The 45,115-nt window shown below is 60.8% G+C and carries 31 protein-coding genes and 10 pseudogenes; 17 read left to right on the forward strand and 24 right to left on the reverse strand.

Annotation, left to right across the window (positions count from 1 at the left end; all coding sequences use genetic code 11):
• Positions 1–610: 610 nt before the first annotated feature.
• Positions 611–937: a DUF2380 domain-containing protein gene (locus ABIB66_RS41330; protein ID WP_354211437.1), complete on the forward strand. Its 327-nt coding sequence runs from the start codon at positions 611–613 to the stop codon at positions 935–937.
• Between the two features lie 121 nt (positions 938–1,058).
• Positions 1,059–2,090 carry an IS110 family RNA-guided transposase gene (locus ABIB66_RS41335; protein ID WP_354211435.1) on the forward strand — a complete coding sequence of 344 codons (1,032 nt, stop codon included), beginning with the start codon at positions 1,059–1,061 and terminating at the stop codon, positions 2,088–2,090.
• 1,170 nt (positions 2,091–3,260) lie between these two features.
• Here ABIB66_RS41335 and ABIB66_RS41340 read toward each other — a convergent pair.
• Positions 3,261–3,977, reverse strand: coding sequence for an ABC transporter substrate binding protein (locus ABIB66_RS41340; RefSeq protein WP_354211433.1), 717 nt, complete (start codon positions 3,975–3,977; stop codon positions 3,261–3,263).
• Positions 3,978–4,913: 936 nt separating this feature from the next.
• Here ABIB66_RS41340 and ABIB66_RS41345 point away from each other — a divergent pair.
• Complete coding sequence (locus ABIB66_RS41345) at positions 4,914–5,171, forward strand: hypothetical protein (RefSeq protein ID WP_354211443.1); 258 nt, start codon at positions 4,914–4,916, stop codon at positions 5,169–5,171.
• A 459-nt stretch (positions 5,172–5,630) separates the two neighbouring features.
• On the opposite strand, the gene ABIB66_RS41355 is transcribed toward ABIB66_RS41345, so the two are convergent.
• Positions 5,631–6,905 carry an IS256 family transposase gene (locus ABIB66_RS41355; protein ID WP_354211432.1) on the reverse strand — a complete coding sequence of 425 codons (1,275 nt, stop codon included), beginning with the start codon at positions 6,903–6,905 and terminating at the stop codon, positions 5,631–5,633.
• 360 nt (positions 6,906–7,265) lie between these two features.
• On the opposite strand from ABIB66_RS41355, the gene ABIB66_RS41360 reads away from it, so the two are divergent.
• Complete coding sequence (locus tag ABIB66_RS41360) at positions 7,266–7,649, forward strand: hypothetical protein (RefSeq protein WP_354211428.1); 384 nt, start codon at positions 7,266–7,268, stop codon at positions 7,647–7,649.
• 96 nt (positions 7,650–7,745) lie between these two features.
• On the opposite strand, the gene ABIB66_RS41365 is transcribed toward ABIB66_RS41360, so the two are convergent.
• Both ABIB66_RS41365 and ABIB66_RS41370 read right to left on the reverse strand, forming a co-directional pair.
• A complete protein-coding gene (locus ABIB66_RS41365; RefSeq protein WP_354259595.1) occupies positions 7,746–8,393 on the reverse strand; it encodes a hypothetical protein in 648 nt (215 codons plus the stop codon).
• Positions 8,394–8,484: 91 nt separating this feature from the next.
• A pseudogene (locus tag ABIB66_RS41370) lies at positions 8,485–8,966 on the reverse strand (DNA-processing protein DprA).
• 686 nt (positions 8,967–9,652) lie between these two features.
• Between ABIB66_RS41370 and ABIB66_RS41375 the strand changes: the two are divergent.
• Complete coding sequence (locus ABIB66_RS41375) at positions 9,653–10,285, forward strand: hypothetical protein (RefSeq protein WP_354211422.1); 633 nt, start codon at positions 9,653–9,655, stop codon at positions 10,283–10,285.
• Here ABIB66_RS41375 and ABIB66_RS43780 read toward each other — a convergent pair.
• The 4 genes and pseudogenes from ABIB66_RS43780 to ABIB66_RS41395 form a co-directional block, all read right to left on the reverse strand.
• Positions 10,276–10,662 carry an SPW repeat domain-containing protein gene (locus tag ABIB66_RS43780; protein ID WP_502917438.1) on the reverse strand — a complete coding sequence of 129 codons (387 nt, stop codon included), beginning with the start codon at positions 10,660–10,662 and terminating at the stop codon, positions 10,276–10,278. The genes ABIB66_RS41375 and ABIB66_RS43780 overlap by 10 nt on opposite strands.
• A 105-nt stretch (positions 10,663–10,767) precedes the next feature.
• A complete protein-coding gene (locus tag ABIB66_RS41385; RefSeq protein ID WP_354211442.1) occupies positions 10,768–11,253 on the reverse strand; it encodes an Hsp20/alpha crystallin family protein in 486 nt (161 codons plus the stop codon).
• 102 nt (positions 11,254–11,355) lie between these two features.
• A pseudogene (locus tag ABIB66_RS41390) lies at positions 11,356–11,807 on the reverse strand (Hsp20 family protein).
• A gap of 474 nt (positions 11,808–12,281) precedes the next feature.
• Positions 12,282–13,037: an MFS transporter gene (locus ABIB66_RS41395; RefSeq protein WP_354259598.1), complete on the reverse strand. Its 756-nt coding sequence runs from the start codon at positions 13,035–13,037 to the stop codon at positions 12,282–12,284.
• Here ABIB66_RS41395 and ABIB66_RS41400 point away from each other — a divergent pair.
• On the forward strand, positions 13,015–13,272 hold the full coding sequence (locus ABIB66_RS41400; RefSeq protein WP_354211417.1) for a metal/formaldehyde-sensitive transcriptional repressor: 258 nt from the start codon (positions 13,015–13,017) through the stop codon (positions 13,270–13,272). The genes ABIB66_RS41395 and ABIB66_RS41400 overlap by 23 nt on opposite strands.
• A gap of 4 nt (positions 13,273–13,276) precedes the next feature.
• Positions 13,277–14,333, forward strand: a pseudogene (locus ABIB66_RS41405) (HoxN/HupN/NixA family nickel/cobalt transporter).
• A 255-nt stretch (positions 14,334–14,588) separates the two neighbouring features.
• On the opposite strand, the gene ABIB66_RS41410 reads toward ABIB66_RS41405, so the two are convergent.
• The 3 genes and pseudogenes from ABIB66_RS41410 to ABIB66_RS41420 form a co-directional block, all read right to left on the reverse strand.
• Complete coding sequence (locus ABIB66_RS41410; RefSeq protein WP_354259601.1) at positions 14,589–16,034, reverse strand: multicopper oxidase family protein; 1,446 nt, start codon at positions 16,032–16,034, stop codon at positions 14,589–14,591.
• Between the two features lie 848 nt (positions 16,035–16,882).
• Positions 16,883–17,380, reverse strand: coding sequence for a sulfatase/phosphatase domain-containing protein (locus ABIB66_RS41415; protein WP_502917439.1), 498 nt, complete (start codon positions 17,378–17,380; stop codon positions 16,883–16,885).
• 37 nt (positions 17,381–17,417) lie between these two features.
• A pseudogene (locus tag ABIB66_RS41420) lies at positions 17,418–17,619 on the reverse strand (IS21-like element helper ATPase IstB); the annotation flags it as partial.
• Between the two features lie 1,014 nt (positions 17,620–18,633).
• On the opposite strand from ABIB66_RS41420, the pseudogene ABIB66_RS41425 reads away from it, so the two are divergent.
• Positions 18,634–18,879: pseudogene (locus ABIB66_RS41425) on the forward strand (NYN domain-containing protein); the annotation flags it as partial.
• A gap of 748 nt (positions 18,880–19,627) precedes the next feature.
• Here ABIB66_RS41425 and ABIB66_RS41430 read toward each other — a convergent pair.
• The 4 genes from ABIB66_RS41430 to ABIB66_RS41445 form a co-directional block, all read right to left on the reverse strand.
• Positions 19,628–21,163, reverse strand: a complete 1,536-nt coding sequence (locus ABIB66_RS41430; protein ID WP_354211410.1) for a tripartite tricarboxylate transporter permease — start codon at positions 21,161–21,163, stop codon at positions 19,628–19,630.
• An 11-nt stretch (positions 21,164–21,174) separates the two neighbouring features.
• Positions 21,175–21,717: a tripartite tricarboxylate transporter TctB family protein gene (locus ABIB66_RS41435; protein WP_354211408.1), complete on the reverse strand. Its 543-nt coding sequence runs from the start codon at positions 21,715–21,717 to the stop codon at positions 21,175–21,177.
• Positions 21,718–21,865: 148 nt separating this feature from the next.
• Positions 21,866–22,825, reverse strand: a complete 960-nt coding sequence (locus tag ABIB66_RS41440; protein WP_354211440.1) for a Bug family tripartite tricarboxylate transporter substrate binding protein — start codon at positions 22,823–22,825, stop codon at positions 21,866–21,868.
• A gap of 161 nt (positions 22,826–22,986) precedes the next feature.
• Positions 22,987–24,195, reverse strand: a complete 1,209-nt coding sequence (locus ABIB66_RS41445) for a pyridoxal-phosphate-dependent aminotransferase family protein (protein ID WP_354211406.1) — start codon at positions 24,193–24,195, stop codon at positions 22,987–22,989.
• Between the two features lie 125 nt (positions 24,196–24,320).
• Between ABIB66_RS41445 and ABIB66_RS41450 the strand changes: the two genes are divergently transcribed.
• Complete coding sequence (locus tag ABIB66_RS41450; RefSeq protein ID WP_354259605.1) at positions 24,321–25,073, forward strand: GntR family transcriptional regulator; 753 nt, start codon at positions 24,321–24,323, stop codon at positions 25,071–25,073.
• A gap of 205 nt (positions 25,074–25,278) precedes the next feature.
• Positions 25,279–25,940, forward strand: a pseudogene (locus ABIB66_RS41455) (Rossmann-fold NAD(P)-binding domain-containing protein); the annotation flags it as partial.
• A 641-nt stretch (positions 25,941–26,581) separates the two neighbouring features.
• Here ABIB66_RS41455 and ABIB66_RS41460 read toward each other — a convergent pair.
• Complete coding sequence (locus tag ABIB66_RS41460; RefSeq protein ID WP_354259608.1) at positions 26,582–26,824, reverse strand: cytochrome b; 243 nt, start codon at positions 26,822–26,824, stop codon at positions 26,582–26,584.
• A 506-nt stretch (positions 26,825–27,330) separates the two neighbouring features.
• Here ABIB66_RS41460 and ABIB66_RS41465 point away from each other — a divergent pair.
• Both ABIB66_RS41465 and ABIB66_RS41470 read left to right on the forward strand, forming a co-directional pair.
• Positions 27,331–27,945, forward strand: coding sequence for an NADPH-dependent FMN reductase (locus tag ABIB66_RS41465; protein ID WP_354211403.1), 615 nt, complete (start codon positions 27,331–27,333; stop codon positions 27,943–27,945).
• A gap of 225 nt (positions 27,946–28,170) precedes the next feature.
• Complete coding sequence (locus tag ABIB66_RS41470) at positions 28,171–29,526, forward strand: cytochrome-c peroxidase (RefSeq protein WP_354211401.1); 1,356 nt, start codon at positions 28,171–28,173, stop codon at positions 29,524–29,526.
• Between the two features lie 638 nt (positions 29,527–30,164).
• Here ABIB66_RS41470 and ABIB66_RS41475 read toward each other — a convergent pair.
• From ABIB66_RS41475 to ABIB66_RS41485, 3 genes and pseudogenes are all read right to left on the reverse strand, one after another.
• Positions 30,165–35,660, reverse strand: coding sequence for a trifunctional serine/threonine-protein kinase/ATP-binding protein/sensor histidine kinase (locus ABIB66_RS41475; protein ID WP_354211399.1), 5,496 nt, complete (start codon positions 35,658–35,660; stop codon positions 30,165–30,167).
• A gap of 123 nt (positions 35,661–35,783) precedes the next feature.
• A pseudogene (locus ABIB66_RS41480) lies at positions 35,784–35,933 on the reverse strand (IS3 family transposase); the annotation flags it as partial.
• A pseudogene (locus tag ABIB66_RS41485) lies at positions 35,917–36,225 on the reverse strand (IS21 family transposase); the annotation flags it as partial. The pseudogenes ABIB66_RS41485 and ABIB66_RS41480, both read right to left, overlap by 17 nt.
• On the opposite strand from ABIB66_RS41485, the gene ABIB66_RS41490 reads away from it, so the two are divergent.
• The 4 genes and pseudogenes from ABIB66_RS41490 to ABIB66_RS41505 form a co-directional block, all read left to right on the forward strand.
• Entirely contained in the window at positions 36,219–36,902 is a 684-nt protein-coding gene (locus ABIB66_RS41490) for a site-specific integrase (RefSeq protein WP_354211397.1), read from the forward strand. The pseudogene ABIB66_RS41485 and the gene ABIB66_RS41490 overlap by 7 nt on opposite strands.
• A 21-nt stretch (positions 36,903–36,923) precedes the next feature.
• Positions 36,924–37,957: pseudogene (locus ABIB66_RS41495) on the forward strand (IS110 family RNA-guided transposase).
• 775 nt (positions 37,958–38,732) lie between these two features.
• Entirely contained in the window at positions 38,733–38,897 is a 165-nt protein-coding gene (locus ABIB66_RS41500; protein ID WP_354211395.1) for a hypothetical protein, read from the forward strand.
• 411 nt (positions 38,898–39,308) lie between these two features.
• Positions 39,309–39,434: pseudogene (locus ABIB66_RS41505) on the forward strand (SOS response-associated peptidase); the annotation flags it as partial.
• Here ABIB66_RS41505 and ABIB66_RS41510 read toward each other — a convergent pair.
• From ABIB66_RS41510 to ABIB66_RS41530, 5 genes are all read right to left on the reverse strand, one after another.
• The gene (locus tag ABIB66_RS41510; protein WP_354211393.1) at positions 39,419–40,069 is read right to left on the reverse strand and encodes a response regulator transcription factor; all 651 of its coding nucleotides are present in this window, start codon (positions 40,067–40,069) and stop codon (positions 39,419–39,421) included. The pseudogene ABIB66_RS41505 and the gene ABIB66_RS41510 overlap by 16 nt on opposite strands.
• 220 nt (positions 40,070–40,289) lie before the next feature.
• Positions 40,290–40,424, reverse strand: coding sequence for a hypothetical protein (locus ABIB66_RS43785; RefSeq protein ID WP_502917437.1), 135 nt, complete (start codon positions 40,422–40,424; stop codon positions 40,290–40,292).
• 259 nt (positions 40,425–40,683) lie between these two features.
• Positions 40,684–41,388, reverse strand: coding sequence for a hypothetical protein (locus ABIB66_RS41520; protein ID WP_354211392.1), 705 nt, complete (start codon positions 41,386–41,388; stop codon positions 40,684–40,686).
• 44 nt (positions 41,389–41,432) lie between these two features.
• Positions 41,433–41,678 carry a hypothetical protein gene (locus tag ABIB66_RS41525; protein ID WP_354211390.1) on the reverse strand — a complete coding sequence of 82 codons (246 nt, stop codon included), beginning with the start codon at positions 41,676–41,678 and terminating at the stop codon, positions 41,433–41,435.
• A 389-nt stretch (positions 41,679–42,067) separates the two neighbouring features.
• The gene (locus tag ABIB66_RS41530; RefSeq protein WP_354211388.1) at positions 42,068–42,418 is read right to left on the reverse strand and encodes a hypothetical protein; all 351 of its coding nucleotides are present in this window, start codon (positions 42,416–42,418) and stop codon (positions 42,068–42,070) included.
• A 653-nt stretch (positions 42,419–43,071) separates the two neighbouring features.
• Here ABIB66_RS41530 and ABIB66_RS41535 point away from each other — a divergent pair.
• Complete coding sequence (locus ABIB66_RS41535) at positions 43,072–44,712, forward strand: Na+/H+ antiporter (protein WP_354211387.1); 1,641 nt, start codon at positions 43,072–43,074, stop codon at positions 44,710–44,712.
• The last annotated feature ends 403 nt before the right edge of the window (positions 44,713–45,115 follow it).

Consider the following 45,115-nt stretch of genomic DNA (forward strand, 5'->3'; position numbering starts at 1 on the left):
CTGGCTCAGAGAACTCTTGTGCCTCTTCCCGATCCAGCTATCGCATACGCTTGCCTGTCCGCTCCCGCTCAATTCGGCTTCTTAACGGACGACTAAGTAGTTTACATCCCTGCATTCTTGGCCCAGGCTAATGCGGCAGCGGCTTTTTACTTTAAAGGAGGCATCCAATGCTCGCGGCAATCATTGGAACTCCCGATATAGTGCTCGCGAATGGGTGTCGCTTCGGTAAACGATCTGGATGGCCGATTCCGGCACCTTTATGCGGTCAGGGGTCGATGTCTGTTGGCGGCGTCAAAGGGGATGTGCTGGGATGCCGTCGGGATTGACGCGATTGGACCCACTGCAGACATAGCGCTCGGCCGCCTGGGCGGCCGCGTAGCGTTACCAAGGATTTCTTCGATAGGAGATGGAAAGAATTGATCTTCTAAGATGGACTAAGCGGAGGAGATCGAGCCATCGCCATGCGCCACAGCTCAATCCTGCACGCTGTTACCGCAGCCGGTCTGTTCCTGGGATCCATCCTCATCTCAGATGCATCCGCCGAGACCGCCGGCCACGCCTTGGCTGTCTCCGTCGACAATTTCAAATATAGAGACACGTCGAGGCCTTCATGACCGCGCTGCGGGACGATGTCAGGGCGGACCACCGTTTTGAGCTTGTGCCGTCAAATTGTCCGACCGATGGACCGATGTTGCGCGATCGGCGGCGCGCGGCGTCACAGGCCGGCGCGCAGATCCTGATCATCGGCGGCTTTCATAAGATGAGCACGCTGGTGCAGTTTGCGCAGACTGTTGCTATCGATACAAAATCCCAGCACATCGTGTTTAGGAAAGACTTCCAGTTCCGCGGCGACAACGACGAGGCATGGCAGCGGGCGGAGCGCTTTGTATCGGAGGAGATTCGCGACCTGCTGCTTGAAAGCAGATCGCAGCAATAGTCTACGCGATTCATGTGCATGCCACAGTCCGGATATGATGCTGTGGACGGCTCCTCCACCGGCACGAAAGTGCCAAGGAGTGGGCGCCGTCTGAGGCTCCCACGATTCGGAGGAGCAGCCTATGCAGTCAATTTCGACAGTCGGCCTGGATATCGCGAAGTCGGTCTTTGAAGTGCATGGCGTTGATGCAGCCGGCCAGGTGGTCGTACGCCGTCAGTTGCGGCGCCGGTACGTCCTGGCGTTTTTCCAGAAGCTGCCGCCATGCCTGGTGGGGATCGAAGCTTGCGCATCATCGCACCATTGGTCCCGCGAGCTGCAGGGGTTGGGGCATACGGTGCGATTGATGCCTCCGGCCTATGTGAAGCCCTACGTCAAGCGGCAGAAGAACGACAGCACCGACGCGGAGGCGATTTGCGAGGCGGTCACGCGACCCAATATGCGGTTCGTGCCGACCAAGACGGTCGAGCAACAGAGCTGTCTGATGCTTCACCGTGCGCGCCATCTCTTCATCCGCCAGCAGACGGCCGCGATTAACTCAATCTGCGCCTATCTCGCCGAGTTCGGGATTGTCGCCCCTGTCGGGCGCAGGGGTGTCGAGCAACTGCTGGAAGTCGTCGCCGATACAGCCGACCACCGGCTCCCCGAGGTCGCCCGAGCGTGTCTTGCTGCTCTCGGCAATCAGTTGCGGGCATTGAAGGCTCAAATCCTGGAGTTCGACCGACGCATCATCGCCTGGCATCGATCAAGCGCGACGAGCAAACGGCTGGACGCGATCCCCGGCGTCGGGCCGGCGTTGGCAACAGCCTTGGTCGCCAGCATTGCGGATCCCAAGGCTTTCCGATCGGGACGGGACTTCTCGGCCTGGGTAGGACTCGTGCCGAAGCAGAACTCGAGCGGGGGCAAGGACAAGCTCGGCAGTATCAGCAAGCAAGGCGATCGCTATTTGCGCAGCCTGTTCACGGCTGGCGCGCTCGCCGTCATCCGCTATGCCAAGATCCATGGCACCGATCATCGGCCCTGGCTCACTCGATTGTTGGCCCGGCGCCCCACCAAGGTTGCCGCTATCGCACTCGCCAACAAACTCGCCCGGATGGCTTGGGCGATGATGGCCCGGAACGAACGCTACAAGCAACCCGCCGCTCTCGCGGCGTGAATGAGATCACACGGGAAAGCCCGGCGTGACGTAACGGTTGGAAAGGCGAACAGCACGTAATGCAGTGCCGGTCGATCCGGCGATCAGGACAACCCACATGGGCCATAGCATCGTCGAATGCGAGGTATTGACCGGGACCTGATCCGCGGAGGGCATTATGGCCAGCGGTCACGTGAACCGCGTAAATAGGCCGAACACATGGCTGCTCCGACCAATTCTGCGACGTGAAGATTCTTCTTGCCAACCTGGAGCCGTCCACACATGGGACTATCGGCGAAGTGGCGGCAGCCCCCAAGAAGTCCACTCGCGCATGGCGGACCTGTTTTGCTCACCTTGAGTTCTTCGCACTTTGACCCAAAGCGACGTCACTGCTCCGGTACCCCCGCCAAGCTCAGCCCCTGATACAGTTGCGCGCGTCCGGAGAGGTAGATCGGGCTGTCGCTGGGCAAGTGCGAGCGCACGCGGCGTATGGAGAAACTTGGATTGAGGGCAAGTGCCGCCCCTGCTGCTCGCCTCGCCTCTTCGACAGCACCGAGCTGTGCCAACGCAGCAGCCAGCCAAAAATGCGCCAGCGGATGATTTCGATGGGCCTGAATGCTGCGGCGCAGCCAAACAACCGCCTCTCTATATGCGAAGGTGAAACTTGCCCATTCCGACGATCATCAGCCAAATATAGGAAGGGTATCGCGAGGAGACCAACGAAGTGCCTCCTGCACATCGGCTTCGGTCTCCACTGCACGGCCGATGTAAACCTTGGCGAGACCGATCCAAGCGTGAGCATGGGCCAAGTTGCGGTCGCCGTCGGAGGAAATCGGCAGGGGCAGGTCACCCGCAGTTCGACAGCTGCGTTGGGAGCCTACAGCAATGGCAAGCCTCTTTTTTCGACCATCCGGCGCCGGTCGGGCGCAACTCAGATGCCGTGCTAATACGGTGAGCCATGCCCCCCAACGGCGCGCCGGCTCGGGAAGATTGCTTCAGTGGAGCGAGCCGCGGCGGCTAGTAAGGAATTCCATTGCCTGATGATGATCCTCTGACTGATCATCCAATTGAGCGCTTATCCACTCCAAACTTTGCTCCAGCAGCGCATTGACAAGCATAATGCCCTGAGCGCGCCACGCACGTCACCGTCACAATCGGCCACGATCTCGTCGATCGCTAATTCGTATTGATCTAGAAGAGAGCTGGTGTGTGAGCGGCTTCATCAGACACCATGAGCGCATCCAGTTGATCTCGCTCCATCGATCTGAAAACGCGCTGGTACTCTGCTTGGTTAAAAGCGTTGCCCAGCAGAGCAGCGCTACCTGCTCTTTTTGCCGCTTCTCGCGCTGCCGCACCTCTTGGGTCTTCCCAGTACGATCGCGATACAAGGTAACCGACGGTGGACAGCCCCGGCATCGCCTCGACCAGCAGCTCGACACGCTTTCCAATGAGTTCCAATTCCGTCGCGATGGTAACGCCTGTAATGTTGCCGCCCGGCCGCGCGATGCTGGCCACAAGTCGCAAGGCTACCGGGTCGTTGACTATCGTCACAATCGGAATTGTCGTAGTCGCCATTTTAAAATCTAACGATAGAGGCGCCGCCACCGCTAAAATCAAGTCGGGATGCGTGTTGACCACATCCTGAACCAATTCGGAATAGCGCTCGGGTCGACCTTCTCCAGAGTAGCGACCTATCGTGAGGTTTTGGCCCTCGACGTAGCCAAGGCGGCTTAGCTCCTCGAAAAATGCGCGGTATTGCGGCGGACCACTCAGGCTCATTTCGCCGACTTTGATCCCCGGGTGAACGAAAGCGATCCGCTTCTTCCTTGCCGGCTGCTGCGCATGACCCGCGAGTGGCCATGTAGCCGTTACACCGCCAAAAAGAGTGATAAACTCGCGCCGTTGCATGTGCCCCCTCACGGGAAAACCTGATCGACCACTGAAAGCCTAGCACCTTACGACAGGACAGGAGCGAGAAAAGGTGGAATCGACCTCAGCATTCGTGAGCCGATGTCAGCTCAGGGTCACACGCGGTTCTCCACCGTCTGCCGCGGCAGGTGGCACCGCAGCGAATTGGAGTGCTCGGCAGCAGCAGCGTGGGTCATTTAAAGAATTCGGGCTGGTGACAAATCGGCTTCCCAGCCCGAACTATTCGCACGCTCCCGACATTACAGTGCCAAGGGCACACCTGTTATCGATCCGGGTTCATCGCCTGGGCCGTTCAACTCGATGCGGCGCCGACTGATCAATTAAACGACGCGGGTTCGCACGGGGGTCTGATGTAGGGGTCCGACGCATATGCGCCGACGTCAGGAGCGCGGACGCAGCCGCGCCCATCAAGGGCGCCACGCGGGGCGCTAACATCGGACCTCGCGACGTACCGATATTCCCGAGCCATCAGGGGCGTGGTCAGCATAGATGCAGCGATTAGCCCAGCCGACAGAACTTTGAATCTGGTCATTCCAGTTTCTCCATTGGATACAGAAGCCGAAACATTTCGGCGTCTCTTTGGAAATAGGTGGAGCGACCGGCGGTTTAAATTGAATAATTTTTTCATAGTCGTTTACCGCTGCGCATCGGCGGAGGAATCGATCACAAATTCCGGCCCGACTCGCCACGCGCCGTTGTGCGTGTACGCGCCATCGGCAGCTAAAATGTTATTCACAGTCCAGAGAGAGTTTCTCAACGGCTCGCGAAACGCGGCCGGTTGCCCGACATCAGCATCACGCCTATCGTCGAAGCGTGATTGCGCCAAGCCTGCGCGAAGGGAATGCCAACGCCTAACTGTCATTCATGTCAATGGACAGCACGCCATCCGTTACACGCCAGTAACAAGAGGATAGCATGACCAGCTTCAAATTTTTGGGCGCGGCGCTCGTTTTCTCCGCGACCCTTGCGACGCCCGCCTCGGCATGGGAACCCGCCGCGGCATTAGCCGCGGACCCCACCTTCTCCATCTATTCGGGCATGCATGGCGACATCTATTCAGGCATGCAAGGCGACGCATCGGACCTATACACACGATGGTCATATCACCGTTATGCTTGCAGCGCCGCCGCGTGCGGGCACCGCGGTTCCACCTTGCCAACCAGCCCGCAATGATCGCCGACGAATTTCGCCGCCAGTCGACCTGTTCACCGACCTTGTCGAGCTCCGAGCTAAGATCGGCCGCGATCCGTCTGAACGCGCGGTCATCACCGCAGCAAGTCCCGGAGCGTCCCGTCGCGGCGCCGAAGGGAAATGATAGCGTTCTTCGAGAATTGAGTCCCGAGCGAGAATGAGGATCCTTAGCGAATAAGCCCGGCACTTGCGCCGGACTGATCGCAAGTAAGCTTTAAGTGCTCGCAATGGAGTGATTGGAGAAGATTCTCCGCTGTCAGTCGGTTCGGATAGTAACGTTGGACGCCGGCTCGCGCCACTTTGCACGGGCGTGTTGCTGACCGGTCACGCTCCTAAGCTAAGCCTAACCCCGCGGCGCACCGCTTTGATGCCCCGGACCTGCGCGAGGGGATGTCCCGATCGGTGTTGAACTACGTCGGGCCGACGTTGCCGGGATGAATGTTACGCGGCCCTCGAGACGTGGGCAACGGGCTTGATCGTCATGCGATCGTGGTGAGCTTGAAGGGCTGCACGCAGAACCGACAATTGCTTATGCGCCTTCAATCGTCGAAAGCCCTTGTTGGCCTCGATCATGCCGGCCGCGACCCATCGCAAGGCCATACCGGCATCCCGCCAGCGTTTGACGTTGCGCGTGACGCGGCGAATGGTGCCCATCATGTTCTCGGCGATGTTGGTACAGGCGAGCGATCGACGAAGCTCCTTCGGCAGCTTCAACCGGACGACAGTCAGGATTTCGTCGAGGCCTTCGAGGATGCTGGCCGCGACGCCGGGCCATTGCTGGTCGAGGCGACGCGCGAGATTGCGGATCAATTTTTCAGCCTTGTCGGCGTCATCGAGCCCCCACGCCTGGCGCAGCACCCGACGGGTGGGCGCATGATGCTCTTTCGGCAGGCGTTCCATGATGTTGCGCGCCTTGTGGATCTGGCAGCGCTGGATCGCAGCGGCCGAACCGAAGGTGCGGCGGATCGCCTTCGACAACGCTTTCGCGCCGTCGGCGATGAACAGTCTTGGCATCGTCGGGTCGAGCCCGCGCGAGACCAGGTTGTCCAGCAGGGCCTGAACCGTTGCGGCATTCTCGGTCGCCCCTTCCACCAGCGCCAGCGGATGCTTGTTGCCTTCGCCGTCAACTCCGATCGCGGCGACCAGCACGAGATCGTCGCCGAGATGCAGCCCGTCGATTTGGACCACCAGAAGGTCGAGCGCGGACAGATCGGCAGCCATGAAGTCAGCCAGCCGCGCCGCCGACAGCGCTACGAACCTCCGCGAGGCCGCCGACTTCGAAACCCCCGATCCGGGCGGTGCCGGCACGTCACCTTCGGGCAGCCGGACGGCGCGGCCGAACCGGCGCGTCGACACATTGATCAGCATCAGGTTCATCGCCCAGCGACCGAGCCAATCCTCCTGCGCCGCCGTTTCCCAGCTCGGGATCGTGACCTCGCCGCCATCCACGCCCCGGACCCGCGGGCGCTCGACCTCGATCTTGCCGCCGTGGAAGCCGATCCGTCCCCGCGTTCGGCCCCAACGGTGCGCCCGCCGCGCCGCGTCGCGATCGTGGCGCGGCCCGCAGGCCGCCGTGACATCCGCCTCCATCATCGTGCCGAGCGCCTCGATCCCTGCCGCAAGGCAGAACCGATCGAAGCTCGCCCGCACTTCTGCAAACGCTTCGTCCACAGCCCCGGTCGCCGGCGAACCAGCCGGTGTGATATCTCTCGTCATGGCGTTGCTCTCCTTTGTGGAATCAGCACCCCGAGCCTACCGGCTCAAGGTGGGCAACGCCGACCTCTTCAGAAATTCAACAGAACCCGGGACATCCCCAGATCAGCGCCGACCACTGGGGCGATGATGTAAGGCTGTCGGACATCGAGCCGGGCTTCGTCCGCACTGCCTGCGGCAAGCGCGACGCGGAGGTCAGGCCGATGTTTTCACAAGCGCGCATGGGGACCGGCTGATGACGGCTCGAGCGGTTCGCTCAACGCGATGTGCGGCGGCGGGACCAACGCGCGCAGCGCGGCACGACGGAGGTCGGCAAGTGTTAAGTCCATTGCACTGTTGTAGCATCCCCGTTATGGCTGAGTGATGAAATTTCTGACGGTCGTTAGAGAGAGCGCGTGGGCGCGCGCAGGACTACTATTGGTCGTCATCGCAATCTCAGTTTGGATATTCGGTTTCACTCCGCGTGAGCGCGCGACGATAGGAATGGCGGCTGCCTGGCACCTAGGTGTCGTTGTCCCGGCCTTAATTCTTGGAGCCGCTTGGGGATGGATTTGGTTTAGTCGATCCCATTGGGGCTGGGCGACCGCGGTGCTATTGGTTCTCACGTTCGTTGTTGTTTATTACGGCACGCCGCTCAACGACTACTACAAAGAGCTGGGTACACGTGGTTCGCAATCCGCGGGCGTCCCAATTCCAGATGCCGCCAAGCCCGATTTTTCCGATATACGACCAGCTTCTCGGAAATAAAGGCGGAGCAGCCTGCGGATAGTCCAGCGGCGGCGTCCCTCCAGCATCATCGAGCCGTGCCCTCGACGTGGTGGCCGGCGAACGGTGACCTAACGCTTACGCTTGACTAACGTCCAAATCCTCAGGAGCCACCGCAAACGGGTCGTCGATCTGAGCATCCAGCGAACGGCCGCCGGCCAGCGCGAATTGAGCGGCAAGGCCGTGATCGTCCGGTTCCCACGACGCGGCGATGAAGTGACCGCCGGATGTCATGATATCATCGATCAGGACGACCTGCCCCGCCGGTATCGCTCGCGTCAGAGTGAGGCTTGCGTAGATAATATTGGGATCGCGTGAACCGCCTTCTTCGCGTGAGCTTGGTCTCGGCTCGACGAAACGCAAAACCGATGTGGCGGTCGCGTTCGGCACTCGCGCGGCGAGCTCTTGCGCGATCTTGAATGTCCGAAAATCTTCCGGCGATGCCACGATCGTCTTGCTGCACGGAATCGGTATCAAAATTTTTGCCTGCGCACCCAAGGCGATTATTTTTGCGGCGGCCCACGCCGCAAACCATTTGATCGCGAGGTCTTTGTTGGCATTCACAATCTTGGTGTTCGTTTCGTCGATGGGTACCCACGTGTAAGAATTAGCGTGCAGGTCCAGTCCCTTGACCGCCTTCACCAGATGGGTCGAATCGCAGTCCGCGCGGCGCATGCCGGCGACATCGCGCGTAAGATATTGCGCTTGGCAGGCTGTGTTCAGCACGATGTTCTTTATTTTGAAATCCGGTCCATGATGTCGTTCACGGACTCCAGCGGGACGGTCTTTTGGTCAGTCAGAAATCTTGCGGGCCATGTCAATTCAGAATCGTCCAGCACCGATTTTGCAATGAACAACCAACGCCCAAGCCGTAGACACTCGGCTGCTTGGTGCAGCGTGCCCGACGTATCGGACGCCTCGATGACACGGTGGCGTCGCTGATCGCCGCCATCACCCTGTTGCGCACGGGAAAGTTTGATCGGAATACTCGCTCACCTTCCTTAAAGGGTGAGAGCAGCAAATAGCGGCTGTAGATCGTCTGTTGGAGGCCGCGTTCTCAGCCGGATAGCCCTTGTCCAGCGGCGTGCCGATAACCGCCGCGACCCGACCGCTATTGTCAATCGCACTCGATAGCGTGGCAGTATCGACGCCCTTTGCAAGACCGCTGACGATTGTCACCCGCAGATCGGCCAGCTGGCGCGCCAGCTTGGACGCGCGCTTCCAGCCATTTTCCGAAACCCTCGCGCGTGCCGACGATGGAAACGCAAGGCGAGTCGGGGATGTCCAGATCGCCAGCATAGAAAACGGACGCTTCCCGGGTTGACGAGGCGTCGCGCAGGAAATCGAGCTGTTTGTCGGCAAGACCACCGCGTCCAATTCTCGTCAGAAGAGCGGGCAACGGGTGAACGGTTCATGCTTGTCGAAAGCACAAGGCGAATTCCTTGGTCAATGCAAGATCGCGCCCCGGCATTTGGCCCCCGGTCAGGTCTTGTAAGGTATCCGGAAACTGAAGGACCGTTGCGTTTGATTCGTTGTCGCGCAACAACGCTACACCGGCAGGTGTAAGGTTTATAGAGGGCGGCATCAAAATACCTTCGGCATCGTCTCAAAGAGGGAATATGCACGCTGCCGCAAATGGCTTTTCCCGCAACAGCATGAGCCGCTTAGAGAAGCGAGCTATAACGGCCTGTCGTCGGTCGCCGGGCGGGCCGGGATGATGCGCCAGCGCCATCCCGCCCCTGCGCGACGATGGACAGCCCGACCATTGGTGCCACGGCGCGGTTCTGATAGAGGTGGCGCGGGAAGGTCGCCCATCCCGCGCCCGTGCCGCCGGGAGGTAAGTGGCAGAAGCCGCCCCGGCAGCACGATCCGGTGTCATCGCCGCATCGGCACGAAAGTCCCGGCGACGTTGCTGGCAATGCGTCGGCGCGCGGAGTCGTGACCATCCGCACCTGCAAGATCGCGAGTGGCGAGCAGTCGCCGCGATGCTCGACCGGCAGACCCTGCGACTGCGCCTGTCACACAAACCAGCTTTCGTCGCGTTCGACCGCGAGCAGCGGGACTTTCCTGGCTGTTCCGAGAGCAACACCTCGCTCCTAGAGGCGGCACTGTCCGATGGACGAGGCGAATGCCGCTCGATGACGATCCTCCCCAGGGCGGAAACACGGTTGGATCGATTCAGCTTGGCGCGAGTTCAATCCCAGAGATTGCGACCTAAACGCGACTCTGGAGCGCAGTCCTTCCAGAGATCATCGATGGCAAGCATCTGCCCTTCATTCATCCCTGCTTGGCGGCGCGCCCCGGCGGCAATGCTGATTGTAATGTTTGCCTTGCCCTGCCACTCCGAAAGCGCTCGCGTCCATGTCAACATTGCTGGCCTGGGCACCGAACGCTGCGATGTCATGGAGACCGGACGCGCCAGTAAGGACGACGTGATGAAATGGGTTGAGGGGTTCTGGAGCGGGCTAAACTACGTGGCCGCGGCAAGCGGCCAGAAGCAGTCGATCGTCGATACAGACCTGATGCTGGCTGAACTCGAGAAGGCTTGCCGGCCCCGTCCGTCGCAGATTTTGGCGACCGCCGCCTGGAACGCGTTCCTTGCGCTGAATCAAAGGTAAGCAACGCTTTGGTTACAGCTACTTGGGTCGATTAGATGGAGAGAGCCTAACGGCCTCCGTCCATCAGCCCAATCGGTCCTTACGCTGTCACCTGAGGATAGCCGCCACGGGCGTACCAGATACGAACAGCGACCAGGACGCCGGCGATGACGTTGGACCGGTGTCGCGGTGGCGCTGTTCGAGAACTGCACAAGCCAGGGCGATAGCGTGACCCAAACGCCCACGGGAAGAGCGATCCACTCCTCCCATTCCGCGAATGCAGTCAACGCGGCCAGAAACAGCGCGGCGATCGCGAGACCGCTGCCCCAGGCGTTCCAGCTTGGCGTACGCTCATTGGAAAAGCCCAGGAGCCAACAAGCCGACCCCGAGCAGAAGATTGAGCATGTCGGGAATCAGCTCCTTTCTCCAAGTGCTATGCATCGTTGGTCTCCTTCATGATGCAGGTGCCCGGCGGGAAAGGCGGCCTCCCGCCGGCTCAACACTCATTTGCTGTCGATTGCGATCCGTTTCACCTTCTGCTGAGCAGTGGGCGATTTGGGCAGCATCACCGTCAGCACGCCGTTTTTTACCGACGCAGCGACCTTATCCTGGTCGATGTCGTCAACCGGGATAGCTCGCTCGAACCGTCCATAATAGCGTTCGCTGAAGCGACGCTCTTTGTCCTCGGTCTCGCTCTTCTTTTCACCGCTGATTGTCAGCAGACCATTGCGCAGTTCGACGTTGACGTCCTTTTCCTCGAGACCGGGCAGCTCCGCCACCACTTTGACTTCCTTCTCGGTCTCATTAACCTGGACACTCGGCCAGCCGAGCCCGTTTGACTTAAACGGGGCGATGTCGAACGCACGAAACGCATCGTCGAACAGCCGGTTCATTTCGCGGTGAAGTGCGAAGAAGGGATTGGCCTCGTTCCGTTGCAAGGCCATCTCCCGTGAGCCGTTGCCGAATGGGATGAGATCTCGCAGTGCCATGGAATTCTCTCCTTTCTTTGTTTTCTTTATGCCCTGCATGTGGGCGGGGCGCGCCGCCGCGCCGCGCGCTGTCATCGCCCGTAGCTCTGACCGGCAGACCGGTCAGGCCACTTGCTTCTGCCCGATTTGCTGGTTGTCATTGCCAGCCACACCGAGCTCGATGTGACGCGGCTTCATCGGTTCCGGCACTTCCCGCACCAGATCGATCATCAGCATACCGTTCTCGAAGCTCGCCTTCTTGACCTGGACGTAGTCAGCCAGGTTGAACACGCGGCGGAACGGCCGCATGGAGATGCCTTGGAACAGGAAGTTGTGATCACGTTTGTCGGCCTTGCGGCCCTCCACGGTGAGCTTGGATTGCTCTGCGGTGATCGTGATCTCATCCGGGGTGAATCCGGCCAACGCCAGCGAGATTCGGTACTGGTCGTCACCGGTACGCTCGATGTCGTACAGAGGATAATTGTCCCTGTCGTTCATCGCATCATTGGCCAAGTCAAGCATTCGGTCGAACCCGATACTCGAACGCCAGAAGGAGACAGATCATAGGTCCTCATAGCCACATCCTCCTTTGAGCAACATGGATAAGAGCAGCGCCGGGATGTTCCGGCGGCATTTGCCGGACCGTAAAAACGCATCCGACGCCACATCCGTGGCACGCAATCAATTAGAAGCATCATTTTGGACTTCAAGAGGCACGGCCGCTCGTCTGCTGAATTTTCGAAGTCACGGCGTTTGCTGCTCAGCAACCTGTACGCCGGGGCCGCGGAAATGGCGTGGGAGGAGCCGAACCCATGCATCGGCGGGAACCGGTCAGACGTTCCGGTCTTTTCTCAACCGAAGGTTCCGGACCGCGCCGTCCGTCGGGCAAACCGGACCAGGCGAATGGGAGGGCGAACACACAAAGACCTGCCATCGGAATGAACGCCGCGCCGCCATACGTCCCATACAGAAAGCCTGAGACCAGGGTTAGCAGCGCGGTCACCAGTCCGGAGCCGAACGCGTACAGTGCCTGAGCCGTCGTGCGGTGATTATGGGACTATGGCTTCCATGAGGCGCATACAAGCGAGATGCAGCAGCGCAAAGGTTAGTCCGTGCAACGGCTGTATGACGGCGAGCAACAAGACCGATGTCGTCAGGCCCGCAACGGACCAACGCACGACGCCGGCCGCTGCCGCCACGACAGCGGCACCACGGGCGCCAAGCCGGACAAGGATAGCCGGACCTATGAGCAAAAACACCACGACCTCCGCCACGACCGCTTCGGACCATAGGAGGCTGATTGTCGGCGCGCCCAAGCCAGAATCGCTCCACCGGATCACCGCGAACGCATCGTGCATGGCGTGGCTGCCGTAGACCAAAGCTGAAACCACTATCACCGATCGAAACCCCGGAATCTTGAGAACTGCGAACCTTCCGTCCACAGCAACAATCGATGCGGCTTGAGCCGCTGGCCCGGGAACCCACGTCGTTGCGACGGCCGCTGCGATCAGGAGGATCGCATTCAGCCACGCGACCGGCGCAAGGTCCGCAGGACTTATGAGCTGCCCAACTGCCAACGTGCCCAGCACGAAGGCCGCCGAGGCGCCGCCTCGTATCCAGCCATATTCGAACGCCCTCCCCGCCATCTGCGGCCGCGCGGCATTGACCGACAGCGCATCGGCAATTGCGGTCGTGGGAGCAAGAGCGACCGCCTGAACCAGCGCGACAAGCAGCAACAGCAGGAAGGGCACGGCTTCGCGCTGGAGGGCACCGTGGTCGCAGTTGCCGCCGATCGCGGTCACCACTTCAGCAAGCCGCCGCAGGGTCGAAGCGGTGGAACGGGCGTTGGAGGCTGAACTCGGCTGCACCGACGTGCTGATGCTCGTTGCTTCGGTTCGCGGCGCTGTCACCGGGCTGACCACCGAACTTCTCGAGGATCACATCCGCCATCACGTCGTCGATCCCGCTTCCGAGAGGGATCCCGGCAAGGCCAAAGGCGCTGCGGACCTGATCGACGTCCTTCGAACCTACTTGAAGTGAACACATGACCGACTTGGCTTCCCTGCTGCAACAGAGCAGCGCTCACGCATGGCTGTTCGTCCCCAGCGTCGTCCTTCTCGGCGCGCTGCACGGGCTTGAGCCTGGCCATTCGAAGACGATGATGGCCGCCTTCATCGTCGCGATCAGAGGTACCATCTTCCAGGCGGTGCTTCTCGGCCTATCGCGGTTTCTCATACCGCGGTCGTATGGGCCGTGGCGCTTCTCGGCCTCTACTTCGGTCAGGATCTCTCGGGCGGACGCAGCGAAGCCTACCTGCAACTGGCGTCCGCCGTGATCATTCTCGGCGTCGCCGCTTGGATGGTCTGGCGCACGTGGCGCGAGCAGAATGAAGAACACGATGACCATTAGCACGACGCGCCGCAGGTCGTCCCGCTCGCCGGCCGCACTCTGTCGATTGAAGTCTTCGAACAGGGCGCTCCGCCACGTTGGCGGATCCGCAGCGAGACCGGAGATTTGCCCAGCAGCGGCGACATTCGGATCACGACCGTTCGTCCGGACGGCTCCGAGCAGACTTTCGCGTTCGCCGACCACGATGCATATCTGGAGAGCCTCGAGGAGATTCCGGAGCCGCACGCCTTCAAGGCGCACGTGGCGCTCGCTGGCGACAGACCGAAGTGCTGTTCGAGGAACACGATCACGATCACATGGATCTCGGCGAAGAGGACGATGCGCATGCGCGCGCCCACGCGGCCGACATCCGCAAGCGTTGCGCCGGACGCACCGTGACCACGCCCCAGATCATCCTGTTCGGATTGACCGGCGGCTTGATACCGTGCCCGGCGGCGATCACTGTTCTGTTGCTCTGCATCCAGTTGAAGCAGTTCAGCCTCGGGTTCGTGCTTGTGCTGTGCTTCGGCGTTGGCCTCGCGATCACTATGGTCTCGGCGGGTGTCGCCGCCGCCCTCAGCATCCGCCACATCGAGCGCCACTGGGGCGGTTTCAGCCGCTTCGCGCATCGCGCTCCCTTCGTTTCCGCAGCCTTGATCGTGCTCGTCGGTCTCTACACCGGCTGGTCGGGATGGCACGAACTGATGATCTAACGGGCGCGGGCGCGCAGATTGCCGTTCCGCTGCCCATGCCGATCGTTGCCGAAACCGCCATCTTAGTCGGTAAAGGATTCACAGGGGGCGCGGCGCTGCCGGAGCTTGCCGCCGTTGTAGCTGAATCTCAGCCTTTTCAGGGTCGCGGAGGCTTGCGCACGGTGCGGACGTGAACGGAGGCAGGTTGACGTCAGCTAGTGACCTGAACGGAAGTCCCCGCAATTACAGAAGTCCCCACAACTACAATTGTTGTGCTTAGATGATCGCAGGGTAACGAACCTCGGTTATCATGCCGGTTATCATGTGGTAGAGATTGTGGCAGTGAAATGCCCATCGGCCGGGATTGTCGGCGTCAAAGGCGATGGTGACGCTGCCGATCGGTGGTATCAAAACGGTGTCGCGCACGGCACCTGCGAGCGGCGCACCGTTTATTGCGACCACCTGGAAAGCGTGGCCATGAAGATGCATGGGATGCGCCATCATCGAATGGTTCACCATCTCGATCGCGACGCGCTGCCCCGGCGCGACCATCAGCGGAGTCACGTTCGGCCAATATTCGCCGTTCAGCGACCAAGCATACGGCGCCATGGCGCCGGCGAGGATCATGCGAAGCGTCACGTCGGGTGCGCGCGGCGCCAGCAGGGTCGTCGCTTCGAGGCGACCTTCAAGCGACAGATCGACCGGCGGAGCAATTTCTACGGCCTCCGCACCGAGGCGTGACACCGGCGCGCCGGACGCAGCGAGAATGATCCCGGCGCGTGCCTGCTTGCCCTCGACCTGCGCAAAGATTGGATAGGAGCCGTTCCCAGGAACATCAATCAGCACGTCGAGCCGCTGGGCGATGGCGAGCGGGAGACGGGTGACGCGCACCGGTCGAACAGGATGGCCGTCGACGGCAACAACGGTGCCGCTGAGGGCACCGAGATCGACCCAGAACTGCGTTGACGCCGCGCCGTTCACCAACCTTAGCCGGACCCGCCCGCCCGGTTCGGTGCGGATGACCTCCGGATCGGCGAGGGTGCGGTCATTGGCGAGGAACGCGTCATAGTCGATGTCGTTCAGGTCCATCGCCGTGCCGGGCGCCATGTCCATGGCCCCCATAGCCCTCATGTTCATGCCACCCGGGCTGCCCGACCCCATGCTCACGGCTTTATCCATGCCGCTCTTGGGCATCGCGCTCCGATTGCGGCTGGATGTGGTTAGTCCGGCGAGCAACTCGTCGGGCGAGCGGAAGCTGAAATCATGCAGCATCAGCACCACCTCCTGCCGGTCGGCGCGCATATCCTCGGCGCTGTGCACGATCAGCGGCGCGGTCATCAGGCTCTGTTCCTGCATGCCCTGATGCGAGTGCATCCAGTACGTGCCAGCGATCGGCGCGTAGTCATAGGAGCGGGTGTCACCCGCCGGGATCGGCGGCGTTTGCGGCCAGGGAAAGCCGTCCTGCTTCCAAGGCGGCAACTGCCCGTGCCAGTGGACGATGGTGGATGTGCCGGCTTGATTCACGAGATCGACGTCGAAGCGCTCGCCGGGCGAGAGCGTAATGCCGGGTTTTCCGTTCGGACCGACCAGGTCGAACACGCGCGCCGGTTTGCCGTGGACGTCGAGGGTTCTGGTGCCAGCAGTCAGGCGAAGCTTGGAGGTGCGGGGTTCGGGCGCGGCAGTAGCGCGCGTTGTCGGCAGGAAGAGGACCGCGCCGGCCATCGCAACGCCGGACGCAAGGACCTGTCGGCGGGTTAGGAGCGTGGGGTTTTCAATTCCTCTCATCGCAGCGTTACCCATTCGAGGAGGACCTTGATGGTTTGTCCGGGATTGCTGCTAGTTGCGCGCTATCACCGGACACATAGGACGGTGGCGCCGAGGTGGCAGGCGATAGGTGTGGGTCGGTGTTGCAGTCTCAATTGAAATTAGTTTTAGAGCAGGAGTTGGTGCCTCAGCTGTCTTCATTCATCGACCGTCGCGTCTACTTCTGATGGTAGCCAACTCCAGGGCTCCGCTGCGTGTCTGGTCCACAGAACCGCGCGCCCGTCGCCGGTCGACAGATTGCGGTCCGCGGACCGGCGTTCCCGCCTTGGTCGCTCCGCAACTTCGATTCTGCCGGCGACTTGCGGCCTGCCCTGGGCAAAACGAAGGGGTTTTCCTGCTCGTCTGCTGCTTCGCCAGCGACGTCCGGAAACCGGCTCGTCGTCGCCGAAATCCACCAGGGCAGGCAGATGCCGCTTGCGGTTACCTGCTCCCAAGAACAATTCCGGAATTCGGCCCGGCGCGAGGAGGCATCGACCGCCTTCGCCCGTCGCGAAATCGGCTGAGATTCGCGGCCCGCAAGGTCTAGCGGGTGGTACACAGCGGTGGTCGCAAACGAAGACCGGGCTTTGTAGAATTCTTAGTTTTCGGCGGTTTTCGCGCATTTTAGGCATCGGGGCAGGGAGTCCCGCTCTCTCCGCTGCGGCAAAATCTGTCCACTCGATGTGTTCGAAACGCGAGCCCCGCCTGAAGCGAGGCATTCTGGATTAACCCCAAGGGCGCCGAGTGCAGCTAACGTGCTGCGGCGTTCAGGTCCATGGTCTCGAGCAGGCTGTTCTGCCGCCAGTCGATGAAGGTATCCTTGAGCCGGCTGATCTCGCCTTTGTGCTCGGGCACGCCCCAGAGATTGCGCTGCTCAAGCGGGTCGCTCGCGAGATCGACCCGTCCTCGGCGTCGTGGATGAACATGACCTTCCAACGATCGTCGCGCACCATGGTGATCAGCCTTGCGCCGGTCATGGCGACGTCGCCGGCCTGCTCGGTGAACACGAAATCGCGGCCGGCCCACTCCCCGCCTTTCAGCGCAGGCAGTAGGCTGCGGGCCTGGAACGGCTTTGGGTGCTCGGCGCCGGCGAGATCGAGAATGGTCGGTGCAAGATCGAACAGCTGGCATTTTTCGCGGATCCGGCGGCCGTCGGAGAACAGGGTCAGCGACCAGAACAGCAGCGGGATGCGCGTCACCAGCTCGTACATGGACCATTTCTGGCTCAGCCCATGCTCGCCGAGATTGTCGCCATGGTTCGACATGAAGATCAAGACGCAATTGTCGAGATAACCCTTGTCCTTCAGCAAACCGCAACTTGGGGATAGTGAGCTGGTAAGATCGAGCGGGCCTGCTTCTCGTTGCCGGCGGAGAGCAGATCGCCGGCGATGCGCTGGGGTCCGTGCTGGCGTTTCACGCCAGTCGTCATGATCTCGTCCGAGCCGGCTTTCCATCCCGTAGAGCTTAAGCTCGCCATGAGATCAAACGTTTGGGTTCGTTCCATCAATTGCCCTCCGGAGTTGTCGCAGCAGGCATAATCGGCCATCGGTGCGTGGCGGAGCGTCAAGGCGGCCGGCGTCATGATGTTGGCCGGCGGAGCAGGTTCACGTTGACGAGCCAGATGTTGAGCACGACATCGGCGGACCGGACATCAGTTCGCTACAATTTTCAACTGCTTACTCAACGATCGATTTATGATTGTACCACTACCTGCACTGCACTTCGTCTGAGGTCCGTTCTGCCTCCTGAGAGGGGCGCTTTCGCGCAACTCACGCAAGTCCGAGTTGGGCCCATCAGCGGACGTCGCCAACCTGCCGCGAGCAAAGCGAGACTTCGGCGCCTGCTACCGATTCACTAGTCCAAGCCTACCTAAGTATCGTCACTTCATACCTGCGCAAGATGGCGCCGACCGCGTGCTTGGTGTTACCGCTACATCCAGCGTGGAAGGCAACGGAACCGGCCTGCGAGCCGGCAGTTGCGGGACAAGGCCGGCGGCGTAGCGCCCGCGGGTTCTTTCTCCCGATCTAGCGGCGCTTTGCCGTTCAACGAACGCTTGCTGCACAGTTGTACATAGAGTACGCCATGAGAAACATCGCCGATCTCGTAATGCGATTCTGGCAGGGAAGCAAGCCCGCGTCCGATTCTCAGGTGACGGCTATGGCTGAAAACCAGGATCGATCCAGCATGGCCGATTTTGTCCGAATTTTACAATCCTACGATCAAGCCGGGTAGGCACGATTTATGGGCGATGGCCACTTCGATGGCGATGCCTGGGTCCGGCGATCGGAAGTGGCGTCGGGCGGCTTGCTCGGGGTGCAGACCAATCTAGCGCTTGTCGCGCGTCGGCAGCACCGAATTAGACACGCCTCGGTCCCGATGACCAACGCGCGCACGCCTATCTCAAGGCGACCGAATCCGTAGCCGCCTGCTACCCGAATGATGACGAGGCGCAGATCGCCTACATTGCGCCGCCGGCGTCGCAGACGATGGCGACTCGCAGTGCCAAACGCGGACCAAAATGTCACCTTCCTCTACCGACAAGATCGCGCTCTTCATCGATGGAGTAAATCTCTACGCTACGGCGAAAGCTCTGGGCTTCGACATCGATTACAAGCGGCTGCTGAAGGAGTTTCAGAGCCGCGGGACGCTGCTGAAGGCGTTCTACTACACCGCGATCATCAAGGATCAGGAGTACTCCTCCATCCGGCCGCTGATCGACTGGCTCGACCACAACGGCTACACCGTCGTCACCAAGGCGACCAAGCTGAGGCGTTCGGAAGCGGTTTATGAAGCTGACGTTCAGCGACGCCGAACAGTGCACCCGCACAGGGCTGCGACCTTGCCTCGATCCCGGCCGCGGTTTCGCCAAGGTATTTCCTCGCGAGCGTTACGCGTGACGCGTCACCGGTGACGCCCGCCCACCATTTGGCCAGCCCAGATGGCTGCTCGTCGGCGGAAACGGCGGCCGGGGCGGCGATGGTGGGTGTGGTGCCGATGCGCGTGATGATGCCGGTGATGACCCGCGCCGTGGCAGATTACGAGCCACCATTGGGGCTACACCTAGGGGCTACACCGGCAGCTCCGGTTTTCTGTCTGATTGGCGCGAGAGGCCATTAAAATCAATTAATTAGAGGGACTCACTCTCTCCCCCGTTTGGATTGGCAGCGCCGACCGTTCAGGTCGCAAAGCACCTTGGGCATCGATAGATTGCCCGCATGAAGAAGATCGGATGCAGCGGCCCCAAGGGTGATAGCGACGCGATCAAACCTGAGACGGCGGGCGCAACCACCGGCGTATGGTAGTTCTGCATGTTGTTGAGAAAGCCAGTTTATCAGTGTTGCTGAGCTTGGAGTGGGCGAAGGGAATCGAACCCTCGTCATGCACACTCTCGGCACACGATGCTTTTGGAAAGGTGGTCTTCGTACGGCTGATGTGCATTTGACATCATCGGGAGCGTCATCATGTTTGAAACGCAATCGATTATTCTGTTGATGATTGCCTAGGTACACGACTCACTTTGACCGGGCCGGATTTATCTGCGCCCTCGCCGGTCGCAACACTTGGCCTATGCCGGTGAACACCTTATCGATCACCGGCCAGAACAGCAGCGTAATGGCCAGCGTGGTGATCGCGCCGACCAAGCCGTTGGACCAGAATATGCCGACGCTGCCGCCGGAACCAATCATGGCCAGGCGGAACGCATCCTCGGCGCGGTTGCCGAGCACCAGCGCCAGCGTGAACGGTGCGAGCGGAATGCCGATCTTCTTGAAGACGTAGCCGACGACGCCGAAGCCGAGCATCAGCCAGATGTCGAACATCGCGTTCTGGATCGCATAGGCGCCGATCGCGCAGGATACCACGATCATCGGCGCCACCGCGGCGAACGGCACGCGCAGGATCGAGGCGAAGATCGGCACCGTCGTCAGCACCAGCACAAGGCCGACGACATTGCCGAGATACATCGAGGCGATCAGGCCCCAGACGAAATCCTTGTGCTCGACGAACAGCAGCGGTCCCGGATTGAGCCCCCACACCATCAACCCGCCGAGCAGGATCGCCGCGGTGCCGGAGCCGGGAATGCCGAGCGCCAGCATCGGCAGCAGCGCCGCGGTGCCGGAGGCATGCGCCGCCGTCTCCGGCGCGAACACGCCCTCGATGCGGCCCTTGCCGAAGCTTTCCGGATCCTTGGAGAAGCGCTTGGCGAGGTTGTAGCCCATGAACGAAGCGGCGATCGCGCCGCCCGGCGTAATGCCGAGCCAGCAGCCTATGAAGGACGAGCGCAGCAGCGTCGCCCAGTATTTCGGAAGGTCCTTCCAGACACTCAGCACCACACGCAGGCTGATCTTGGCAGCGTGGCCTCGCAGGGCGAGGCGCTCTTCCATGGTGAGCAGGATTTCGCCTATCCCGAACAGGCCGATCACGGCGACGAGGAAGTTGATGCCGCGCAAAAGGTCGGTGGAGCCGAAGGTCATACGCAGCGTGCCGGACACCGTATCCATGCCAACGCCGGCGATCAGGAGGCCGAGCGCCATCGAGATGACCGTCTTGTGTTTGGCTTCGCGCCCGAGGCCGACGAAGGAGCAGAAGGTCAACAGATAGACCGCGAAGAATTCCGGTGGTCCAAACTTCAACGCAAAGGACGAGATCATCGGCGCTAGGAACGTAATCAACAGCACTGCCACCAGCGAGCCGATGAAGGACGAGGTGAAGGCCGCCGTCAGCGCTTCCGCCGCCCGGCCCTGCTGCGCCATCGGATAACCGTCGAAGGTAGTCGCAACCGACCATGCTTCGCCGGGAATGTTGAACAGGATCGAGGTGATGGCGCCACCAAACAGCGCGCCCCAATAGATGCAGGACAGCATCACGATCGCCGAGGTCGGATCCATCGTGAAGGTCAGCGGCAGCAGGATCGCCACGCCGTTAGGGCCGCCGAGGCCCGGCAGCACGCCGACGAAAATCCCGAGCACCAGGCCGACCATCATCAGCGCCAGGATCTTCCAGGTCAGCAGGACGGCGAAACCCTGCAGCAGCAACCCAAAGGCTTCCATATCCAGCAGTCCTAACGACCGAGAGCCGCTTCGATCGGCCCCTTTGGCATGATGACGTCGAAGGCGACATCGAAGGTGACGAACATAATCGCGGTGAAGACAAATGCCGTGAACAGCGACTTCCAAAGCGCAATCTTGCCGACCAGGCGCATGAAGCCGGCGATTAACACGAAGCTTGCGACATAGATGCCGAGATACTGCACGGCCAGACAGAACAGCGCTGTCGGCACGAACACCAGCATGACGCGGCGCAGTTGCGCGCGGCTGACGAAGGTCTCGGCCGCAGCGCCACGCGCCACCCACGTGGTGACCAGACCATAGAGGCTGGCGCCGCCGAGAATGACCGAAAGATAGAACGGGAAATAGCCGGGCTGCGGCCCGGTAGAGTCCCAGGCGATGCCGGTGCGCCAGTTGTCGTAACCCAGCGCTACGGCCAGCGCGAGCAGCAGCAGCGCGACGGCGATCTCGATGGCGCGGGTATCAACCACCGAAGGCGAGTCGGCCGCCGGCGCGGTAGGGTCTTCGACGACGATTTCGAGATCAGAGCTGGACATGGATTTTCAATCGAAGGGAGGAAGGAAAGCAGGAGCTGCGAAAGAGAGGTTCGCGAAGCCATCGTTCGGCATTTGCCGGGGGACGTGGATAATCCAGCGAGCTCCTATTGCTCGCGTTGCTTTTCTGAGGCGTCATGGCTGCGATCAGTTAGTTCGCCACAAACCCTGCTTCGGTCATCAGCGACTTGTTGAGCGCGTCGTCCTCTCCGAGGAACTTCAGCATCTCCGGTCCCTTCAGGAAGACCGGCTTCAGCGCCTGCTTCTCCATGTAGTCCTTGTATTCCGGCGTCTGGGTCACCTTCTGAAACAGATCGACATAGAACGCCTGCTGCTCCGGCGTCACCTTGCCGGGCAGGAACATCGCGCGCAGCATCAGATACTGCACATCGATGCCCTCTTCCTTGCAGGTCGGAATATCGTTCCACGACTGCGTCTCGGTGACCTTCGTCGTGTAGGAGATCCGTTCCTTGTCGAACACGCAGAGTGCGCGGACCTGCCCGGCGCGCCAGACTTCGAGGTTTTCACTTGGGTTGTTGACGTTGGCTTCGGTGTGGTTGCCGACCAGCTGCGTCGCCGCCTCGCCGCCGGATTTATACGGCAAATAGGAAAACTTCGCGCCGGTCTTCTTTTCCATGAACACCGTGAGCACGTGATCCTCACGCTTCGAACCGGTGCCGCCCATCTTTAACGGCGACGATGCCGCCTTCGCGGCGGCGATGAATTCCTTCACCGTCTTCGGGCCGCCGGCATTGTCCCACAACACGAATTGGTCCATCGCGACGACCGCCACCGGCGTCAGGTCGCGCCAGTTGAACGGGATCTTCGCCGACAGCGGCAGCATATAGATCAGCGAGTAGGCGTTCAGGACCTTGTTGGGATCGCCATCGTTGGATTTCATGTACATCAGCGCTTCAGCGCCCGACGCGCCGCCCTTCAGCGACACCACCATCGGCTGCTTCATCAGATTATTTTTCTGGATCGCCGCCTGCATCATCCGCGCCATCTGGTCGGAAGCGCCGCCGGCTCCTGCTGCGACCACGATCTCAACCGGTTTGGTGGGCTCCCAGGCCAACACCGGCGCGCTTGTCGCGGCGAACGCCAGCCCCATGACAAATCCGCCTAACACCTTGCGCATCTGCTTCATCCCTTTCGTTTCCAGTCGGCGTTTACGCCTGACGCTTTTTCTCAGTTCGATCGACACGCGGCTGGCGACCATGCATCGGGATCTGATTGTCTCCGGCACAACCGAATTTCGGTTGGCCGGCCGTGTCAGATATCGACGACCTTGAGGTGCATGGGAGCATTGGCCTCCACGGGTCCATCGAGATAGGCCATTGCCGCGGCGACGCCGCCCGCCCGGTGCGGCACACCCGCTGCGGACAGACCCAACTCGACGCCCGACAGCGCGCCCAGCAACGTGAGTTCATTGCATTCGCCGAGATGACCGATGCGGAAGACCTTGCCGACCAGCTTTGACAACCCGGCACCGAGCGACATATTATAGTTGTCGAGCACGATGCGTCGAAACTGATCGGCATCGTGTCCGGGCGGCATCAGGACCGCGGTCAGCACCGGAGAGTATTCCGCAGGTTCGAGACAGAGAACTTCCAGGCCCCAATGCTTCACGGCCGCACGCGTCGCCGCGGCGAGACGCTGGTGACGCGAGAACACCGCATCCAGCCCCTCTTCCAACAACATGGCGATGGCTTCGCGAAGCCCGTAGAGCAGGTTCGTCGCCGGCGTGTAAGGGAAGAAGCCGCCAGCATTGGGCTTCAGCATTTCTTCCCAATCCCAGTACGAACGCGGCATCTTGTTGGTTTTCGCCGCAGCGCGCGCCTTTTCAGAGATCGCATTGAAGCCGAGCCCCGGCGGCAGCATGAACCCCTTCTGCGAACAACTGACGGTGACGTCCACGCCCCATTCATCGTGGCGGTAGTCAACGGACCCCAGCGACGAGATCGTGTCGACCAGCAACAAAGCGGGATGTTTCGCCTGGTCGATCGCGGCGCGGATCTCGCTGATCCGACTGGTGACCCCGGTAGACGTCTCGTTATGAACGACCATGACGGCCTTGATCTCGTGGCCGGTATCCCGCGCGAGTTTTGCGCCGACCTCCCCCGGACTGGCTCCATGACGCCAGTCACCCGGCAGGAAATCGACCTCGACCCCCCACCGGGCCGCCATCTGGCGCCAAAGGGTCGCAAAGTGGCCCGTCTCCACCATCAATACCTTGTCGCCGGGCGACAAGGTATTGACGATGCATGCTTCCCAGGCGCCGGTGCCGGACGACGGAAAAATGATCACCGGACCGGCGGTCTTGAAAATCTTCTGGCTACCCTGCAGCACGGCCTTGCCCAATTCGGCGAATTCGGCGCTGCGGTGATCAATTACCGGCATGTCCATGGCGCGCAGCACGCGATCGGGGACCGGACTGGGGCCGGGTATCTGCAAGAAATGGCGCCCTTGATACCGAGTCATAATGCGTTTCCCGATAGCCACCAGAGTTCACCGTCAATATTGCATTCAATTTTGGATTCAGCAAATTAAAAAATGCGTTCATCGACGCACGTGCCATTATGGATTAGGCTTTGGCCATGAAAACCATGATTCCGATCGATCCGGCCTCGACAAGGCCGGTAACCAGCCTTGGGGAAAAGCAGGTTCGTGACGAACTTTCGCTTCACGGCGAAACGCTTGCCCGGCTCCGGGACTACATCGTGGAAGGCAACATCCCGGACGGCGGACGCATTCCGGAACGCCAACTCTCCCAAATGTTCGGCATCTCCCGCACACCGCTGCGCGAAGCACTGAAAGTGCTGGCTTCGGAAGGCCTCGTCGATTTGCTGCCGAACCGCGGCGCGCGCGTTCGCCAACTGAGCGAACGGGACCTGCGGGAACTGTTCGACGTGATGGGCGGACTAGAAGCCCTCGCCGGCCGACTCGCCTGCGAAAATATTACGGACCACGAGATCGCCGATATCGAACGCCTGCATTACGAAATGTACGGTTACTACCTGCATCGCGACATGCCCGGCTATTTTCGGGTCAACCAACTAATCCACCAGAAGATCGTCGAGGCGTCACGCAATGCGACGCTGTTGGCGACCTACGGCAGTTTTGCCGGCCGGATTCGCCGGATCCGTTACTCCGCCAACTTCGCCCGCAAGCGTGAGCGCTGGGGCGAGGCTATGCGCGAGCACGAGACCATCCTGGACGCCCTGCGCCGACGCGCCGGTGACGAACTCAGCGACATTCTGTTCAGACATCTGCGCCAAAAGCGGGCGGCTGCCGTCGAACACCTCAGCGAGGGCGCTGCCGCCACCGGCGCGCCCACGAGCACATCGTCGACGCCCTGAGGCGACGCGACGGAGACGACCCAGGACCGCCGAAAGAGCGGCGCCGCAGTTGCAATGCCCTTATTATCCCCGTCCAACCAATTATGGATGCAATCTTCTTAATTTGTATGCCATAATTGAGTTCATCTTGGCCGAGCGGGCCCGGGTGAGGCTCCTTTAGTGCCTTGCCTGAGCTGGCACTCCGAGCCAAGTCAGGGAGGACGTTATGGCAACCTATAAAATCCTGATCATGGGCGCGTCTTACGGATCGCTGCTGGCTTCGAAAATGTTGTTTGGCGGCCACTCGATCCATCTTGTTTGCCTTCCGGCGGAGGCGGACCTGATCAATGCCGAGGGGTTTCGCGTCCGGCTGCCGGTGCGAGGTCGCAAGGACCCGGTCGAACTCAACTCGCGCGATGTGCCTGGCAAGATCACGGCCGGCGGCGCGGCCGGCGTAAACCCTGGGGAGTACGACCTGATCGGGCTCGCCATGCAGGAGCCGCAGTACCGCTCGCCCGGCGTGCGGGAATTGCTCCATTTGGTTGCGACTTCCAAAGTGCCCTGCATGTCGATCATGAACATGCCCCGTTGCCTTTCGTGAAGCGGATGCCCGGTCTCGATTACGATGCCCTGAAGCCGGCCTATACGGATGCGAGCGTGTGGGACGCTTTCGAACCAGGCTTGTTGACGCTGTGCAGCCCCGACCCGCAGGCAATCCGGCCGCCGGATGAAAAAGTTAATGTGCTGCAGGTCACGCTGCCGACCAACTTCAAGGTCGCCAGGTTCGACGACGAAAGATACACCTCGATCCTGCGTCAGATAGAAACGGAGATCGAGGCAGTGCGCTTCGACGCGCCGGAGGGCAAAATCGAACTGCCCGTGAAGCTCGACGCCAACGTGGCGCTGGTCGACGAATTGCTCGAAAAAAATCGCAAGAAGGCGGCCTGAGGCGGATGGCGAGGCGCTGGCTGTCTTGCGGTCGTACGTCATGCAGAACAACAAGACTCACCGCGTTGCTCCGACGCGATAAGATAGTTGAGCCTATACCGAACTGCACACGCTTGTTGGCCTTCGCCGTTCATGCCGACGATGGATCGGAAGGCGAGATCACTTTCGGCTGTTTGCGATCGGGCTTTGCGGTCAGCTTCCCGTCAGAGCCGCTATCGCAGCTGTCCCCGTATTGCTGAAGAAAGTGCCTGACCGCAAAACTCAGTGCGCTTTTCCGCGGGAAACAACCTGAGCTCATGCCCCCTCGCGCGAGTTCGAAGATTTTCGTCGCAGCCCCAGTGAGAATAGCTGATCCATTCATCGTGATCGACCGCGAACGGAGAGCGTGATGCGTTTACCGACGACTTCATGGTTGCCTCCTTTGTTATGCGAGCATTTCTCGAATAAAGAGCCGACCCAGCTGACCACTAAAACTTTGTTTAGCGAGGGGGAAAGGTTCAAGCTCGTTCAGTAACTGCGTCGCATGAAGAGGGCCAATGTGCCTGTTGGGCTCACAAGTCGCAGTTAGGCGAGGAATAAGTTTAGCGTGAAATAGGAAGCATACGACGCAGCGTATTATCTCGAAGAACCCAATGATGTAGGATCGCAGCACCCGCATGCAGTGCTGCCAAAATCAGAATGCCGTCTGCGAGCCATCCGTGGGCGTCCTTCAAGGATCGGGCAAGGCTTCGATCGGCCGATAAAGGGGAAGCAATTTCGAACAATCCAAAGATCGGCAGTGGGTGCCCGCGCATAAATTGCGTCAGAATTCCGAGAATGGGCACCGCGAAAAGCAAGGCATAGAGCGCGTAATGAACGATTGTCGATACCCGCTCCCCCCATCTCCGAGATGCGTCCGCTCAGGAATGGGTTGTTGGTCGATTAGCCGCCACGCCAGACGCGAAAGCGAGATCGTGAGCGCGGTTAGACCCACGCACATGTGAACTATGAGGCCAACTTCACTAGGCGTACCTCGCGGCAACAAATCGCCGTAGGTTCCCAGAAGCCAGGAGGCAAGCACGAGCAAGGCCGTCAACCAATGTGCTGCAAGCGCCAATGCCCCATACCGGCTGCTATTATTGCGCCATTGCATTTCAATCCAGTTCCAGCTGCACCCGCCCCTTGGAAGCTATTTGGCACTTTCGAAACCTCAAGAGCTGAGCGCCACAAAATCCGTTAAGATTGCGCAATCGCACATTGAGCAATTCGTCGGAATTCGCGCGACGGCCAACGCGGAGCCCATAAGTCGAATATTAAACTCAAATTTACTTGAGCTGACCGGCGTTGGATGATGCTTGTCGTGGCACAAAATTCCAGCCGTCTGGAACTGCGCCCGATGACCCAACTCCGACTTCTCGGCCTCTCCGGCAGCCTGCGCCGGGCTTCCAACGGCACCGCGGTGCTTCGCGGTCTTCAGGACGCGCTTGCGCCCACGGCTCGGCTCGACATTTTCTCCCTGCACGGGCTGCCGCTCTACAACGAGGATGAAGATGGCGAGCACGCGCCGGAATCGGTGCGCGCCCTGCGTTCGGCCATCGAGACAACGGATGGCGTGGTCATGGTCTCGCCCGAGTACAATCACGGCATGTCCGGCGTCCTGAAGAACGCGCTCGACTGGGCCTCCCGGCCTTATGGACGTTCGGTGCTGAGGGGCAAGCCGGTACTGACGATGACGGCCTCGCCCGCCTTCACTGGTGGCGTGCGTGCACAGCAGCAGATGAACGAGACACTCGCATCGATCCCGGTACGCCCTGTGCTTCGGCCCCAGATCGTGATCGGGAGCGTGCATGAGAAGGTCCGCGACGGGCGCCTTGTCGACGAAGCCACGCTGCGCTTTGCGCTGGCGGGCGTCGATGACCTCCTTGAGGAGATCCGGGTTGCGCGCTTTGTTCGAGCGGCAGCCTGAGTGTGACGGCCGTTACGCAGCTGCCCGGTGGCGATGTGCGTGTCGCCTATTGGCACGTAGTGTTGCAAACTCCTAAAATGCCGGCGCACAGGCCATTCGGCGCCGGCTTGAGGAATATCCGAAATGGAGATACACTGCACAATTTTGTCGATCGCGGCAGCCACTCTAGCAGTCACTATGGGCGCGGGCGCGGAGGAGAGAAACTCAAGTCTTTCGCCTCAGGTGTTGCAGGAAATTGCGAAGGTCGAGGCCGAGATTGACCGCATCGAAGCGGAAACAATCGAGCGGCTTGCGGCGCCGCCGGACAATCAGATCCAGCAGATCGAGTTGCTCGGCAAGCTGATGCTGTATGACAAGGATTTGTCGGTAAACCGCAACGAGGCTTGCGCATTTTGCCACATGCCCGGGACCGGCTTTACGGGTCCGGTGTCGGAGTTGAACCGAACCACGGGCGCTTACCCGGGGTCGGTGCGCACGCGTTTCAGCGACCGCAAGCCACAATCGCACGCCTACGCGCCGCTATCGCCCGTGCTGCATTACAATCCCGGGCAGGGCGACCTCGTCGGCGGCAATTTCTGGGACATGCGCGCGACGGGACGCCGGCTCGGCAATCCGGCCGCCGAGCAGGCGCAAGGTCCGCCGACCAATCCCGTGGAGATGGGGCTGCCCGACATCGCCTGCGCGGTCTATCGCGTCTCCCAGCGGCCCTATCGCGCCCTGTTCGAGAGCGTGTGGGGACCGCAGAGTTTTGCGGTAGCTTGGCCGGACGACGTCGAGCAGGTCTGCAACAGGCCCGGACCGACGGCCGCCGCCGACCCGTTGCCGGTCCATCTGAGCCTAATCGATCGCGGCCGCGTCGGCGCGACCTTCGATCAGCTGGCGCAGTCGATTGCCGGCTATGAAGCCTCGGCCGAAGTGACGTCGTTCACTTCGAAATTCGACGCGGTGCTCGCCAAGAAGACGCAGTTTACGCCGCAGGAGCAGCAGGGCTACGATCTGTTCCGCGGCAAGGCGCGATGTAATGAATGTCACCGCGACGGCGGACCTGGCGAGGATCCGCTTTTTACCGATTTCACCGCCAGCAATATCGGCACTCCCGCCAACCCGAGGCTTCCATACTATGGCCAAGATCGGCCCGACGCGTGGGGCTATGTCGCCAATCCGCTGGGATCGTCCTTCGTCGATGGGGGCGTCGGTACTTTTCTCAGCAACGGACATCTGCTCAGCCAGCCCTCGGCGGTCGATGCGCGATGGATCAAGCCGGGATCCGACAACCAGGCGCGAATGCGGGTGCCGACGCTGCGCAACGTGGACAAGCGGCCTGATCCGGCCTTCTTGAAGGCCTACGGGCATAATGGATATTTTACCAGCCTGAAGCAGATCGTGCATTTCTACAACACGCGCGATGTGCTGCCGCGCTGCCAGCCCCATGATCCGGGCGAAGGCACGACCTGCTGGCCAGCGCCGGAGTCGACCGCCAATATGAACATGAGCAAAGTTGGTCGTCTGGCTCTGTCGGACGCAGAGGAGGACGCGCTCGTTCTCTTCATGCAGACGCTGACGGATGGGTTTATGCACTAATCGCGTCTTGATGGGCCAGCCGTTGCTTGCCTTCTTTGTCTCCGCGAAGCGACACATAAGCGCCGCGATAGGAGCTTGCGCGGCCAAAACTCAAGGGAAGTGAAATTACCTGCTATGATCAGACTGTCAATTAGTGGGATCTTGGCAACGGACTTCTGCCCATCAGCCGAGCACAGATCATCACGTAGGCACCCGATCAAGCCGGAGCCCAGACGATCCGGCAAGACGCGAAGGACGCAGCAGCGGAATGCGTCCTCGGCAATCGCAGTGGTTGATCCCGTCGGGATCGTTCGAGCTGCGCGCTGCGATGAGCATGACGCGACTATGGCGCGATCAGGGCGCACGGAATGGGGCCCGCGATCTCCTCGCTCCGGTTTACGGCCGGTTCACCGACGGCTTTGATAGATTTGACTTGAAGCAGGCCAAGGCCCTGCTCGACGAATTAGCGGCATGATGGTCGCGCATTCTTCATGAATCTGGGCTTGTGGCATGTTTGAGACATGCCTGCCCAGTCTGGCGATGTCCGCTTATGCGCAGTTAGACCGGAAGCGCCCGACTCTGGGCAGACCAACGCGATTGACCCAGAGCTGAACTCGCAGCCGAGGGGCCTGTTCTTTGGACGGCTTACGGGCGCAAACTTACGATGCAGTGTCTACGTTGACCGGCAGGGTGAGTTGGAACGTGGCACCGTGGAGTACGTTTGTCGTAGCCCACAGCCGGCCACCGTGGGCTTCGATAATCGAACGGCAGATCGAGAGTCCCATGCCCATGCCGCTGGATTTGGTGGTGAAGAAGGCGTTGAAGAGCCGGTCTGCATTCTCGGCAGAGATACCGACGCCGCAATCCGTCACGCTTACCAGCACTTGTTGTGTCTCGTCCTGGCGGGATCGGATCACCAGTTCGCGCGGCCGGTCCGTGACCGACTGCATTGCTTCAATGCCATTCATCAACAGGTTAATAATCACCTGTTGCAGTTGGACCCGATCCCCAAGGATCATGGGTAGAGGTGACGCCAACTCCGTTCGCAACGACACCTGCTGGCTGATCAACTCACGCTCCACCAGCGTGATGACCTCGCTGACGACGCCCTTGACGTCGAGCGGCACCTTCTCAATCTCAGTCTTGTTCGCGAGCGCCCGCACGCGCCGGATCACCTCACTCGCCCGATTGTTGGCGTTGATTACCCATTCCACCGAGCGGCGCGCTGCGTCCAGGTCGGGAGTTGCACGGTCGAGCCAGCGCAGACAGGCCTCGGCGTTGGTGGCGACAGCGGCGAGCGGTTGGTTTACTTCATGGGCGATGGAAGCTGTCATTTCGCCCAGTGTCGTCACGCGCGTTACGTGTGCGAGCTCCATCTGGGCGTCGAGGAGGCGCCGTTCGCTGGCGCGCAGCTTCTCTTCCGCCCGCTTGCGGTCGGTCATGTTGATGACAAAGGAAACCCCTTCGTCTGGCTTCCACTCGAAAAGCGCGCGGGCAACCAGAACCGGCACGCGGCTACCGTCTTTGCGAAAGTACTCTTTCTCACGCGGTTGGAGGGTTCCAACCGCCTTTAGCTCCGCGACGATCTGTTCGTCGGCTTCGCGCCATTCGGCCGGCGTCAGCTCCGTCCATCGCAGGCGACCCGAGACGAGATCTTCCCGGGCATATCCGACCATATCGAGAAAGGCCTGGTTGGCATCGATGATCCGGCCCTGAACATCCCAGATTACGATCCCGATGATGTTCGAATCGACCAGACGCCGGATCCTGGCCTCACGCTCCTGGAGATCGTAATACAGACGGGCGTTCTCCAGCGAGATCGCCGCTTGCGACGCCAGCAGTTCCAGTACCGAGATCCTCGCTGGCGTGAACACGTGCGATGTCAAATTGTTCTCAAGATAGAGCACGCCGATCAGCTTGGACTGTTTCACCAGCGGCAAACAGAGGACCGACCTGGCGCGCTTCTGATGAAGGTACTCATCGGCCGAAAACGGATTCTGCGCCGAGGCGTCATCAAGGATCACGCTTTCTTGCGTTCGGATCAGGTAATGGAGCACGGATTCGGGAATCTCGGCCGGTGACACGGTCGTCTGGCGCAACGTGACCTCAACCTGGCCACGGCCGGTCGTCGCTTCCGCCGCGATCCGTGGCTGGTCGCCCGGAAAGAGGATGAGCAGGCCACGCTCGGCGCCGGCATGCTCGACCGCGATCCGAAGCAGCGCTTCGATGAGCTTGCTAAGTTCGATCTCGCCCGATACGGCCTGCGCGGCCTTGAGCACCGTTCCGACATCCAGCTGCTCGGCGCGCGCGCCAATTGTAGCGGTGGGGGATGCAGCGGCCGGTGCGTCGCGGAGATGCGGATGGAGCTGTTCGAGTTGCCGCACCTTGCCGAACGCGCCCCAGCGAAGATAGCAGCGCCGCGCCTCCCGCAAACAGGCACGGGCGATCGTCTTGACGCCGCGTGCCGCATAGAAGCGCGCGGCCGCCTCATGGGCCAGGCCCTCGTTCTGCACGAAGCCGTTCTCGCCTGCTGAGTGAATGGCCTCTTCATACAGACGCATTGCATCGGCGTCTCGCCCTTCGAGGCGGGCGATCTCAGCCGACACCAGCGTGTGCTTGTCGGCGAAAGTCGGTGCGTAGTTGTCGGCCCACTCGCGCAGTTGTCCTAAGTGCGCCGTCAGGAGTTCGCGCCACCTCTTCTGCTCGTCCGCAGTAGCGTTCTCGTAGAGCGCCGCCACCGTGAGCGCGGTGTAGTAAAAATATTCGAGTACCTGAACCCGGTGGCTTGAGGTCCAAAGCAGCGCCTTGGCCTTATCAGCTGCCGCAAGGGCCTCGTCGTAGTCCCCTGACAGGAACCGCGCCATCAGTTTGAGGATCCAGTACCAGCAGAGTTTCAAGGCCATGCGACCTGCCGTGAGTTGGGCCTCGAATGCCGCCTCGTCGAACTGCGAATCGCTGAAGGTGGAGAAGTTCCCGGTCCGGCCCTGCATGGTCGCGACGAAGCGTTGCTGGCTCCGGATGATGTCTACGATGTCGCCGTACTTAGCTTCCCGGGCGAAGTCCAGCGCCATCTCCGACTCGCGCCACACTGCATCGAGCGGATCGTTGCGCAAAAGAAGAAGGCTGCAGATGTGGAACATGTCATAACACGCGGCGGTCAGGTCTCCCGTCTCGATCGCAGCGTGAAATGACGACCGGGTGAAATCGATCGCGGTCGTGATCGGTTGCGTCCAGAAGGCAGTCGTTCCCATCGCGTAGTGAGCCTTTCCACGGTAGACGACGAAGCCGTGCTTGTCGACCAGGTCGCACGCCAGCTTGCCGAATAGATACCCCTCGCTGTAACGGTGAAAGACCGGGCCGAGGATGATCCCGAGATGGGCACAGCCGTGCGTGGATGCGCCGCACATTCCGTGTTGAATGCTGACGTTCACCATGCGGCACAGGAGCAAGCGAAATAAATTGGGGTCGGTAAAGTAGGCGGGCGCTATCAGGGTCGAAAGCACCTGGACGGCGGCCTGTAGTTCCGGATCGGTCATCAGATGCAACTCGATCAGGCTCTCGATCGGGCGCCCCTCCAGGTTGCGCCAGAGCATCTCGTACTCCGCCTGGACTTGTTCCTGGGTTGGATGCGCCGGGAGGTCAATGCCGAACAGCCGCAGGCACGTCAGCGCGCTGTCGACAGCTTGTGCGTTTTCAGACTTCACCGTATGGAGCAGTATCTTCTGGTGGTAGACGGCCGCTCCGTCGACTTTCGCCGCCGCGCGCTCCAGGAGCTCCGCAAGCAATTGCTCCGCTGTATCGAATTCACCGGTTAGAAACTCGCACGCCGCGTATTCGAGCCGGAGGCTGAACATCAATTCGTACTGGCTGGCCCAATACGTCTCGTCGAGCAGCGCCATGCCGGCGGCGAGATATACGTTGGCCGACGCATAGGCGGCCGACGCCTTGGCTTTTCGCCCGGCACGTAGCTCGATCGCCGCCACCTGGGCTTTCTCGTCCCGTCCGATCAGCCGTGTGGCGCCCCGATTGAGCTGATTCGCGACATCGAACAGATGCTCGGCGAGTTCGTCCGCGGTCAAGCTCGCCAGTAGCGCGCGGCCGATGCGCAGGTGGACGTCGGCTCGGTGCTCGTCGGGAATCAGTGAATAGGCCGCCTGCTGGATGCGGTCATGCAGGAATTTGTAGGCGCTGTCCTCGCGAAAGACGAGCCCGGCGCGGACGGCTTCCCAGAGGGCCCCATGGATCGCCTCTTCCGTTTCCCCGTGAACCAAGGCCAAGGTGGCTATCGGGGCGATATTGCCCAGGCAGGCGAACTGTTTCAGGGCTTCCTGGGCGCTGGAAGACAACCGCTTCAGCTTCGCGGTCATGAGATCAACCACGTTATCGGTGTAGCTGATGGCACGGATGCGATCCACGTTCCATCGCCATGCCCGCGTGATGGGGTCGAATGCGAGTAGCCCCCCCTCGGCCAGCGCGGTGAAGAACTGGATCGCGAAGAACGGATTTCCGCCAGTCTTTTGGTGCACCAATTGGGCCAAGGGCCGCGCATTCTCCGGCTCGCAGTGCAAGGCATCCGAGACGAGCTCGCCGATATCGGCGAGTCCGAGCGGCGCCAGCACGATCTCCTGGACCCGCGCTCCGGCTTTGCGGATCGTCTCCAGCGTTCGCACAAGCGGGTGAGAGGGACCAACCTCGTTGTCCCGGTAGGCGCCGACCAGCAGCAGGTGCCGCACTTCCGAGTGCGTGACCAGATGCTCGAGGAGGTCGAGCGTTGCTGCGTCGAGCCATTGCAAATCATCGAGGAACAGCGCAAGCGGGTGCTCTCGCGTGGCGAACGCGCCGATGAAGCGCCGGAATACCGACTGGAAACGGTTATGCGCATCTCGCGGCGGAAGGTCTGGAACGGGCGGCTGTTTCCCGATTACCAGCTCCAGCTCGGGAACGAGGTTGACGATGAGCTGACCATTCGGGCCCAGCGCCTCGCTGAGGGAGTCCCGCCACCGGCCAAGCTCGGCCTCGCTCTTGCTCAGTAGCGACCGGATAAGGCTCCGGAAGGCCTGGCCCAGGGTGATGTACGGGATGTCGCGCTTGTACTGATCGAACTTGCCGGACGCGAATAGCCCGCGCGGTGGCACAAGCGCCCGGTGCAGTTCGTTGACTACTGAGGACTTGCCGATACCCGAATAGCCGGATACGAGCACGAACTCCAAAGTGCCGTTCGCCACGACCCGGTCGAAGGCAGCGAGCAGCGCGTCGTTCTCGCGCTCCCGGCCGTAGAGCTTCTCCGGGATTAGCAGCCGGTCCGATACGTCGTAATCGCCCAGCGGGAACGGGTCGATGCGGCCATGCGACTCCCATTCCGCCAGACCCCGCCGGAGATAGGCCTCGACGCCGGCGGCGGTCTGGTAGCGCTGCTCGGCGGTCTTGGCGAGGAGCTTCATCACGATAGCCGAGAGCGGCCCGGGGACAGCCGCAATCCGCTCGTTGGGCGGCAGCGGTTGCCGGGCGATGTGGCAATGCACCCACTCCATCGGATCGGCAGCCGTGAAGGGCAGTCTCCCCGTAAGCATCTCGTAGAAGGTGACACCCAGAGCATAGAGATCGCTACGGGAATCCACCGAGCGGTTCATCCGGCCGGTTTGTTCCGGCGCCATATAGGCGAGCGTCCCGGCGATCACCTCCGGCGCCGCAGGGGGCTGGTGCTCGCGCGGCAGACGCGAGGCAATGCCGAACCCTGTCAGCCACACCCCGCCGCTTGCCTCGCCCACCAGGATATTTGCCGGCTTGATGTCCTTGTGGATAAGACCTCGCTCATGCGCTTGGCGTAGCGCGCCCGCGAGAGGGATCGCGATGCGCAGGAAATGCGATGCGTCCAGTGGTCGGCCAAGCAGTCGATCGAGCGGCGCTCCGCCGGGATCCTCGAGCACCAGCACGATGCGGTCGTTGTAGCGCGTGAGAGCGACGGGTCGCGCCGCCCAGCCAGCGTCGAGTTCGGCCTTAAGGGCATATTCGTGTTGAAGCCGTTCGACGCAATCGTGCGAGATTTCTTCCGCAGCAACAAGTAGGATCGGGGGCAAGCCGTTAGCGGCGCCGCGGTAGAGAGTGATGTCTCCCTCCCTTAGCGGCGAGAATACGTACCTCGAGAGCTCGTTCACTCGGGCCTCCTGCGAGGAGGACTAGTTTAGGACCTTGATTAGGTTACGTTTGCTCTCGCCCGTCAATCCAAAAACAGGCACTAAAAATGCGATCTATCACGATCGGTGACCTTGCCCCAGGTTTTATCCAGTTCTGAGTTCGTCCTTGCCGCTGGATTTGCCCTGCTGGGCGGTGGGAGCGACGGGAGCTGGCGCGGAGCCTTCGGCATAGCGCAGCGCCAGATCCCGGCGCGGGTGACAGGTCATCGCGAACTCGGACGGGGTTCTCCAGCCGCCCGAGCAGCCACCGCTCGACCATGAGGACCACCTGCTCGACCTTGGCCTTGTCCCGTGGCCGTAGAGGCCTCCCCGGCAGAATGCTGGTGCCGCAATGTGCCTCCATGTCGGCGTAGCTGCGGTTGGGCTGCGGATCGTAGCGGCAGGCCTTGATCACCGACCTTGGTATTGTCCGGCACCAGCAGCGTCGGCACGCCGCCGATCGTCTCGAAGCACCGACGTGGCCGCTGATCCAGTCGGCGAGCCCCTGCGTCCAGGTTGCCTGCGCGTAGGTGAAGATCGATGCGCCGCTTCGATCAGGAAATCTACGGCCTGTCCACATCGCCATGCGAGGGGCTGTCCGGAAAGAAGCTGATCGGTGAATTGCAGTCGCGCGACCGACGCCTGACCGACGCCGAGATATACGCGTTTTGGAGGGCCACCGGGCGCATGGGCTACCCGGCTGGTTCGGTCTACCGCATGCTGCTGCTCACCGGGTTGCGGCTGAACGAGGCCGCGCAGATTTCGTGGCCGGAGGTTCAAGGCGACACGATCGTCATTCCGGCATCGAGGATGAAGGGCCGCGAGGGCAAGGCGCGCGAACATCTGGTGCCGCTATCGTCGGCGGCGCGGGAGGTCATTGCATCGCTGCCGCACATCAAGAATGGGCCGTTCCGGTTCTCTCTCAAGGCCGGGAAAACGCCGATGTCGGTGACCGGCCCGATCAAGGCCGATCTGGACCGTTTCCGGACTTTGAAGGCGATGGCCCGGCGCGGCGAGGATCATCAGGCCGTCGATCTGCCGGGATGCGTCAACCCCGATCTGCGCCGCGCCGTTCGCTCCGGTCTGTCGGCATTGGCGCGTCCCGCACAATGTCGCGGAGCCGTGCTGGCGCACAGGCCACCCGGTGTCGTCGGCACCTACAACGTTTATGATGGGGTGGACGCCCCGCCGACGGCATCGATGTGCCAAAGTGGAGGTGTTTAGCACCACGTAAGGGAGGCGTCCGTGATGCAGGTTAGCACAATCGGTCTGGATATCGCCAAGCATGTTTTCCACGCACATGGAGCGGACGGGAAAGGACAGGCTGTATTCAGCAAACGGATCAGCCGAGGAAAGCTCTTGGATTTCTTCGCAGCTCAGCCGAGTTGCACGGTAGCTTTAGAGGCATGTGGCGGAGCCCATCACTGGGCCCGGCAGCTCACGCAGCTTGGCCATCAGGTTCGGCTGATCCCGCCCGCCTATGTAAAGCCGTTTGTAAAGCGGCAAAAGAATGATGCGATCGATGCTGAGGCGATCTGCGAAGCTGCGCAGCGGCCGAACATGCGGTTCGTTGCCGTGAAGAGTGAAGAGCAGCAGGCTGCGGGTCTGGTGTTTCGAACCCGGTACCTGTTGGTGCGGCAGCGAACCCAGCTCATCAACGCGGTCCGAGGACACCTCACGGAATATGGTTGGATAGCGCCCAAGGGGCCATCGCATGTGGCGACGCTTGCCGACCTGATCGAGGAAGAAGCGATGGCCAGCTCCCTTCCCGAAGCGGCCCGTCCCATGTTCCGAGTGATGCTAGACCTTCTCGCCGAGTTGAATGGCAAGGTCGCGGATCTCGACAAGGAGATCACGCGACGCGCTCGCGAAGACGAGGTATCGCGCAGACTGATGACCATTCCTGGCGTCGGCCCGATCTCCGCCACCGCGATCGCCGCCCTGGCGCCGCCGATCGAGACTTTCACCAAGGGGCGCGACTTTGCCGCCTGGTTGGGTCTCACGCCTCTTCAAAAATCGACGGGTGGCAAACAGAGGCTTGGTGCGACGTCCAAGATGGGGGAGCGACGCTCAGGCGCCTCCTCATCATCGGCAGCAGCGCCGTTGTGCAACAGGCGAGCAAACGCGGAGCGCCAAAGGGTTCCTGGCTCGAACAGATGTTGACCCGCAAACCTCGCATGCTGGTAACGGTCGCACTTGCGAACAAGATGGCCCGGATCGTCTGGACATTACTTGTAAAGCGCGAAAATTACAGGGCTCCGGTCTCAGCCAAGGCTTGATCTTGGGGGGCCTGAGGTCGTCAGAGATGTAGTCGGTCGAAGGAGGGTATGGCGCAACAGTCGGCGAGACGGGGCCGGAAGAACCAGGTGTACTCATCGTGCCCAGAGCACGCGTTTATGATTTGGTTTCGGTCCGCGAACTCCCATACGGGCCCGCAGCTTCATCGCTGCACCATCAGAGGCCGGACAGATGGCAGCATCCGACTACGTGCCGATCTTCTTCAAAAATCGCTTGCATCTCGCGGGGCGTCCACAGATGAGTATGAGTAGGAGAAGGCCGAGGCGCTGGAGGCATGGGCGCAGCGGCTGAATTCCAACGTCAACCCGCCTGCCAAGGTGCCTGATAAAAAGATCGTCCCGCTGCGGAAGCGGCGGCGATGATGGCCCGGCAGATCGCGGCGGGAGTCAGCCTATGCGCTGACGCGGGCTGGCCGGTGGTCCCTAGCCCTGCCCTGGCGGCGCGCTGTACGGCCTTCTAATGGCCTCGACGTCGATGCCTGAGGGCGTCACCCGTCGCCTACCATTTCGTTCACACATGCCGTACGGCTCATCAAGACCGCCGGCAGGGCAACCCTTGACGCCGCAGGGCCTGCGCGATTTCCGCAACGCTGCCCGCGTTGCAATCTCACTTTATGGCATGCCCCAAGGGACCCAAAAAGCAAGCCAGGGTGGTCTTGGCGCGGGCTGCGGGCGTGGCGTTGACGCTGATCCCCGGCAGTGACACGTGTCGCTGGATCGGACCAGCAGCCGATCAGGGTCGTGACGGATCGTTGTCATGGTCTCGATGGCACTGCTGCACGTTGACGACCGGCGCGCTGGTGAAACAAATCCGGCGGCGGGGCATCGACGGATGGCGGCGCACCCTCTGGCGCATGTCGAACGCTCAGGCGCTGATCTTCATCGCGGTGGTCGTCGTCCGGTCGCGCTGCTGCTGGCGTGATCGTCGACCGGTGGGCACCCTCTCAGGGAGCAGACAGCGACGTGACAGATCGGGAACTGCTGCGGACGTGACGGCCATAGAAAAAGGGAGGCCGCCTGCGTTGCCACAAGCGGCCCAAGTCTAGGGAGGAAACGCCCAGGGAGGGCAACGATAGCAGCGAGCTATCGCATACCCTTAGCTAAGACGATCGCGATCAGCGGCTCAATTGAACGTAAGGGGTGATGGAACGATACAAAGGTTTATGGTCCTGTCGGGCTTACTTGCTCTGCTGCTTGAGCGGCCACTCCATGTCGCGCACCAGCCTTTTGAATCTGATGCAGCGCCTTGAAACTTTCTCAGAAATGGGCGTCAAACAAAAAGCCGGGCAAAATGCCCGGCCCATTTTTCAAGAAGCGGTAGTCCGCAAAGCGCATGTGCAACCTCTACAGCATCACCATCAATCAAGCCGCGATGATCGCACTGTTTCGCGTCGTCAACCTCTATGTCGGCAATCTCGCGCCGATGCCGGGCGTGTTTCCCGACTATCCCGCGCCGGTCTCATCTTTCAAGGGGCCGGACGCTTGGGCTAGAACGCGGAGCCGCTCGGCTATGACGACCAGCTGAGCTAAAGATTGGACGTTCATTTTTTCCATGACCACTTGCCGATGCGCCTTGATCGTGCGCTCGGTGCTGCCCAGTTCGCGCGCGGCATGCTTGTTTGTTTTACCCCGAACGATGATCTCGAAGACCTGCCGCTGGCGCGGGGTCAGGGTCGATAGACGGGCGCGAAGCGCTTCCATTTCGCCTTTCAATGCAAGTGCCGTCTCGTGTCGCGCTATCGCCTTTTCAATTGCGCCAATTAATTGATCGGAATTTACAGGCTTGATCAGGAAGTCGTCTGCCCCCGCCTTGATGGCCTTCACGGTGGTGCCCACGTCGGCATAAGCACTGAGAAACACAATAGGCAACGTCGACCCAAGTTCGGTCAAACGGCTCTGTAGCTGCGGACCGCTCAAGTCAGGCAATCGAACATCGAGCAGAATGCAGCCCGAGCCGTCTTTGTGCGGGCACTTATCCAGCAACTGCTGGGCCGATGCGTAAGTGACTACCCGGTACCCTGCCTTCACTAATCGTCGCTGGATGGCTGTTCGGTACGACGCGTCGTCATCCACGACATAAACGATGCCGGGCAATTGGCTCTCCTAGGAAGAAAGTGCTTGTTCTTGCTGTTGCTCTTTTCAGCGCTTTCTCGCCCAGCATCATTGCCGGTCAGTCGCTCTCGGAGGGAACTAACGATGTCACCTTGCCAAGCGCAATTAAATTCGCAGCGGAGGCTCACTGCGCTAGTGAGGTGTTACTATTCTGTTGCAAATGCTTCGCAAGTGCGTAGCTAATGCCGGACCGGGGCCACACCTAGGCGACGCCGGTGATCCCGACGACCGATGAGGAGCGCGACGCGTGGATGCGCGCGCCATAGGATGAGACGAAGGCGTTGCAACAGCCATTGTCCGACGATGCGCTCAGGATCGTCATGCGCGGGGCCGACAACGGTTTGCTCCCTGCCCCAATGCCCGTTCAACGGGCGCTGACAGCCACCTTCTACCTGTTAATCATTTGGCCGAACCGCTACGATGTGCCTACTCGGCTGGGGACTAGGACAGCAATGCGATTTTGGCTATTTGCCTTTTCATGGCGATCTTTTTGCGGGCGGCCCTTCACCGCTGCGCTGGACATCGCATTATTGCTGCCGTCGCTGTGCCAAAGTCAGGCGGCTGATCCAGAGCCACAACGGGTTCTGATGCTGCAGTCATTCGGACTTCAAGCCATGGACCGATTTCGCGGAGATCCTCCGGACTGAAATCAGTATGCAGTCGAAAGCTCCAATAGATTTTTTAGACCCCACCGAGCGAACCAAACATGTCCGGGACGCTGCCTCGGAATTGCGGGACTCCCGCTGGCGATCCATATACTCATCCATCATCTGGTCAGCTCTCTGTTCTTCATAATCCGTATACTCAGAATAGGACTCTTCCAGCTTCTCCAATTCCAGACTAAAGTTGCCCCCAAGGGCCGACGCAAATAACTCATAGTCTTCTCGAAGGCCCTTGAAGTCGTCCTCTTTTCGGCAGTCGCCGATCTCAGAGGCAATCTCATTTCTTGATTTTTCGAGCGCCGCCTGCAGTGCAGCTAGGATCGCTGCGTTTCTTGGCCCCTCGAGGTCTAGTACACTAACAATCTCACGGAGCTCGGCCGTCCTGCAGCAGACCTGCGCCTGACTTACGAGCTGTTCGACCAGCTTCCGCTCCAGTGTTGAGGATTGAAGTCGCTCCCAGGAGACGCGCTCGAGAGCGGGCAGAGCATCAACACCATCGTTGATCGAAACTGCACGGTCGCGCCAGCCTGAGGACATATCAACCTCAATCGACTTGGCCGGATCTAGCAATTCCTCAGTTTTCATCGCGTCTGCAAGAGGGACCATTGCGGCGAAGCGAGCTCCTTCTGTCCATTGCATCACGCCAGTCCCGGTCTGAAATTCGACCAGCCGATGCGGCCTCGCTATAACGCTTGCAATAGCAGCCGCAATAGGTACGCCGCCCTGGATGAGAGCTGCTCTAACGTTTGGAAACCGCCCTCGCCTAACTTCCAAACCCGTTCGATTTGGCTGAAATCTACTGCGCCAATGACCAGCTTTTCGGGCGGCTTGCGGACGACTGCGCTGACCGGGTCGATCACCGAGGGATCAATAACTTCCAAGGCGTTGCCTCCCGTCGGCCGGATGAACGCATTGGCAAGTTCGGCCATGGCGATAGCCCAGTCTTCCGGCCGTCGCGGGAAACTCCTCCGCGTCGCGCGTGCAACGTGGAGCTTGTTGAAGGCCGGTGGGAGAACTGCGCCCTCCGCCTTGCGGCCGAGGCTGTAGAGTGCCAGCAGCAGGGAACGGCCGGCGTCGCACAGCTGATGGTCGTAAGCATGCAGCCAAACCTCGGAGGGGTCTCTGAGTAAATTGCGAACAAAATCCCGGTACGGCGAGCGGCTGCGTCCGCAGCATGGTTATCCGAACCGCTTGATAGGCCCGGCGAGGAAAGACGTATCCTTGACTGGGGCGAATGACATGTTGGGAAGGTGAGTCGTTGGGGCACTGGCAGACCCACACATGGTGATCAACAGGCCTACGGCCAAACGAATGCATCCTATTTTCTGCAGTTGAGGTTCATGAAGTCCATGTAGGTTCGCTGTACGCCGACACCCACTAAGTTGAACGTTAAATTCGGCGAGCTGAACAGCCCATCCAGCGCGAACAGGCTGCGTCGCGGCAGTGGATAAAGAATTAACTTGTATTTAATCGTCAAGCTCGCCCCGCCCCCTATCTCTGCTTGATCAGGGAGGTGCTGGGCGCGTTGCCGCTGACTTGACCGCCATTTACCCGGCGATTGCATGAGTTTCTGGCCCAGTGTCGGTGACGGAGTGACATAGGATTCCGTGCAATGACGTCTCTCCATCAATTTAACGTTTTCGCAACATCGCGTGGCGAGGGCCTGCATCCGAAGCTCCAAACCTTGCTTGAGCGCGCGGCCGCCTCGCCGTTTTCAGAGGTGTTGTTGATGCGCCGTGACGGCTTGACTCAGGCCGGGCCGAGCCCGGCTTCTGAAGTCGCCCCATCAGAGGACAGCGTAACGCCGTTTGCGCGAGAGCTGGCTGGCTCCGTTGTCACTGCCGTGCCCAAGCAACAAAATATCGAAGGAAAATCCGAAGAGAGACCGTATCGCTTAGTTGTGTGGGCAGTCCTTTCAAACCCGCGTCGTGGACACGTCTTACGCCGGGGCGCGCGCATTCTTGTCGGGGTCTGCACAATCGCCGCCTCCGCGGCAATACCGCCGGCGTTCCCGAAATGCGAAATATCCTGCCGAAGGAGGATCATGCGGCCGTGGCAGCCCATGTGGACGGGCAGTCTTTGATCCTGGACAACAACCGCCTCGCATTGGTGCGCGATACGAGTATGGCCGGATGCATTCCAAGTCGCGTGCTCGACGCGGACGGCACACGGCGCTTTGTCCCGTCAAAGCAAGCTGCGCAGGCGCGGGCGCCAGCCAATCGAGCCCGGCCAGTTCGTCCGGCCTCCCCGGCCGTCAGCGCGGTAGTAGGAGATAGGTTGGCGCGCCGATCTTCCGCCCGAATCAACCATCGCGAGTAGAGCGTGGAGACGATTGCTATAGCTTTGCTTTTGCTATTGGCCGTCGTGGTCGGGAGCGCGCTCGCACGCATGTCCCCAATGCCCGTTCCGCTGTCGCTGGTTCAGATTGCGCTCGGTGCATTGATTGCTTCGGTCGCCAATCTCGGCGTGACGCTGGAGCCGCATATTTTCTTCCTTCTGTTCCTGCCGCCCCTACTTTTCCTCGATGGCTGGCGCATTCCGAAGGAAGGGCTGTTCCGCGACAAAGGGACAATCCTGGAGTTGGCGCTCGGCCTCGTCGTGTTCACAGTCGTCGGCGTCGGCTATTTCATCAACTGGATGATCCCGGCGATACCACTGGCCGTCGCCTTCGCGCTTGCCGCAATCGTCTCGCCTACCGACCCTACGGCCATTTCCGCAGTCGCAGCCCGCGTTCCGATCCCCAAGCGACTGATGCACGTACTTGAGGGCGAGGCACTGCTCAATGACGCTTCCGGGCTCGTGTGCATGCGCTTCGCTGTTACTTCGGCACTGACGGGAAGCTTCTCACTCTCCGACGCGGCCGGCATGTTCCTCTGGCTCACGATCGGCGCTATCGCCATCGGCGCGGGCGTCACCTGGATTGCGTCCGTCGCAAAGAACTGGGTGTCGCGGCATTTTGGTGAGGAGACGGGCTCGCAGATCCTGATCAGCCTTTTGATTCCGTTCGGTGCCTACCTTTTGGCCGAGCACCTGCATTGCTCTGGCATTCTCGCCGCCGTCGCTGCCGGCATCACCATGAGCTATGTTGAATTGAGTGGTCAGGCGCTTCCTATCACCCGGGTTCGACGCAGCGCGGTTTGGGACCTGATTCGGTTCACCGGCAGTGGCATCATCTTCGTTCTACTTGGAGAACAGCTTCCGCAGCTCGCCACCGGCGCCGCGCGGGTGGTGGGTGAAGCCGGACACCATGAGTCGATCTGGCTCGTTGTGTATGTGGTTGCCATCAACCTGGCGCTTGCGGTGCTGCGCTTTACATGGGTCTGGACGTCATTACGCTTCACGTTGTTTCGGGCAGCGTTGAAGGGTCGGAACCCATATGGACCAAGCTGGCGTCTCGTCGCGGCTACCTCGCTCGCCGGCATTCGGGGTACCATCACCCTCGCCGGAGTGCTCACGCTGCCGCTGACGATGAACGACGGGTCAGCGTTTCCGGCGCGCGACCTTGCGATCTTTCTCGCTGCCGGCGTGATCATTATCTCACTGGTTGTGGCGAGTTTCGGCCTGCCGTTTCTCCTCCAGGACCTCGAATTGCCACCTGAGCCATCGCATCAGGAAGACGAGGACCGGGCACGCATCGCCGCTGCGGAAGCAGCGATTCGGGCGATCGAACAGGCGCAGCATGAAATGGGGGAAGGCCGCAGCGATGCTGATCTATACACCGATGCCGGCCTAAATATTATGGAGCTCTACCGTCAACGGATCGATGGGCGCTCTACGAGCGACAAAGACAGGTCACTGGCGCAAAAAATCAGTGAGATCGAGCACAGACTGCGCCTGATCGGGCTTCGTGCGGAACGGACCGAAATCTACCGAATTGCTCGCGCTCGACAACTCTCCGACGATACGTCTCGGAAGCTAGTCAGAGAACTTGACCTGCTGGAGTCACGCTTCACAACTCGGTGAAACGCCCCATTTGCATCTGTTGCGCCGTTCTTGCTGCGGAAGGGCACCTGCTGCGGGCAGCATCACCAACCGAGGGAGCGGTTTAACGGCCACCTTGGCGCACGAATCACGACAACGGGAGGTAGCCACGTTTCAGAAAGCGGTCTTGCGAGCCTGGAAGGAGGTCGACGCGCCCTGGCCTATCGCGACGCGCAACACCGAGTGCCCATGTCGCCCGCTGCGAGTCGAAAATCTGACTGCGCTGCTACCGACCAGGCAACGCTGCCCGGATGGTGCGATCGATTTCCTAAATGTCCTATGGCGATCAGTAGTCGTCCGTTAAGAAGCCGAATTGAGCGGGAGCGGACAGGCAAGCGTATGCGATAGCTGGATCGGGAAGAGGCACAAGAGTTCTCTGAGCCAG

The sequence above is a fragment of the Bradyrhizobium sp. F1.13.3 genome, assembly GCF_040548265.1.
In the GTDB taxonomy this organism is placed as follows: Bacteria; Pseudomonadota; Alphaproteobacteria; order Rhizobiales; family Xanthobacteraceae; genus Bradyrhizobium.

Coding starts and splice junctions, on each gene's coding strand:
- ABIB66_RS41490 (WP_354211397.1), top strand. CDS start 36,219: ATGCGCCGCTTCGATCAGGAAATCTACGGCCTGTCCACATCGCCATGC.
- ABIB66_RS41345 (WP_354211443.1), top strand. CDS start 4,914: ATGACCAGCTTCAAATTTTTGGGCGCGGCGCTCGTTTTCTCCGCGACC.
- ABIB66_RS41465 (WP_354211403.1), top strand. CDS start 27,331: ATGCTTGTCGTGGCACAAAATTCCAGCCGTCTGGAACTGCGCCCGATG.
- ABIB66_RS41415 (WP_502917439.1), bottom strand. CDS start 17,380: ATGTCGAACCATGGCGACAATCTCGGCGAGCATGGGCTGAGCCAGAAA.
- ABIB66_RS41500 (WP_354211395.1), top strand. CDS start 38,733: ATGGTCTCGATGGCACTGCTGCACGTTGACGACCGGCGCGCTGGTGAA.
- ABIB66_RS41375 (WP_354211422.1), top strand. CDS start 9,653: ATGCTCGACCGGCAGACCCTGCGACTGCGCCTGTCACACAAACCAGCT.
- ABIB66_RS41410 (WP_354259601.1), bottom strand. CDS start 16,034: ATGGCCGGCGCGGTCCTCTTCCTGCCGACAACGCGCGCTACTGCCGCG.
- ABIB66_RS41330 (WP_354211437.1), top strand. CDS start 611: ATGACCGCGCTGCGGGACGATGTCAGGGCGGACCACCGTTTTGAGCTT.
- ABIB66_RS41440 (WP_354211440.1), bottom strand. CDS start 22,825: ATGGGGCTGGCGTTCGCCGCGACAAGCGCGCCGGTGTTGGCCTGGGAG.
- ABIB66_RS41335 (WP_354211435.1), top strand. CDS start 1,059: ATGCAGTCAATTTCGACAGTCGGCCTGGATATCGCGAAGTCGGTCTTT.
- ABIB66_RS41360 (WP_354211428.1), top strand. CDS start 7,266: ATGAAATTTCTGACGGTCGTTAGAGAGAGCGCGTGGGCGCGCGCAGGA.
- ABIB66_RS41530 (WP_354211388.1), bottom strand. CDS start 42,418: ATGCAGGCCCTCGCCACGCGATGTTGCGAAAACGTTAAATTGATGGAG.
- ABIB66_RS41385 (WP_354211442.1), bottom strand. CDS start 11,253: ATGGCACTGCGAGATCTCATCCCATTCGGCAACGGCTCACGGGAGATG.
- ABIB66_RS41445 (WP_354211406.1), bottom strand. CDS start 24,195: ATGACTCGGTATCAAGGGCGCCATTTCTTGCAGATACCCGGCCCCAGT.
- ABIB66_RS41430 (WP_354211410.1), bottom strand. CDS start 21,163: ATGGAAGCCTTTGGGTTGCTGCTGCAGGGTTTCGCCGTCCTGCTGACC.
- ABIB66_RS41435 (WP_354211408.1), bottom strand. CDS start 21,717: ATGTCCAGCTCTGATCTCGAAATCGTCGTCGAAGACCCTACCGCGCCG.
- ABIB66_RS41520 (WP_354211392.1), bottom strand. CDS start 41,388: ATGCAATGGACAGAAGGAGCTCGCTTCGCCGCAATGGTCCCTCTTGCA.
- ABIB66_RS41340 (WP_354211433.1), bottom strand. CDS start 3,977: ATGCAACGGCGCGAGTTTATCACTCTTTTTGGCGGTGTAACGGCTACA.
- ABIB66_RS41450 (WP_354259605.1), top strand. CDS start 24,321: ATGATTCCGATCGATCCGGCCTCGACAAGGCCGGTAACCAGCCTTGGG.
- ABIB66_RS41525 (WP_354211390.1), bottom strand. CDS start 41,678: ATGGCCGAACTTGCCAATGCGTTCATCCGGCCGACGGGAGGCAACGCC.
- ABIB66_RS41355 (WP_354211432.1), bottom strand. CDS start 6,905: ATGACGAGAGATATCACACCGGCTGGTTCGCCGGCGACCGGGGCTGTG.